The sequence below is a fragment of the Isoptericola sp. NPDC057391 genome (assembly GCF_042668085.1).
Lineage (GTDB): Bacteria > Actinomycetota > Actinomycetes > Actinomycetales > Cellulomonadaceae > Isoptericola.
On record NZ_JBHVBO010000004.1, the window covers coordinates 1 to 56,786 of the forward strand.

Consider the following 56,786-nt stretch of genomic DNA (forward strand, 5'->3'; position numbering starts at 1 on the left):
CTCCAGGGCCGACGTGGGGAGCGTCGACGGCCGCGGCCGCGCCTCGGCGCCGCCCTCGTCGTCGGCCGGCGGCGTCGGGATGCCGGGGGTACCGGGCACCCCGCCGAAGCCCTTGGCGATCGAGCCGAGCGCGGCGGTGAACTCCGTGGGCACGACCCACAGCTTCGACGCGCTGCCGTTCGCGATCTCCGGCAGCATCTGCAGGTACTGGTACGCCAGCAGCTTCGGGTCGGCGTCGCCCTCGTGGATCGCGCCGAACACCTGGAGGATGGCGCGCGCCTCGCCCTCGGCCTGGAGGATCTTCGCCTGGGCGTCACCCTCGGCCCGCAGGATCTGGGACTGCTTCTCGCCCTCGGCCGTGAGGATCTGCGACTGCTTGACACCCTCGGCCGTGAGGATCGTGGCGCGGCGGTCGCGCTCGGCGCGCATCTGCTGCTCCATCGCGCCCTGCACGGAGGCCGGCGGCTCGATCGACTTCAGCTCGACGCGGTTCACGCGCACGCCCCAGCGGCCGGTGGCCTCGTCGAGCACGCCCCGCAGCTGGCCGTTGATCTGGTCGCGGCTCGTCAGCGTCTGCTCGAGGTCCATGGAGCCGACGACGTTGCGCAGCGTGGTGACGGTGAGCTGCTCGATACCGGTGATGTAGTTCGCGATCTCGTACACCGCCGACTTCGGCTCCGTCACCTGGAAGTAGATGACCGTGTCGATGCTCACCACGAGGTTGTCGCTCGTGATCACCGGCTGCGGCGGGAAGGACACGACCTGCTCGCGCAGGTCGACGCCGGCGCGGATGCGGTCGACGAACGGCACCAGCAGGTGCAGCCCGGGCTCGAAGGTCTTGTTGTAGCGACCGAGCCGCTCGACGATCAGCGCCGTCGCCTGGGGCACGATGCGCACGGCCTTGACCAGCGCGACGATCAGCACGATCGCCAGGATGATGAGCACCACGTAGAGCACGATGGTGCCGGGTTCGGTGTCGTTCACAGGAATCCCTTCCGTCGACACGGTCGACGATCGGAGGCGGTCACCGGTCGCCGACCGGCGGCGGTCAGGCGGAGCGCTGCTCGTGCGTCGTCGCCACGGGGGCGACCACGGCGGTGGCGCCGTCGATCCGGACGACGCGCACCTCAGCGCCGACGGGGACGTGCCCGGTGGAGTTCGGGATGCCGTCGTCCTCCAGGCGCGCGCTCCAGACCTCGCCCTGCAGCTTGACGCGGCCGCCGGTCTCCGTGACCTCGGCCAGGACGATCGCGGTGCGGCCGACCTGGGCCGCCGCGTTGGTCTCGACGAGCGGGACGCGCCGGCGCAGGTGGCGCAGCAGCCACGGGCGCAGCGTGAAGAGCAGCAGTGCGGAGACGAGGCACGCGACGAGGATCTGCAGCCAGAGCTCGCCGCCCGCGGCGGCCGTGACGGCCCCGCCGAGGGCGCCGCCGGCGAGCATGATCAGCACGAGGTCCAACGAGAGCATCTCGATCGCGGCGAGCAGCAGCGCTCCTCCGACCCACCACAGCCAGGAGTCCACGGTCCTCTCCCCTCGTCGTCCCTCGCGGAAGCGTGCGGTACCGGGAGCTCCCCTCAGGGGAGCGACGTCCCCGCCACCAGGTTTTGCACAGACTTTACCAAGCCTGAGCCGACGCGGGAAGCCGTTTCAGCGACCGGCGGGTCGCGCCGCGCGGGCCAGCCAGCGGCCCCCGCCGTGCGCGACCATGAGGGGCGTGCCGAACGCCTGCGAGAGGTTGTCGGCGGTGAGCACCTCGTGGATCGGGCCCGCGGCCTGGATGCCGCCGCGCTTCATGAGCATGAGGTGCGTGAACCCCGGCGGGATCTCCTCGACGTGGTGCGTCACGAGCACCAGGACGGGCGACGCCGGGTCGGCCGCGAGCTCGGACAGCGCGCCCACAAGCTCCTCGCGGCCGGCGAGGTCCAGGCCCGCCGCGGGCTCGTCGAGCAGCAGGATCTCCGGGTCGGTCATGAGCGCGCGGGCGATCTGCACGCGCTTGCGCTCCCCCTCCGACAGCGTGCCGTAGAAGCGGTCCGCCAGGTCGGCGACGTCGAACGCCGCGAGCAGGTCCTTGGCGCGCTGCTCGTCGAACTCCTCGTACGACTCCTGCCAGCGGCCCGTCACGCCGTACGCCGCGGTGAGCACGACGTCGCGCACGGCCTCGCTCCCCGGGATCCGGTCGGCGAGCGCGGCGGAGGCGAAGCCGATCCGCGGGCGCAGCTCGAAGACGTCGACCCGCCCCAGCCGCTCGCCCAGGAGCTCGGCCGTACCGGCCGTGGGGTGCGACCGCGCGGCGAGGATCTGCAGCATCGTCGTCTTGCCGGCGCCGTTGGGGCCGAGGACGACCCAGCGCTCGCCCTCGTTCACCTGCCAGTCCACGGCGTCGAGGATGGTGGTGGTACCGCGTCGTACGGTGACGCCCTGCAGGTCGAGAACCGCGCTCATGAGGCCCGACCCTACCCGAGCCCGACGCTCCGCCCGGCCCTCGCCGCGGGCCTGCGGGGGCGGCACCGGGACGTCTACTGTGAGGGCCGTGGAGACCGACCCGACCGCGCTGCCCCGCAGCGTCGTGCTGGCGCTCTGGCTCGCCACCGCGGGCGCCGCCCCCGGCGTCGTGGTGCGCAGCGTGCAGGGCGACGACGAGCCGCACGGCGTCGTCGGGCTGCCCGGCCGCGCCGACGAGGACGACGCCGACCTGCGCGACCTCGTCACCGCGTGGCTCGCCGGGCCCCGCGAGGTCTGCGCCCTGCTGCCCGCGCCCGGCGACCCGGGCGGCACCCCCGCCGCGGTGAGCGCCGAGGCCACCGACGCCGGCGAGTGCGTGATGATCACCACGCCGGCCGGGTCGTGGGCCGCCGTCCCCGCCGTCACGGCGTTCGGCAGCGCCCTCGAGCCCGGCCACCTCGTGGCCTGGCAGGTGCGGCCGGTGCCCGCCTGGTCGACGCACGTGGCCGGCACCCTGGGCTCGCTCGCGGACGCCGAGCGCGAGCTGCGCACCAGCCTCGTCACCGCGACCGACGCGCTCGACGCCCTCGACGTCGCCCGGTGGCGCGACGACGCCGCGGACGCCATCGAGCGGCTGCGCGGCGGCAGCACGGACGCCTGGCCCGTGCCCCCGCTGGACGGCCGCCGGGCCCGCGTGCTCCAGCTCGCCACCCGGCTGCTCGCGATCGTCGACCTCGCGACCGTCGACGACGGCGGCGCCGTGAACCTCTGGCAGTCGGACCAGCGGTCCACCGCCCTGCGCGAGGTGGAGCGCACCGCGCGGCACGCCCTCAGTGCCGCGACGTACGCCGCGGTCCACTGACGGCCCGCTGACGGCGCGTGGCGCCCGGTCAGCGGGCGAGGACGGACCGGTAGACGTCGACGGTGCGCTCGGCCACGGCCTCCCAGGAGAACAGCTCCTCGGCCCGGTGCCGGCCGGCCTCCCCCATCGCCGCCGCCCCGGCGGGGTCGGCGAGCACGCGCTCGAGGTCGGCCGCCAGGTCCGCGACGAAGCGCTCCGGGTCCAGGGGCGTGCCCGTGCCGTCGTCGGCCTGCTCGATCGGCACCAGGGCGCCCGTGACGCCGTCGTCGACCACCTCGGGGATGCCGCCCGTCGCCGTGCCCACCACGGGCAGCCCCACGGCCATCGCCTCGAGGTTGACGATCCCGAGCGGCTCGTACACCGACGGGCAGACGAAGACGGTGCTCGCCGCGAGGACGGCGACCAGGTCCGGGCGGGGCAGCATCTGCTCGATCCAGACCACGCCGGCCTCCGCGCCGGAGCCGCCGGGCCCCGCGACGCCGGTGCCGCCCCGCGCGCGGCGCAGGTCGGCCACGAGCCCGCGCACCTCGGCCATGAGCTCCTCGGTGTCCGGGGCGCCCGCGCACAGCACGACCTGCACCTCGCGCGGCAGCCGGGCCACCGCGCGCAGCAGGTACGGCAGGCCCTTCTGCCGCGTGATCCGCCCGACGAACACGACCGCCGGGCGCTCGGGGTCGATGCCGAGGTCGCGGACGACGCGCTCCGCGACCGGGTCGCCGGCCGCGGGGCGCCGCCAGCCGGCCAGGTCGATGCCGTTGTGCACGACGTGCACCCGCTCCGGGTCGAGCTCCGGGTAGACGCGCAGGATGTCGGCCCGCATCCCGGCCGACACGGCGATGACCCCGGCGGCGCCCAGGTAGGCCGTGCGCTCCGCCCACGACGACAGCGCGTACCCGCCGCCGAGCTGCTCCGCCTTCCAAGGCCGCAGCGGCTCGAGCGAGTGCGCCGTCACGACGTGCGGCACGCCGTGCAGCAGGCCGCCGACGTGCCCGGCGAGGTTGGCGTACCAGGTGTGCGAGTGCAGGACGTCGGCTCCCCCGACGTCCTGCGCCATCGCCAGGTCCACGCCGAACGTGCCGAGGGCGGGGTTCGCGGCGGCGAGCTCGGCCGGCACGCCGTACCCGGTGACGCCGGGCTCGGCGTCGCCGCCGGTGCGGGGCCCCTCGAAGCAGCGCACCCGCACGTCGGCCTCGCGGCGCAGCACGGACGACAGCTCGGCGACGTGCACCCCGGCGCCGCCGTAGACGTGCGGCGGGTACTCGCGGGTCAGCAGGTCGACCCGGATCCGGCCGCTCGTCGGGCTGCTCGTCGGACTGGTGGTGGGGCTGCTGGTGGGCGTGCTCACGCGGCCAACCTAGCGGGGTCGGCGGGTCGCGGGCGCGGCGGCCTGCGACGCCCTAGGGTCGTGGCATGGCGTCGACCCAGCCCCGCGTGCTCGCGATCGTCCTCGCCGGGGGCGAGGGCAAGCGCCTCATGCCGCTCACCGCGCACCGCGCCAAGCCGGCGGTCCCCTTCGGGGGCATCTACCGGCTCGTCGACTTCGCGCTGTCCAACATCATCAACTCGCGCTACCTGCGCGTCGTCGTGCTGACCCAGTACAAGTCGCACTCGCTGGACCGGCACATCTCGAAGACGTGGCGCATGTCGTCGCTGCTCGGCAACTACGTGTCGTCCGTGCCCGCGCAGCAGCGGGTGGGCAAGCACTGGTACCTCGGGTCGGCGGACGCCATCTACCAGTGCCTCAACATCATCGACGACGAGCGCCCCGACATCGTCGTCGTGGTCGGCGCCGACCACGTGTACCGGATGGACTTTTCCCAGATGGTCGAGGCGCACGTCACCTCGGGCGCCCGCGCCACCGTGGCCGCCATCCGGCAGCCGATCGCCCTGGCCGACCAGTTCGGCGTCATCGAGGTGGACCGCGAGGACCCGACGCGGATCAGCGAGTTCCTGGAGAAGCCGGAGAGCCCGGTGGGCCTGCCCGACTCCCCCACCGAGGTGCTCGCGTCGATGGGCAACTACGTGTTCGACGCCGACGCCCTCGTCGAGGCCGTCACGAAGGACTCGGCCGACCCCGACTCCCGGCACGACATGGGCGGCGACATCGTCCCCGCGTTCGTCGCGGACGGCACCGCCGGGGTGTACGACTTCATCCGCAACGAGATCCCCGGCTCCACCGACCGCGACCGGGACTACTGGCGCGACGTCGGCACCATCGACGCCTACTTCGAGGCGAACACCGACCTCATCGCCGTGCAGCCGGTGTTCAACCTGTACAACCAGGACTGGCCGCTGCTCACGGGCTACACGGGCCTGCCGCCGGCGAAGTTCGTGCACGCCGGGCCCGGGCGGCTGGGCCACGCGGCCGACTCGATCGTCTCGCCTGGTGTCCTCATCTCCGGCGCGACCGTCGCAGGGTCCATCCTGTCCCCGGGCGCGCACCTGCACTCCTGGGCCACCGTCACGGACGCCGTCGTGATGGACAACGTCCAGGTGGAGCGGCACGCCCAGGTCCACCGCGCCATCCTCGACAAGAACGTGGTGGTGAGCGAACGGGCCCGGGTCGGCGTCGACCACGACGAGGACCGGGCCCGCGGGTTCACCGTCTCGGCGTCGGGGATCACCGTCGTCCCGAAGGGCACCGTCGTTGCTTGATCCCGCTCCCCGCTCCGCCGCCGCACCCGAGCCCGGCCCCGCCGCCGACGGCGCGGAACCCGCGCGCCGTCGCCTCGTCGTCACCGACGTCGACTCCACGTTCATCACCGCCGAGGTGATCGAGCTGCTCGCCGACCACGCCGGCACCCGCGCGCAGGTCGCCGAGGTGACCGAGCGCGCGATGCGTGGCGAGCTCGACTTCGCCGGCTCGCTGCGCGAGCGGGTCGCCACCCTGCGCGGTGTGCCCGTCGAGGCCCTGACCGCCGTGCGCGAGGCCGTCGTCCTCACGCCGGGCGCCGCCGACCTCGTGAGCGAGGTGCACCGGCGCGGCTGGGAGTTCGGGCTCGTCTCGGGCGGCTTCGCCGAGATCCTCGGCCCGATCGCCGACGCGCTCGGCATCGGCCGCTGGCGCGCCAACCGCCTCGAGGTGGCCGACGGCGTGCTCACCGGCCGCACGGTCGGACCGGTCGTCGACCGCGCCGACAAGGCCGCCACGCTGCGCCGCTGGGCCGCCGAGTGCGGGCTCGAGATGGTCGACACCGTCGCGGTCGGGGACGGCGCGAACGACCTCGACATGATCGACGCCGCGGGCATCGGCATCGCCTTCGCGGCCAAGCCGCTCGTGCGCGCGCAGGCGCCGTTCAGCGTGGACGGCCCCCGGCTGGACGACGTGCTCGGCGTCATCGACGCGGTGGACGCCGCGGCGGGCCGCGCGCCCGGCACCGTCCGGCCCTGAGCCGCGCCGCCGCGCCGCAGCCGTAGCGCGAAACCCCTGGCAGGGGCCAGGATCGGACCATGGCGACGACGGTCGAGACCAACGCGCTCAACACCATCGACGAGTCCGAGCGGCACGGCAGGCCGCGGGACCTGTTCTGGCCCTGGTTCGCGGCCAACGTGTCCGTGCTGGGCCTCGGCTACGGCGCGTACCTGCTGGCGTTCGGCGTGTCCTTCTGGCAGGCCGTGGTCGTGGGCGCGGTCGGCATCGTGGCGTCGTTCCTGGCCTGCGGGTTCATCTCGCTCGCGGGACGGCGGGGCTCGGCGCCCACGATGGTGCTCAGCCGCGCGGCGTTCGGCGTGGACGGCAACCGGCTGCCGTCGCTGCTGTCCTGGATCCTCACCGTCGGCTGGGAGACGGTGCTCGTCGCCCTCGCGACCCTCGCCACGGCCACGGTGCTCGGCACCCTCGGGTGGGGCGGCGGCACCGTGACGCAGGTCGTGACGCTCGCCGTGGTGGCGCTGGTCGTGGTGGCCGCGGGGATCTTCGGCTTCCAGCTCGTGATGCGGCTGCAGCAGGTCATCACGGTGCTCACCGCGGTGCTCACCGTGATCTACGTGGTGCTGGTCGCGGGGCACGTGGACTGGGCGACCGTCGCGGCGATCCCGCCCGGGCAGGCACCGCAGGTGATCGGCGGCCTCGTCTTCATGATGACCGGCTTCGGCCTCGGCTGGGTGAACATGGCGGCCGACTACTCGCGCTACCTGCCGCGCACCGCGTCCGGGCCCGGCGTCGTCGGCTGGACGACGTTCGGAGCCTCGCTGCCCCCGGTGCTGCTCCTGGTCGCCGGGCTGCTGCTCGCCGGGTCGGACCCCGCCCTGGCCGACGCGATCGGCGCCGACCCGATCGGCGCGCTGGCCGTGCTGCTGCCGGAGTGGTTCCTCGTCCCGTTCATGGTCGTCGCCCTCGCCGGGCTGATCGGCGGGGCCGCGCTCGACATCTACTCCTCCGGGCTCGCGCTGCTGTCGTTGGGACTGCCCGCCCCGCGCTGGGTGGCGGCCGCGATCGACGGCGTCCTCATGGTGCTCGGCGCGACCTACGTCGTCTTCGTCGCCGACGACTTCTTCGGCCCGTTCCAGGGCTTCCTCATCACGCTCGGCGTGCCGATCGCCGCCTGGTGCGGTGTGCTGCTCGCAGACATCGCCCTGCGGCGGCGGAACTACGCGGACGAGGAGCTCGCGGACCGGCGCGGGCGGTACGGCAGCGTGCGCTGGTCGGCGGTGCTGCTCGTCGTGGCGGGGACGGCCGTCGGCTGGGGGCTCGTCACCAACACGTACGCCGGGTGGCTCTCGTGGCAGGGCTACCTGCTGGGACCGCTCGGTCTCGGCGGCCGCGACGGCCAGTGGGCCGGGGCGAACCTCGGCGTGCTCGTGGCCCTCGCGCTGGGGCTACTCGGCACGTTCGTCCTCGCCGCCCGAGCGGTGCGGCGCCAGGAGTCGTTGGCCCCGCGGACGGCCCAGGAGGCGGCGTGAGCTCCGCCCTCGTCGTCGTCGACATGCAGGTGGTCTTCGCGCGCCCCGGCAGCCCGTGGGCCGCGCCGGGCTTCGCGTCGGCGGCAGCCGGCCTGCGGCGCCTGCTGCCGGCGTTCGCCGGCCGGACGGTGTGGACCCGCTACGTGGCGCCCCACGAGCCGGAGGGCGCGTGGCGGGAGTACTTCGACCTGTGGCCGTTCGCCCTCGTGCCGCCCGACGACCCGCTGTACGACGTCGCGGACGGACTGGACCCGGCCGGGGCCCCGGTCGTCACGGCGACGACGTTCGGCAAGTGGGGGCCGGAGCTGGACGCCGCGACGGGGCACGCCGACGAGCTGGTGGTGGCCGGCGTCTCGACCGACTGCTGCGTGCTGTCGACGGTGCTGCCCGCGGCCGACGCCGGACGGCGGGTGCGGGTGGCGGCCGACGCCTGCGCCGGGGCGAGCGACGCCGACCACGCGCGGGCCCTCGACGCGATGCGCCTCTACGCCCCGCTGGTGGACGTCACGACGGTCGACGAGGTGCTCGGCGAGGTGCAGGGCGAGGTGCGCGGCACCGCCTGACGCGTCGTCAGGAGGGGCGGCCGACGTGGACCAGGCGAGCACCGTCCCGGCCCCAGCCGGCCCACGGCTCGGCGGACTCCAGCACCGCGTAGGTGGCGGTGGGGACGCCCACCCGCACCTGCGCGACGGCCGCGGCGTCGGAGCCGTCCCCCGCGAGGTACGCCGCCGTCGCCGCCATGGTGGGCTCGTGCCCGACGACGAGGACGGTGCGCGCCGACGCCTCGACCCCCCGCAGGAGGCCGAGGACGTCGCGCACGCTCGCCTCGTAGAGCTCGTCGCGCACCTCGAGCGCGGTGTCGGCGGAGCCGTCGAGGTGCGAGGAGGCCAGGTCCCAGGTCTGCCGGGTGCGCAGCGCGGAGGACACGAGCGCGACCTGCGGCCGCAGGCCCGCCGCGGTGAGCGCCATGCCGACACGGCTCGCCTGCTTGCGCCCGTTCAGCGCCAGCGGGCGGCGGTCGTCGGGGATCACGCCCTTGCCGGGCTCCGCCTTGGCATGGCGCAACAGCACGAGGCGCCAGGTCGGCGTCTCGCCCTCGGCCTGCGTCAACGCTCTCATGGGCTCCGTCTCACAGGTCGTTCCGGGGGCCGCTCCGGGCCCCGACCCGTCACTGACCCATCGCGTGCACACCGCCGTCGACGTGGACGATCTCCCCGGTCGTGGCGGGGAACCAGTCCGAGAGAAGGGCCACGACGGCGCGCGCAGCCGGCTCCGCCGTCGTCTGGTCCCAGCCCAGCGGGGCCCGCTGCGGCCAGGCGTCCTCCATGGTCGCGAACCCCGGGATGGACTTCGCGGCCGTGGTGCGGATGGGCCCGGCGGAGACGAGGTTACACCGGATGCCGTGCGGCCCGAGGTCACGGGCCAGGTAGCGGTTGGCGGACTCCATGCCGGCCTTCGCGACGCCCATCCAGTCGTACACCGGCCAGGCGAACGTGGCGTCGAACGTGAGGCCGACGTACGCGCCGCCGGACATCAGCGGGCGGGCCGCCTCGATGAGCGACTTGTACGAGAACGTGGAGACCTGCAGGGCCGTCGCGACGTCGCCCCACTCGGCGCCCAGGAAGTTGCCGCCCATGACGGTCTGCGGCGCGAAGCCGATGGAGTGCACGACGCCGTCGAGGCCGTCCACGTGCTCCTTGACGCGCTCGGGGAGCGCCGCGAGGTCCTCGTCGCTGGTGACGTCCAGCTCCACCACGGGCGCCGTGACCGGCAGCCGCTTGGCGAACGCCTGCGTGAGCTTCATCTGGCGGCCGAAGGAGGTGAGCACCACCTCGGCGCCCTCCTCCTGGGCGAGGCGGGCGGCGTGGAACGCGATGGAGCTGTCCGTGAGGACGCCGGTGACGAGGAGCTTCTTGCCGTCGAGCAGAGCCATGATGACCTTCCGGTTGTGCGGGGGTGAGGAAGCGAAGAGGGGGCGGGCCGGGCTCGTCAGTGACCCATGCCGAGACCGCCGTCGACCGGCACGACGGCGCCGGAGACGTACGCCGCGGCGTCGGAGGCCAGGAACTCCACGACGCCGGCGATCTCGTCGGTCGAGGCGAAGCGTCCCGCGGGGATGGACGCCTTGTACTGCTTCTGGGTGGCCTCGGGCAGCGCGGCGGTCATGTCGGTCTCGACGAAGCCCGGGGCGACGACGTTCGCGGTGATCCCGCGGCCGCCGAGCTCCCGGGTGATCGACCGGGCCATGCCGACGAGCGCGGCCTTGGACGAGGAGTAGTTCACCTGGCCGGGGCCGCCGTAGAGGCCCACGACCGAGCCGACGAGCACGATGCGGCCCTTGCGCGCCCGGATCATGCCCTTGGACGCGCGGCGCACGCAGCGGAACGTGCCGGTGAGGTTGACGTCGAGCACGGTCTCGAACTCCTCGTCGCTCATGCGCATGAGGAGCTGGTCGCGGGTGACGCCCGCGTTGGCGACGAGCACCTCGACGGGGCCGAGGTCGGACTCGATGCCCGAGAACGCGGCGTCCACGGCCGCGCTGTCGGTGACGTCCGCGACGTAGCCGTGCACCCCGGCCGGCAGGTCACCGCCCCGGTAGAGCGTGGCGACCGTGTCGCCCGCGGCGACGAAGCGCTCGGCGATGGTGCGACCGATGCCGCGCGCCGCGCCGGTCACGACGACGACCCGGCCGGTGGGCGCGGCGGGCTGGGGGGCGGGGGCGTCGGTCACGGGTTCTCCTCGGCGGTCGGGGGCGGTGTGGCGGCACCGGCGTCGTCGTCATGCTGCTCGTCATGCTGCTCGACATGCTGCTCGACGTCGCCGGGACGGTACTGCGGGCGGTCGGGCACGGCCGACGCCCTGGTGACGCTACCCCGACCGAGCGTCCCCGCAGGGTCGCGGCGCGTCACACGTCCTCGCGGCGCTTTGTCGGATCCCTACAAGGCGAGGTGCTCGCCGGCAGGGTCCCTGGGGCTCCGCGGGCCGCCTTAGACTGGCCGGGTGAGCAACGCCCGCGCGACCTCTCCCGGTCCGCGCCCCTCCGGAGGCCGCCGCCACGGTGCGGACCAGGTAGCCGGGGTCCCCTCGATCACCAGCGCCCCCGAGTCGCTGGAGGAGGACCAGGCGCGCCGCACGCGGCGCTACCTCATCCAGATGGGCATCCGGATCGTGTGCTTCGTCGGGGCCGTGCTCGTGGACGTCCTCTGGATCCGGCTGGTGCTGGTGGCCGCCGCCGTCGTCCTGCCCTACTCGGCGGTGCTCTTCGCCAACGCCGGCCGCGACCGCGTCTCCTACGACACGTCCCCGATGGTCGACGTCCCGCCCGCCGAGATCGCCGCCCCCGCCACCGACGACCCCGCCCCGGGCGGCACCCGCGCCTCCGGGCCCGACACGTTCGACGGCCCGCACCGTGTCGTCGAGCACCAGGACGACCCGACGGACGAGGACCCGACGAACCAGGACCCAGGAGGAACCCGCTGATGGACGTGCTCGGGACGAACGCCGACCCGGTGGCGGGCGAGCTGGTGTGCTCCGCCAAGGGCTGCCGCGCCGAGGCCGCGTGGGGCCTGCTGTGGAACAACCCGCGGCTGCACACCCCGGAGCGCCGCAAGGTGTGGCTCGCGTGCGACGACCACCGCGAGCACCTCGAGCAGTTCCTGGGCGCGCGCTCGTTCTGGAAGCAGACCGTCCCCGTCGCGGAGCTCGATCGCGCGTGACGACCGACCACCCCTCGACCGGCACGTCCCTGGCGCCGGACGACCGCCGCTCCCCCGACGCGCCGGCGGCCCCGCGCACCCGCCGGCAGTGGATCACGCTCGGCCTCGGCGCCGTGCTGCTGGCCGCCGTGTGCGTGCTCGCCGCCGTCTGGCAGTGGCACCGGTACACGTGGCGCGAGGCGCAGATCGACCTGGTGCAGTCGAACTACGCGGCGGCCCCGGTCCCCCTCGCCGACGTGCTCCCGGAGCCCGGCGCCGTCCTGGACCCGGACGACGAGTGGCGGCCCGCGGTGGCCACCGGCACCTACCGCCCCGAGGACACGGTGCTGCTGCGCAACCGGCCCGTCGGCGGCCTGCCCGGGTTCCACGTGCTGGTGCCGTTCGAGACGACCGGCGCGGACGGGCAGCCGGTCGTCCTCGTCGTCGACCGGGGGTTCGTGCCGCTGGGCGAGGACGCGAGCGCCCCGTCCTCCGTGCCCGACCCCCCGTCCGGCGAGGTCGAGGTGACGATGACGATGCGGCCCGACGAGCCCGCCTCGGACCGCGGCACCCCCGCGGGGCAGGTGCAGGCCATCAACACCGACCAGGTGCTCGCCGCGGGAGCGGACGGCGCCGCGTGGGCCGACGGCGCCACGGTGGAAGGGTACGGGCAGCTGCGCTCGGAGGACCCGGCGGCCGCGACGACGCCGGGGGCGCTCCCCGAGCCCGACACCGACCCCGGCTCCCACCTGAGCTACACCGTGCAGTGGTGCATCTTCGCGCTCGGCGCGCTCGGCGGCTACGTCGTGCTGTGGCGCCGCGAGACCCGTCCCGTGCACGTCACGGCGGGCGACCTCCTCGCCGCCGGCGAGGGCCCGGGCCTCGACGACGGGGCCGAGCGACCCGGTGCCGCCGTCCGCCCCCAGCGGCCCCGTCGGCGCAAGGTCGACGAGGACTACGAGGACGCGCTGCTGGACGCCGCCGAGCGACCCGGCGCCGACGCCGCGGAGCGGCCTCAGGCCAGCGACACCAGCTCCGCGTAGTCCGCGGACCACAGGTCCTCGTCGCCGTCGGGCAGGAGGAGCACCCGCTCCGGGTTGAGCGCGTCCACCGCGCCGTCGTCGTGGGTGACCATCACGACCGCGCCCTCGTACGTGTCCAGGGCCCCGAGGATCTCGGCGCGCGACGCCGGGTCGAGGTTGTTCGTCGGCTCGTCGAGGAGCAGCACGTTCGCGCTGGACACGACGAGCGTGGCGAGCGCGAGGCGGGTCTTCTCGCCGCCCGACAGCACGCGGGCGGGCTTCTCCGCGTCGTCGCCGCTGAACAGGAACGAGCCCAGCACCGAGCGGACCTGAGTGTCCGTGAGGTCCGGGGCGGAGTGCCGCAGGTTCTCCACGACCGTCGCGTCCATGTCGAGGGTGTCGTGCTCCTGGGCGTAGTAGCCGATCTTCAGCCCGTGCCCGGGCACGACGCGGCCGGTGTCGGGCTCCTCGACGCCGCCGAGGATGCGCAGAAGCGTCGTCTTGCCCGCGCCGTTGAGGCCCAGCACCACGACGCGCGAACCCCGGTCGATCGCGAGGTCCACGCCGGCGAAGACCTCCTGCGAGCCGTAGCTCTTCGACAGCTCGGTGGCGGTGAGCGGCGTGCGGCCGCAGGGCGCCGGCTTGGGGAACCGCAGGTGCGCGACCTTGTCGCTGCGCCGCTCCCCCTCGACGCCCGACATCATCCGCTCGGCGCGCTTGATCATGTTCTGCGCGGCGGTGGCCTTGGTGGCCTTCGCGCGCATCTTCTCCGCCTGGGCGAGCAGGGCGCCGGCCTTCTTCTCGGCGTTGGCGCGCTCGCGGCGGCGGCGGCGCTCGTCCGTCTCGCGCTGCTCCAGGTAGGCGTCCCAGCCGAGGTTGTACTGGTCCAGCTCGCCCCGGTTGGCGTCCAGGTGGAACACCTTGTTCACGGTGGCGCGCAGCAGGTCGACGTCGTGGCTGATCACGACGAACCCGCCGCTGTACGCCTTGAGGTAGTCGCGCAGCCAGAGGATGGAGTCGGCGTCGAGGTGGTTGGTCGGCTCGTCGAGCAGCAGTGTGTCGACGCCCGAGAACAGGATCCGCGCGAGCTCGATGCGGCGGCGCTGGCCGCCGGACAGCGTGTTGAGGGGCTGGGCGAGCACCCGGTCGTCGAGGCCGAGGTTGCTGGTGATCCGGTGCGCCTCCGACTCGGCGGCGTACCCGCCGGCGGCGAGGAAGCGCGCCTCGAGCTTCGGGTAGCGCTCGAGCGCGGCGGCCTGCGTGTCGGCGTCGGCCGAGGCCATGAGGCCCTCGGTCTCGCGCATCTGCGTGACGATGTGGTCCAGTCCGCGCGCGCTGAGCACCCGGTCCATCGCGACGACGTCGAGGTCGCCCGTGCGCGGGTCCTGCGGCAGGTAGCCGATGTCGGTGCCCCGCGTGATCTGCCCCGCCGCGGGCAGCGTCTCGCCCGCCAGCGTCTTGGTGAGCGTCGTCTTGCCCGCGCCGTTGCGGCCGACCAGGCCGATGCGGTCGCCCGGGGCGATGCGGAACGTCGCCTCGTGCAGGAGGGTGCGGGCGCCGAAGCGCAGCTCGACGCCGTGGGCGGTGATCAAGGCAGGGGTGTCCTTCGACAGGGGGTGGGAGACTCTCGCGAGTCTAGTGCTCCGAGGGTCCGGCCCACGACGACTTAAGTCACACACCCCGCGCACTCGATAGGGTTCGCGCGTGAACCGCGCCCCCCGCCCGATGACGGCCGCCCTCGCCGTCCTCGTGGTCCTCGCCGGCCTCGGCGGCCGCGCCCTGCTCCCGTCCGCCGTCGGCGGGCCGCTCGGGGACGCCCTCTACGCGACGCTCGTCGTCCTGCTCGTCGCGTTCCTCGTCCCGCGCACCCGCCCCGTGGTCGCGGCCGTCGTCGGGCTCGTCGTGTGCGCCGGGATCGAGGCGGCGTGGCTGACCGACGTCCCGGCCCAGGTGGTCGCGCGGTTCCCCCTCGCACGGTACGTGCTCGGCACGGCGTTCACGCCCGCCGACCTGGCCTGGTACGCCGCGGGGGCGGTGGCCGGCGGGTTGCTGCTCGCCCTCGCCCGCCCCCGGGCGCGCGGGGTGGACCTCTCGCTGCGGCACGCGCGCGCCGTCGCCGGCGCGCGACGGCGGGGCGCGCACGTGGCCGTCCCCGTCGTGCTGGTGGTCGCGCTCGCGGCGGGCGGCGGCGCCCTCGCCTGGGTGCTGCGCTCGGAGACGCAGGACCTGTCCGCACGCCTCGTCGTCGCGCAGGACGCCCTCGACTCCTCCGCCGACCGGGTCGACGACCCCGCCGTCCGCGACGACCTCGCCGCGACGATCGACGACGCCCGCGCGCTGCTCGACGCGACGCCGGTCCTGGACCGGATGCCCGGCGACGCCCCCGAGCTCGGCACGCGGCTCGACGGCGACGTCGAGGCCGTGCAGGCCTCCCGCCTCGTCTTCGCCCGCGCGCAGGCCGCCGAGTCGCGCGACGCGCTCGCCCCGGTGGTGCGGCGCGCGGACCGCGTGCTGGCCGCCACCGACGAGCTCGCCGAGAGCGGGCAGGACGCCGGCGAGAGGGTGCGCGCGACGTCGCGCGACGCGCTCGGCACCGCGGACGAGCTGACCGCCGAGACCCAGGACGACCGGCTCGCCACCGCGTCGATCGCGGACCTCGAGTCCGCCGCGGCGGACCTCACCGCGCTGCGGGGCGACCTGGCGGACGCGACCACCGACCTGATGACCGCGCAGGACGCCGTCGTGTGCCCCGAGCCCGACCAGGTCTGGTTCCCGGAGGCGGGGAAGATCTCGGCGAAGCGGCTCGCGCCGATCCCGTGGGCGCCGCAGTACTCCGTGCGCGCGGACGTCGTGGACGGGTTGGTGGCGCTCGACGCCGCCTACCGCGCCGAGTTCGGCGAGCACCTCACGGTGAACTCCGCCTACCGCAGCTACGACCAGCAGGTCGAGGTGTACAACCCGGACGACCCGAACCCGCTGGCCGCCCCGCCCGGCTGCTCCAACCACGGGCTCGGCACCGCGGTCGACCTCTCCATGGGCCCCGAGGGCTTCGACGGCGCGCGCTACGCGTGGCTCAAGGAGCACGCCGAGGAGCACGGCTGGACCCACCCCGGCTGGGCCGAGCCCGACGGCCGGCTGCCCGAGCCGTGGCACTGGCAGTCGGTCGAGACCCCGACCGAGTACTGACTGGCCCCACGACGGTCCGGGGCGGGGTCAGGCTCCGGGCAGCCTGCGCACGTCGAACGGCACCTCGCGCGCGCCGTCGCCGTCGCGCTCGACGCGCAGCACGGGTCTGCCGGGCTGCTCGCTCACGGCCTCGACGGGCACGCCGTCGACGAAGCGCAGGGCCGCGTACTCGTCCACCGCGTAGCCCTCCGGGAGCGTGCCGGTCGCCACCCAGCCCAGGTACGACTCCCGCCGGTCCGCCTCGCCCAGGTAGTGCGGGCACGCGCTGCCGGGCAGGAACCCGAGCCCGTCGTCCAGCGGCGCGAGCGGGCCGAACGAGTCGGTCGACGAGGCCTCGAACCAGCAGTTCATGCCGGCGCTGATGCCGGCGAGGACGGTCCCCGCGGCCGTGGCCTCGGCGAGGATCGCGGGCAGCCCGTGCCGCCGCCAGACGTCCAGCAGGTTCGCCGTCGAGCCGCCGCCCACGTAGACGACGTCCTGCTCGAGCAGCATCGTCGGGTCGACGTATCCCCACGGCTCGTGGCAGAACAGCGACAGCACCGACGTCTCGGCCCGGCCGGCGAACGCCTCCTCGAAGCGGCGGGCGTACCCGTTGTCGTCGCCGCTCGCGGTCGGCACGAAGCAGACCTTCGGGGTGCCCTTGCCGGTGAGGTCGAGCAGGTGGTCGTCGATCGCCGAGGTCCCGTCGTCCGACATGGAGAAGCCGCCGCCGCCGAGGGCGAGCATCGTACCGGTCGTTCTCGTGGTCGTCGTCGCGAGCATGGCCGCACCCTACGGAGCGGACGGCCCCGGCGCCCGCTCTCTCCCGCGCGCCGACCCCGGCGGCGACCTAGCGTGGTGCCCGTGACCTTCAACGAGGGCGGCGAGTTCGAGGGTGGCCGGGTCCGCAAGGGTGCGGGGGGACGCCGCGGCGCGGTCGTCGGCGGCGGCATCGGCGCCGTCGTCGTCGCGCTGCTGGCCGTGTTCCTCGGCGGCGGCGACCTGGGCCAGCTCACCGGGGCCCTCGGCGGCGCGGTCCAGGACGCCGGGGCGCCCGCCGGCGACGGCCAGGAGCAGTACGTCGACTCGTGCACCGCCGAGCAGGCCAACACCGACCGCGAGTGCCGCCTCTCGGCCACCGTGCAGTCGCTCGACGCCTACTGGGAGCGCGTGCTGCCGCAGCAGGCGGGGGTGGAGTACGCGCTGCCGCCGGTGGAGAGCTTCTCCGGGTCGACGACGACGGGGTGCGGTTCCGCGACCAGCGCGACGGGCCCGTTCTACTGCCCGCCCGACCAGACCGTCTACGTCGACGTGTCGTTCTTCGACCAGCTCACCGCCCAGTTCGGCGCCGAGGGCGGACCGCTGGCGGAGGAGTACGTCGTGGCGCACGAGGTGGGCCACCACGTGGAGCAGCTCGTCGGCGCGATGGACGCCGCCGACCGCAGCGGCAGCGGGCCCGAGTCCGACTCCGTGCGCATCGAGCTCATGGCCGACTGCCTCGCGGGGATGTGGGCGGGGTCCGCGGCGACCGAGGTCGACCCCGACACCGGCGTGACGTTCCTCGACCCGATCTCCCCGGCCGAGCTGCGGCAGGCGCTCGGCGCCGCCGCGGCCGTCGGCGACGACCGCATCCAGCAGCAGGCCACCGGCCAGGTCAGCCCGGAGGGCTTCACCCACGGCACCTCCGAGCAGCGGGTGCGGTGGTTCACCGTCGGGTACGAGGGCGGCACCCTGACCGACTGCGACACCTTCTCGGCGCGAACGCTGTGAGCCGCTCCCGGCTGCACCCCTCGCGGGCCGACCCTACGATCCGACCATGGGTGACACGCCGGCACAGCTCACGATCCTCGTGACCGGGGCGTCGGGGCCCGCCGGCAGGGCACTCGGCCCGCAGCTCGCGCGACGCGCCGACGCCGACCGCCGCCGGGTCGTGGGGGTCGACCTCGCGCCGTCCCCCGGGACGGGGTACGACGCGGTCGAGGCCGTGCCTGCGGCCGCCGACCCCGCCTACGACGCCGCGACGCTCGACCTGCTGCGTCGTCACCGCCCTCGCCTCGTCGTCCCGACCGTCTCCGACGAGCTGCCGCGGCTCGCGGTCCTCGCCACCGCCGCGGGGCTCGGCGGCTCGGTGGTGCTCTCGGCGCCAGGTCCCACCGCGGTCGCCGCCGACAAGCTGCTGACGATGTGGGCGCTCGAGCGTCAGGGCGTCTCCGTCCCGCGGCACCTTCCCGCGGCCGCGCTGGGCTCGGCGAAGGAGGCCCTGGTCTGGGCGGACGGTCCGGTCGTCGTCAAGCCGCGCGTCGCCCGCGGCGGGCGGGGCGTGCACGTCGTCGAGGACGCCGACGACCCGGTCTGGGCGAGCACGGACGCCTCCTGGGTGGTGCAGGCCTTCGCCCCCGGCACCGAGTACAGCCCCCAGGTGTACCGCTCCCCCGCCGACGGACGCTGCGTCGTCGTCGTGCTCGAGAAGACGGGCCGCAAGGAGGGCCGCGTGGGCAACGCGACCTCGGTGGAGCGGCTGCCGGCAGGCACGGCCGACGACGTCGCGAAGCTCGCTGCCCGCACCGCGGAGGCGCTCGACCTCGTGGGCCCGCTGGACATGGACGTGCGGCGCCTCGCCGACGGCACGCCGGTGGTCCTCGAGGTCAATGCCCGGTTCGGCGCCGTCTCGGCGGCCGCCCCGGAGGTGCTGGACGCCGTCCTCGACGAGTGGCTCTCGGCGGTCGGCGGGTCCGCGCCGTGATGTCCGTCCTCGTCGCGCTCGTCCTGGTCCTCGGTCTCTCGCTGCTGGTCGTGGGCGTGGTGCGGCTCGCCTTCGTCCCGGCGGCCCTCGTCTTCGAGGCCAGGCGCCGGCGCGACGAACCGGGCCCGGCCGGGTGCGGGCCGATGTTCCCCGTGGCGCCCATGGTGAGCGTCGTCGTGCCGGCGTACGAGGAGTCGGTGGTGATCGAGAACTGCGTGCGCTCCGTGCTGCGCAGTGCACACCCCTCGCTCGAGATCGTGTGCGTCGACGACGGCTCGTCGGACGACACGTTCGCGCGCATGCAGCGGCTCGCGGCCGAGCATCCGCAGGTGCGGGCCCTGCGCCAGGACAACGCCGGCAAGGGCGCGGCGCTCAACACGGGCATCGCGGCGGCGCGGGGCGACGTGCTCGTGCTCGTCGACGCCGACGGGTTGTTCCGGCCGGACACGATCACGCGGCTGCTCCGCGGGTTCCGGGACGACCGGGTCGGCGCCGTCTGCGGCAACGACCGGCCCGTGAACCTCGACCGGGTCCTCACCCGGCTGCTGTCCCTCATCAGCCACGTGGGGACGGGGCTGATGCGTCGCGCGCTCGACGTGCTGGGGTGCCTGCCGATCGTGTCGGGGAACATCGGGGCCTTCCGGCGGGACGTGCTCGACCGTGTCGGCGCGCTGCACACCGACACCCTCGGCGAGGACCTCGAGCTGACGTGGCGCGTGGCACGGGCGGGCTACCGGGTGACGTTCGCGCCCGACGCCCTGGTGTACGCGGAGTCGCCGTCGACCCTGCGCGGCCTGTGGCGCCAGCGGGTGCGGTGGGCGCGCGGCCTGCTCCAGGTGACCTCGATGCACCGCTCGATGGTCGGCAACCCGCGCTACGGCGCGTTCGGGATGTACCTCCTGTACAACACCGCGGCCCAGGTCGTCGCGCCGTTCGTGCAGGTGCTGGCCATGATCGTGCTCGCCGTCCTGGTCGCCGTCGACGGGCCCTCGTGGGCGCCGTCCTCGTGGTGGGGGTGGGTGCTGCTGCTCGGCCTGCCGCTGTCGCTCGCGCTGTTGCTCCTCGCCGTCCTCCTCGACCGGGCGCCCGGGGATCTCCGGCAGCTGTGGACCCTCCCGTTGTGGCCCGTCTACTCGCTGATGATGACCTTCGTCGTGCTCGACGCCGCGCGGCTCGAGCTGGGGAACGCGGAGAACCGATGGAACAAGCTCGACCGCAGCGGGACGGTGTCGGTGCGCGGCCTCGTCGACGACGATGGCCGTGGCTCCTGACCGTGGTCCTCGCGCTGGCCGCCGCCGTCGGCGCCGCCGTCCTCGTCGCGCGCCCGTGGCAGGACGTGCCGCCGACCATGCGGCCCGCCGTCGCGCCCGAGGAGGAGCGTTCCGTCAGCGTCGACTTCGGCATCGTGACCGACCCCGGCACGGACTGGGCCGCGATCGACCGGCACCTCGACGCCGCGGGCGCCAACAGCGTCGACCTCAACGCGGGGCGGGTCGAGTTCACGGCGTTCGACTGGCCCGCGCACCCGGACGCCGCGGCCGAGCCCGGCACCGACCACCTGTCGCGCGCGGCCCGCGCCGTGCGGGAGGGCCCCGACGGCACCCCGCGCCAGATCGGGCTCATCGTCGACGCGTTCGTCCCCGAGTGGATCCGGGCCGACCGCTCGATCGCCGGCGTCGCCGCCGACGGCAGCAGCCGCTCCCCCTACCGGGCCTCGGCCTCCCAGCTCGCCACGGGCGAGGTGGGCGACCGGCTCGTCGAGTACGTCACCGACCTCGGCGAGCGCTACGACCCCAGCCGGATCGCCGTCACCGAGCTCTTCCTCGACCACCTCAGCTTCGGCGACGACGACCTCGCCCTGTACCGCGAGATGACGGGCGCCGACGACTGGCCCCGGGACGCCGGCGGCGAGATCGACGAGGACTCCCCCGAGCTGGGGGCCTGGCGGTCGGAGGTGCTGGCGGGGCTGCTGGCCCGGATGCGCGCCGGGCTCGACGGCGTGCGCGGCGGCCAGGGCGAGCGGATCGAGCTCGCGATGGACGTCCGGGTCGACTGGGACGATCCGGCCGCCGGCGTGCCGTCCACCGGGCACGACTACGAGATCCTGCTCCGGTCCGCCGACCGCCTCGTCGTGTGGGCCTACGTGGGGCAGGACCGCACGCCCGCGGAGGTCGAGGGTCTCACCGCGGCCCTGGAGGAGGCCGGGTACGACATGTCCCGCTTCACGGTGTCCGTCGGCCTGTGGGCGGGGGCGGCGGACGCGGACCCGCCCCAGGCGATCACGCCGGGGCGCATGGCCGAGACCGCCGAGGCGGCGGGCACCCACGGCGTCACCGACGTCAACGTCACGCCGCTCTCGCACCTGTCGGACGCGCACTGGGCCGCGTTCGCTGAGCTGTGGGGGCCGTCCTCCGCGCCGGGGTCGGTCAGCCCTTCGCCGCCGGGGTGATGTCGGGCAGGGTCACGTCGACCTCCGTGCCGCGCCCGGGCTCGCTGCGAAACGTCATCGTCCCTCCGTGGTCCTGGACGATCTGGTCCACGAGCGAGAGGCCCAGCCCCACGCCCCGCACGCGACGCCGGCGAGTCTCCCGCGAGCGGTAGAAGCGCTCGGTGATCCGCCCCAGCTCGTCGGCGGGGATGCCCGACCCCTGGTCCACGACCTGCAGCCGCGCGAGCCGGGCGTCGTGGGGACCGAGCCCCGCCGTCACCGTGACCTGCACACGGCCGCCCCGCTCGCTGTACTTCACGGCGTTGCTCAGCAGGTTGTCCACCACCTGTCCGAGGCGCCCGGCGTCCGAGCGCAGCGGCACGCTCGTGTCCCCGGCGACCTCCACGTCGATCCCCGCCGCCTCCGCCGCCGGACGTTCGTTCGCCACGGCCTCGCGCACCACCTCGACGACGTCGATCTCGTCCGCCACCAGCGCATACCTCCCCGACGCCATCTGCGCGCTCGTGAGCAGGTCGTCGACCAGCGACCGCAGCCGGCGCGCGTTGCGGTCCACGACCGCCAGGTAGCCGCGCTGCTCCTCGTCGAGCCGGTCGCCCTCGAGCCGCAGCAGTTCGAGGTAGCCGAGGATCGACGCGAGCGGGGTGCGCAGCTCGTGGCTCACGAGGCCGATGAACTCGTCCTGCGTGCGCTCCTCCTCGACACGTGCGGTCACGTCGGTGGCGACCACCAGGTATCCGGCGGGCAGCTCCGGCGCCTGCCCTTCGAGCGCGGGCCGCTCGGTCACGACGAGCTCCAGCTGCCGCGGCGTCCCGTCGGGCAGGACGCCGGCCCAGACCTGCGACTGGGCCCCGCCCTCGATCGCGTGCCCCAGCACCACCCGGTTGGCCGCATCGGCTCCGGTCGGCGCGCCGGGCTCGTCCAGCCGCGCGGCGAGCGCCTCCGGGGCCACCAGCTCCGCCACGTCGTGGCCGACCAGGTCCGCCTCGGCACGCCCGAGGAGGCGCTCTCCTCCCGGGTTGACGGAGACGATCCGGCCCGCGAAGTCGGTCGCGACGAAGCCCTGCTCGGTCGCCGCGTCCAGGATGCTCCGCAGCGTGTCGCGGGAGTGGCGGAGCCGTCGCGCCCCCACGGCGAGCTGGTCCCGGGCCCGGCGGAGCTGCCGCGCCTGGCGCCGGGACACGCTGACGATCCCGTGAGCGCCGACGGCGACGAAGCCGAGGATGAGCAGGTCGACGAACGCGTGCACGGCGGGGGGCAGCCGGCCCGGGACGTCGATCGGCCAGATCGTCGGCGCGAGCAGCACCACGGCCGCGCCCCCGAGCCCCACCACCATGCCCCAGACGCCGGGCTGCAGTGCCAGGCTCACCACGGGCATGAAGAGCAGGACGTCGAACGCCGTCAGGCTGTACCCGGAGCCCAGCTCGAGCATGCCGATCGCGAAGATCTGCACCAGCGGCAGGAGGAGCTGCCAGGTCCTGGGCCACCGCTCCCACCGGCCCAGGCTGCCGACCGCCTGGACCAGCCCCACCAGCACGGTCGCGGTGACGAGGAGTCTCGGGTTGGACGGCTCCGGCTCCCACAGCGCGCTCTGCCCCGCCGGGCCCCAGAGCAGGAAGGCGAGGACGGCCGCGAACGCGACCGTCACCGGGAGCTGGCGCAGCCCGACGGCGTCGTCGGCGAACCAGGCGTCGACGACGCGGCGGTACGCCGCGTCCACGCGCCGGACGAGTCCGCTCGGTCTCACCCGCCGCTCCCGTGCGCGGCGGCGCCCTGGCCGTCGACGGCAGCCGTCGCACGCAGCGGGCTCGCGGTCGCGACCGTCTCGCTGGTGCGCACGGTCTCGAGCGGCTCGACCTCGCGCGCCGGGCTGAACCGGGCCCAGTAGCGGGCCGTCGCCCGGATCACGTCGGGCTGCATGTACTCCCGGTGCGCCTGTGACGTGTACGCGGCGAGCATCCGGAGCTTCGTCTCGACGAACCCGTCGACCGCCACGAACCGGTTCGGGGCGAACGCGACCGTAGCCGACGGGCTCTGGAAGCACCAGAGGCTGGGCACCTGCCGGGCGCCGACCTGCACGGCCTCGTTCACCGCCCGGTGGTCCTGGTGCCGGTCGTGGGCGCTGTGGGTGTAGATCCGGTGGGGCACGATCTCCGCGACGACGTCCTCGACCGCGCTGATGAGGCCGTCGGCCGGGTCGAGCCTGGTGTCGGGGAAGTCGAGGTGCACCAGCCGGGCGCCCACCACCGCCGCGGCTTCCAGCGCCTCGTCGTGACGGGCGGCCGCCGTCCCCCCGACGGCCCCGCCCGAGAGCGTGAGGATTACGATCTCGTCCCCCGCCGCGGCGTGCGCGGCGAGCGTGCCGCCCACGCCGATCTCCACGTCGTCGGGGTGCGCCCCGACCGCGAGGACGCGCAGGCGCGACGCGTCCCGCTCGCGGCGGGCGCGCTGGGCGAGCTCGGTCGCACGCTCCACGACCTGGGACGCCGTCACGGGTTTCACGAGGAAGTCGTCGGCGGCCTCGCGCAGGGCCTCGACGGCGTGGGACACCGTCGGGTACGCCGTGACGATCATGACCGGCAGCGTCGGGTCCGTCGCGCGGACGTCGGGGATGATCTCGAGGCCGGAGCGGCCGGGGAGCTGGATGTCGCTGACGAGCACGTCGAACCGCTGCCGGCGCAGCTCCGCGAGCGCCACCTCGGCGTCCCCGGCGACGACGACCCGCATCCCCCCGTAGCGCTCCAGGGCGATGCGCAGGAACTCCGCCGCGTCGTGGTCGTCCTCGAGCACGAGCGCCCGGAATCGGTCCTCGGACACGGCCTTCCTCCCCCGGATGTCGCCTGGCTCGTACCGTACGCGCGCCGCGCGGAGGGCGCCCGTGGACGGCGGTCCGGCGGGGCGAGGAGGAACGCGGGCGCGCGAGGCCGGCGTCGACGACGTCCGGTGCCCCCGAGCCGACCTCAGGCCTCCGTCGGGCCGAGGTCGGGCGCGGCGACGAACCGCGCGCGGGGCGCGGCGGCGCCGTGCAGCTCGAGCAGCACCAGCTCGTTGCCCTCCGCGCGGACCAGCGGGCCCGGCACGTAGTACGTGCCGGTGGGGCCCTGGCTCGAGTACCGCCCGAGCAGCTCGCCGTTGACCCAGGCGAGGCCGCGGGTCCAGCCGTCCAGGCGCAGGAAGTGGTCGGCGCCTCCGACGGAGCCGAACGTGCCGCGATGGAACGACGGCCCGGCGACCGGGGCGACCGGGGCGGTGTCGGCGTCGGCCGCGGCCGGCTGCCAGACGCCGGCGCCCGCCAGGAGCGCCGGGGCGTCCTCGAGCCGCAGGGGCACGGCCTGCCAGTCGGTGAGCGCTCGGGTGGCGGTGCGCACCGTGCCGACGAGGCCCTTGGGCTCGCCGATCCGGGGGCCGTAGTTGACGCGGCCGCGGTCCTCGACGAGCAGCGTCAGGGTGCCGGCCCGCCGCGGCAGGGGCAGCGACCAGGCGTGGGTGGTGCGGTCGAGCACGCCCACCGGGTCGCCGTCGAGCGCGACGACGGCCCGGTCGCGCACCTCCTCGACCACGAGGACCGCGTCGTCGGCGGTGACCCGCGTGCCGTACAGCACGAAGCCGGACCACTGGCGCAGGTCGTCCGCGGTCGGGGGCTGCGGGGCCGACGTCCGCGTCCTGCGCCCGGACAGCTCGTCCAGGACGGCGTCCAGCGGCACCCGACGGTCGAGGACGACGTCGAGCTCCGGCGCCGGGGCCGGCTCGAGCGGCACCTCGTCGGGCACCGGGGCGTGCTTGGCGATCACCGCGCGCAGGGCGTGGAACTTCGCGGTGGGCGCGCCGTGCTCGGACAGCGGCGCGTCGTAGTCGTACGAGGTGGTGATGGGCAGGTACGTGCCCTTGTCGTTGGCCCCGCTGGTCAGCCCGAGGTTGGTGCCGCCGTGGAACATGTAGAGGTTGACCGACGCGCCCGCGCCGAGCAGGTCGTCGAGGTCGGCCGCGGTGGTCTCCGGGGCGGTGACGTGGTGCTCCAGGCCCCACGAGTCGAACCACCCGTCCCAGAACTCCATGCACATCAGCGGCCCCGTGGGCTGGTGGCGGCGCAGCACGGCGAGGCGCTCCAGGGAGCGGGAGCCGAAGTTCGCCGTCTTGTGCAGCTCGGGCAGGCCGCCGAGGGACAGGTGCTCGTCGTCGGCCTGGTCGCAGGTGAACAGCGGCACGTCGATCCCCTGGGCCCGCGTGAGGTCGACGAGCGCGCGCAGGTAGCGCGTGCGCTCGTCGGCCGGCACGCCCGGGTAGGCGCCGTACTCGTTCTCCACCTGCACCATGAGTACGGGACCGCCGCGCGTCACCTGCCGCTCGGCGACCACGGGCAGCAGGTGCGCGTAGTAGGTGCCGATCGCGGCAAGGAACGCCGGGTCGTGCCGCCGCACGCCGGTGCCCCGCCCGCCGGGACCGTCCGCGAACAGCCAGGCGGGCAGGCCGCCGCCGTCCCACTCCGCGCAGATGTACGGGCCGGGGCGCACGATCGCGTGCAGGCCCTCCGCCGCGACCAGGTCGAGGAAGCGGCCCAGGTCGCGGCGGCCGGTGAGGTCGAACTCGCCGGGCTGCGGGGCGTGGAAGTTCCACGGCACGTACGTCTCGATCGTGTTCAGCCCCATCAGCCGCGCCTTGCGGATCCGGTCGGCCCACTGGTCGGGGTGCACGCGGAAGTAGTGCAGCGCCCCGCTGATCACCTGGACGGGGCGGCCGTCGAGCAGGAAGTCCCGCTCGCCGATCTCGAACGTGGGCATGGCGCTGGGGGCCTTTCGACGAGGTGCGGTGCGGCGGCGGGGCGGCGGGGCGCCCCGCCGCCGGGGTCATGCGGACGGGCTCACTTGTTGACGGTGAAGCCCTGGCCGTTGCCGTACGTGGCGGACTGCTCCTGCCACGCGGCGAGGCCGTCGGTCAGCGTGGTGCCGGAGACGTACGCCTGGCCCACCGTGTCGTTGAAGACGGAGTTCGCGTAGACCTGGAAGGGCAGGTACTGCCAGCCCTCGACGACGTTCGCGGCGGAGTCGGCGAGCACCTCGTTGATCTTCTGGCCGCCGAAGTACTCGGACTCGGCGCCGCGGAACTCCTCCGACTCGAGGTCGGCGGTGGTGGCGGGGAACGCGCCGCCGTCGAGGCGGGTCTGCACGCCGTCCCCGTTCGTGGCGTAGTCCACGAAGGCGTAGGCGAGCTCGGCGTTCTCGCTGGCGGCGGGCACGGTCAGCGACGAGCCGCCGTTCTCCGACGTGGCGTGCTGCCCGGCCTCCCACTGCGGCATCTCGGCCACGCGCCACTTGCCCTTGCCCTGCGGGACGCCGGACTCCAGGTTGGCGGGCATCCACGCGCCGATCGTCAGCGTGGCGATCGTGCCGTTCCCGAGGCCCTGGTACCACTCGTCGCTCCACGAGCCGACGGGGGCGAGCAACTCCTCGTCGATCAGCTGCTGCCACACCTCGGTGAACTTCTGGGTGCCCTCGTCGCCGGCGAGGTCGATCGTCACGTCCGTGCCGTCCACCTGGAACGGCTGGCCGCCGGCCTGCCAGATCATGCTGGTGGTGAAGCCGGCGTCGCCGATGTCGTTGGCGATGTACGCCTTCGGGTCCTTCTCGTGGATGGTCCGCGCGGCCTCGAGGTACTCGTCCCACGTGGTCGGCACGTCCACGCCGTACTTGTCGAAGACCTCCTCGTTGTAGAAGAGGGCCATCGGGCCGGAGTCCATGGGCAGGCCGTAGACGCCGTCGCCGCTGTGCACGGAGTTCCACGGGCCGGTGCTGAACGTCCCGTCCAGCTCGTCCGCACCGAGCGGGCCGAGGTTGGTCAGCGCCTCCGAGATGGCGAACTGCGGCACCGCGAAGTACTCGATCTGCGCGACGTCGGGCACGCCGTCGCCGGCCGCGATCGCGTTCTGCAGCGCCGTGTACTGGTCGTTGGACGTGCCGACGTTCTCCAGGTTCACCGTGACGTTCGGGTACTTCTCCTCGAACTCGGTGACGACGTCCTCGAGGGTGGGCTCCCATGCCCAGACGGTGATCTCACCGCCCTCCTCGAGGGCGGCGGCGGTGTCGACGGGCGTGGCGTCGCCGCCCGTCCCTGCGTCCTCGCCCGAGGCGCAGGCGGCCAGGCCGAGGGCCAGCACGCCGGCAAGGGCGGTACCGCGTGCCAGGTGGCGGGATCGTGCGTTCATGGGGTCCTCACTTCATCGTCAGACGGGGATACGCGGGGAGATTCGGGGTTCATTCCTTGACGGACCCGGCGGCCAGGCCGGACTGCCAGTAGCGCTGCAGCAGCAGGAAGGCGGCGACGAGCGGCAGGATCGTGAGCAGCGCGCCGGTGATGACGAGGTTGAAGATCGCCTCGCCGCCGGCGGTGGCGGCCTGCGCGTTCCAGGCGTTGAGGCCCAGCGTCAGGGGGTACCAGGACGAGTCACGCAGCATGATCAGCGGCAGGAAGTAGTTGTTCCAGGTCGCGACCATCGTGAACAGCAGCACGGTGACGATCCCGGGCGCGAGCAGCGGCAGACTCACGCGGAAGAAGGTGCGGAACTCCCCCGCCCCGTCGATCCGGGCGGCCTCGAGCAGCTCGCCGGGAATGGCCTCGGCGGCGAAGGTCCACATGAGGTACAGCCCGAACGGCGAGATCAGCGACGGGATGATCACGGCCCACGGCGTGTTCGTCAGGCCGAGCTGGCTGAACATGAGGAAGGTCGGGACGGCGAGCGCGGTGCCCGGCACCGCGACGGCGCCGATGACGAGGGCGAACACCCCGCGCTTGCCGGGGAAGTCCAACTTCGCGAGGGCGTAGCCGCCCAGGATGGCGAGGAACGTCGCTCCCCCGGCGCCCACCACGACGTACAGCACGGTGTTGCCGAACCACCGCACGAAGACGCCGTCGTCGTAGGTCAGCGTGGTGACGATGTTGTCCCACAGGGAGAACGAGTCGCCGAACCACAGGCCGAACGAGGAGAACAGGTCCTCCTGCGTCTTGGTGGCGTTGATCAGCAGCCAGGCCAGCGGCACCAAGGAGTACACCAGCACGACGGCGGTGAGCACCGTGAGCAGCGGGCTGCGGCGGGGCCGGGCCACCGAGGGGCGGCGCGGGGCGCGTAGCCGTACGGCGGGGCGGGCGGGGGTGGCGGTCAGCGTCGACACGGGGTCACGGCTCCTTGCGCATGCCGCGCAGCTGCACCACGTAGGCGATCACCATGGTGATCAGGCCCATGATGATGGCCACGGTCGCGGAGTAGTTGTACTGCTGGCCGGAGAACGACAGCGAGTAGGCGTACAGGTTGGGCGTGTACGACGTCGTGATGGCGTTCGGGGCGAGCGACTGCAGGATGCTGGGCTCGTTGAACAGCTGGAAGCTGCCGATGATCGAGAAGATCGTGGCGATGACGAGCGCTCCGCGGATGGCGGGCAGCTTGATGGAGCCGATGACGCGCCACTGGCCGGCGCCGTCGATCTCCGCCGCCTCGTACAGCGAGTGCGGCACCACCCGCAGCGCGGAGTAGAAGATCAGCATGTTGTAGCCGACGAACTCCCAGGTGACGATGTTGCCGATCGACGCCAGGACGAGGTCCGGCGACAGGGGGTTCGGCAGGCTGACGCCGAGGGCGTCGTTGATGTTGCCGACCAGGCCGAAGCGCGTGCCGTACATGAAGCCCCACATGAGGGCGGCCACGACGGCGGGCACCGCATAGGGCATGAAGATCGAGATCCGGAAGAAGTTCTTGCCGTACAGCCGCCCGCTGTCGATCGCGAGGGCGACCAGCAGCGCGAGGCCGAGCATGATCGGCACCTGCACCAGCAGGAACAGGCTGACGCGGCCGAGGCCCTCCCAGAACTGCGGGTCCTCCAGCGCCTGCGCGTAGTTCTCGAGCCCGACGAACGTGGTGCCGCCGACCATCTGCGTGCGGAACACGGACAGGTACAGCGAGTAGGCGATCGGTGCCAGGAACACAAGCGCGAACACCAGCATGAAGGGGCCCACGAACATCCATCCCGTCCAGCGCCGGCGGCTGCGGCGCGCGACGGGAACGGCGGACTCGGTGGGCGGCACGGTGGGTGGCAAGGCTGCCGGAGCGTCAGCGGTCACGAAGCAACTCCCAGGGGGGACGGGCTGGATGTTTACGTAAACATCCAGCGGCCATTAGAGTGTCGCGAGGTGACGGGGATGTCAAGCCCTCGATGCCGGCAGAGCAACCCGGGGACCACAGGAGAGGCGGGGACGGTGGGGACGAACGGCGCACCCGGCGCGCAGGCCCGAGGGCGGGGGCGCCCTCGTTCGGCGCCCTCGATGGCCGAGGTCGCGGCGCTCGCGGGCGTGTCCTCGCAGACCGTCTCCCGCGTCTCGATGGGCCTCGACAACGTCAGGCCCGCGACCCGCGACCGCGTGCTCGCCGCCATGGCCGAGCTGGGCTACGCCCCCAACACCGCGGCCCGGGCGCTGCGGTACGGCAGCTTCCGCACCCTCGGTGTCATCGCCCACCAGCTGGCCCGCACGGGCGAGTCGCGCACCGTCGAGGCCGTCGTCGAGGCCGCCCGGGCGGAGGGCTACACCGTCACCATCGTCGACGTCGAGAGCCCCTCGCCGGACGACGTCTCCGCGGCGGTCACACGTCTCTCCCACCAGGCGATCGACGGGCTCGTCATCGTGCGCGCCGAGTCCGCGACCCCCGACACGCTGGCCCTGCCGGCGCAGCTGCCCGTCGTCGTCTCCGACTCGCGCTTCGTCGGCACGCACCCCGCCGTGCGCGCCGACCAGGCCGAGGGCTCGCGCCTCGCCGTGCAGCACCTGCTGGACCTCGGCCACCGCACCGTCCACCATGTGGCCGGCCCGGACGACTCCCTGCCCGCGCGCAGCCGCATCGACGCCTGGCGCGCCACGCTCGAGGCGGCAGGCCGGCCCGTGCCCGAGCCGCTGCACGGCGACTGGACCGCTCGGACCGGCTACGCCGTCGGCCGCGAGCTCGCCGCCGACCCCGACGTCACCGCCGTGTTCTGCGCCAACGACGAGACCGCGGCCGGCGTGCTGCACGCCCTGCACGAGGCCGGGCGCCGCGTGCCCGACGACGTGTCCGTCGTCGGCTTCGACGGGATCACCCTCGCCGAGCACCTGTGGCCGCCGCTGACCACCGTGGAGCAGGACTTCGCGCGCATCGGCAGCAGCCTCGTCGACCTGCTGCTGCGCCAGGTGCGCGACGACGTCGACCTGAGCGGCACGCACGAGACCGTGCCCGTGCGGCTCGTCGTGCGCGAGAGCACCGGCACGGCCCCGAGCCAGGGGTGACCCGGCCCGCGCCCCGCCGCCGGCCACCGGTGCGGGCGGCGTGCGCGACGGCGATCGCCGCCCTGTCGCCGAAAGCCGAACGCGCTCCACATCCCGGGGAGTAGGGTGCGGCCGGACGCCCGCCCCGCTCGCCGGGCCGCGCAGCCCGAACGACGTGATCCTGGACCCGGAGGTGACCGCGGATGACAGCACACCGGGCGGCCGGCGAGGAGGCCGGCACGCCGCCGTCGGGCGAGCGCGCGGTGTACTTCGTCTCCGACGGCACGGGCATCACGGCGGAGACGCTCGGTGGCGCGCTCCTCGTGAACTTCCCGGCGGTCGCGTTCCGCCGCCACACCGTCCCGTTCGTCGACAGCGACCGCGCCGCACGCGCCCTGGTCGCCGAGATCGACCGGTCCGCGGAGGACGGGCTGGGGCCGATCGTGTTCACCACGGTGCGGGCGCCGGCGGTCCGCGAGGAGCTCGACCGGTCGCGCGGCGTCCTCATCGACCTGCTCGGCGGACACCTCGTCGAGCTCGAGCAGGCCCTGGGCACGACGTCCAGCGAGCAGCTCGTGCCGTCCCACGGCGTCGGCGACCTGGAACGGTACTTCGCCCGCATGCGCGCGGTCGAGTACGCCATCGAGCACGACGACGGGCAGAGCCGGCGCGCGCTCGACCTCGCCGACGTCGTGATCATTGCGCCGTCGCGCTGCGGCAAGACCCCCACCACGATGTACCTCGCGCTGCAGCACGGCCTCCTCGTCGCGAACTACCCGCTGACCGAGGACGACTTCCCGACGGACGGCCTGCCGCCCGTCGTCGCCCCGTACGCCGAGCGGTGCTTCGGCCTCACCACGACGCCGCTGCGCCTGAGCCAGGTGCGGCACGAGCGGCGCCCGAACTCGCAGTACGCCAGCCTCGCCCAGTGCCGGCTCGAGCTGCGCCAGGCCGAGGACCTCTACCGGCGCACGCGCGTGCCGTTCCTCAACTCCTCCACCAAGAGCGTCGAGGAGATGGCCGCCGTCATCCTGCAGACCATGAAGCTGCGCGGCTGACGACGACTGCGATCCGTACCCACGATCCGCACCACGAAGGGACCGACGATGGCCCACATTCTCTGGTTCGACGAGATCGGCATGGACGACCTGCCCCGGGTCGGCGGCAAGAACGCCTCCCTGGGCGAGATGGTGTCCCGGCTCGCCGGCGCCGGCGTCCGCGTGCCGCCCGGGTTCGCCACGACGGCCGAGGCCTACCGCCGGTTCCTCGAGCACGACGACCTCGCCGGGCGCATCCGCGCCGCCGTGGAGGGCCTGGACACGGACGACGTCGCCGAGCTCGCGCGGGTGGGGTCCGCGGTGCGCGGCTGGGTCGAGCACCAGCCGTTCCCGGCCGACGTCGAGGCGGACGTGCGCGCGGCGTTCGCGAAGCTGATGACCGAGGACGCCGACCCGGAGCGGGTGACGTGGGCGGTGCGCTCGAGCGCCACGGCCGAGGACCTGCCCGACGCGTCGTTCGCCGGGCAGCAGGAGACGTTCCTCAACATCGGCGGCATCGACAACGTGCTGCACGCCGTGCGGTCCGTCTTCGCCTCCCTGTACAACGACCGGGCGATCGCCTACCGGGCGCACCACGGGTTCGACCAGCACGACGTCGCCCTGTCGGCCGGGGTGCAGCGGATGGTGCGCTCCGACGTCGGCGCCTCCGGCGTCATGTTCACCGTCGACACCGAGTCCGGCTTCGACCAGGCGGTCTTCGTCACCAGCTCCTACGGGCTCGGGGAGGCCGTGGTGCAGGGCGCGGTCAACCCGGACGAGTTCTACGTCTACAAGCCCGCGCTGCGCGCCGGACGACCCGCCGTCCTCAAGCGGTCCCTCGGCGAGAAGGCCGTCGCCATGCGCTACGCCGCCGGACGGCACGTCGGCGGCAGCACGGTCTTCGCCGACGTCGACCCCGGCGAGCGCGCCCGCTTCTCGCTCACCGACGCCGAGGTCACCGAGCTCGGACGGGTCGCCCTCGTGATCGAGGACCACTACGGCCGCCCCATGGACATCGAGTGGGGCAAGGACGGCGTCGACGGGAGGCTCTACGTCCTGCAGGCACGCCCCGAGACGGTCGTGTCCCGCGACTCGGGGAACGTCGTGCGCCGCTTCGCCCTCCGCGAGCGCGGCACCGTGCTGCTCGAGGGGCGCGCCATCGGGCAGAAGATCGGCGCCGGCCGCGTGCGGGTGCTGACCTCGGTCGACCAGATGCACGACTTCGCCCCCGGCGACGTCCTCGTCGCGGACATGACGGACCCCGACTGGGAGCCCATCATGAAGCGCGCCGCCGCGATCGTGACGAACCGCGGCGGGCGCACCTGCCACGCCGCGATCATCGCCCGCGAGCTCGGCATCCCCGCCGTCGTGGGCACCGGCTCCGCCACGCGCGACCTGCCGGACGGGCGCGAGGTGACCGTCTCCTGCGCCGAGGGCGACGAGGGGCGCGTGTACGAGGGGACGCTGGCGTTCGACGACGAGGCGACCGAGCTCGACCGGATGCCCGAGCCGCCCGTGAAGATCATGATGAACGTCGGCACCCCCGACCAGGCGTTCTCCTTCGCCCGGCTGCCGAACCACGGCGTCGGGCTGGCCCGCCTCGAGTTCATCATCAACCGGCAGATCGGCATCCACCCCCGCGCCCTCCTCGACGCCGGCGACCCGGCGGCCGACCTGCCCGACGAGCTGCGCGACGAGGTCGCGACCCGCGTCGCCGCGTACCCGTCGCCGCGCGAGTACTTCGTGCAGCGCGTGGCCGAGGGGGTGTCGACGATCGCCGCCGCCTTCGCGCCCGAGCCCGTCATCGTGCGCCTCAGCGACTTCAAGTCGAACGAGTACGCCAACCTCCTCGGCGGCACGCTCTACGAGCCCGACGAGGAGAACCCGATGATCGGCTACCGGGGCGCGTCCCGGTACCTCTCCCCCGACTTCCGCGCGTGCTTCGACATGGAGTGCGAAGCGCTGCGCCGCGTGCGCGACGACACCGGCCTCACCAACGTGCGGGTCATGATCCCGTTCGTGCGCACCGTCGCCGAGGCCGAGGGGGTCGTCGAGCTCCTCGCCGAGAACGGGCTGCGGCGCGGCGAGAACGGCCTGCAGGTCGTCATGATGTGCGAGGTGCCGTCCAACGCCCTGCTGGCCGACGAGTTCCTCGAGCACGTCGACGGCTTCTCCATCGGGTCCAACGACCTCACCCAGCTCACGCTCGGCCTCGACCGCGACTCCGCGCTCGTCGCGGGCACGTTCGACGAGCGCGATCCCGCGGTCCGCGAGCTCCTCGGGCTCGCCATCGACGCCTGTCGCCGCCACGGCAAGTACATCGGCATCTGCGGGCAGGGGCCCTCCGACCACGCCGACCTCGCCCGCTGGCTCGTCGAGCGCGGCATCGAGTCCGTGTCCCTCAACCCCGACACCGTCGTCGACACCTGGCTCGACCTCGCGGCCACCACCCAGGAAGGAAGCACGCGTGCCTGACGTCCCCGCCCCCGACGAGCTCACGCCCTCGACCCGGCCCGAGCTGACCAACGTCCGGTTCCTCGGCAACGAGGTCACCTCCCCGTACCTCTCGGTCGGCGACTACACGTACTACGACACCGAGGGGAACGAGGCCCCGTTCGAGCAGGCGAACGTCAAGTACCTCTACGGGCCGCAGCGGCTTCTCATCGGCCGGTTCACCACGATCGGCCCGGGGGCGACGTTCCTCATGCCGGGCGGGAACCACCCCATGGCCGGCCCCTCCACCTACCCGTTCACGATGTTCGGCGGCGCGTGGACGGAGCAGACCCTCGAGACCTTCCTGTCGCTCGAGCAGCCCGGCGACACCGTGATCGGCAACGACGTGTGGATCGGCCGCGAGGCGACGATCATGCCCGGCGTCACCATCGGCGACGGAGCCGTCGTCGGCGCGCACAGCGTGGTGACGAAGGACGTCGAGCCCTACGCCGTCGTCGCCGGCAACCCCGCGCGGCACATCCGCGTGCGGTTCGACCCCGACGACGTCGAACGGCTGCTCGCCGTCCGGTGGTGGGACTGGCCCGTCGAGACCATCACCGAGCACGCGGCGACCATCATGGCGGGCACGCCCGCGCAGCTCGAGGCCATCCACCGCGGACTGCCCCCGACCTGACCACGCACCGCGAGACCGGCCCGCTACAGGTAGAGGAGCCGGCACCCCGACGGCGTCCGCGGATACGACGAAGGTCTCGACCTCAGATGGGTCGAGACCGTCGTCAACTCGAGGTACCGGAGCCGTCGGTCAGACGTTGAACCCCAGCATCCGAAGCTGCTCGCGGCCATCGTCGGTGATCTTCTCCGGGCCCCACGGCGGCATCCAGACCCAGTTGATGCGGAAGCCGTCGACGAGGCCCTCGAGCGCGGTGCCCGCCTGGTCCTCGATGACGTCGGTGAGCGGGCAGGCCGCCGACGTGAGCGTCATGTCGATGGTGGACATGTTGTTCTGGTCCACCTGGATGCCGTAGACGAGGCCCAGGTCGACGACGTTGATGCCCAGCTCGGGGTCGATGACGTCGCGCAGCGCCTCCTCGACGTCGGCGGCCGTCGTGGGCGTGGGGGCCGCGGCCGGCTCGGCGACGGGCGGGGCGGCCGCGTCAGTCGTGTTCTCGGTCATCGTGTCCTCTCAGGTTCAAGCTCAGGTTCGGGTCGGCTTCAGCTCAGCGCGCCGCTGCGCGCCAGCGAGTCCTTGAGCGCCGCCCAGCCGAGCAGCGCGCACTTGATGCGGGCGGGGTACTGCGAGACGCCGGTGAACGCGCTCGCGTCGCCGAGGGCGTCCAGCGCGTCCTCGTCGTCCAGGCCCTTGCCCCGCGAGGCCATGAGGTCGTGGAAGACGGCGTCCAGGCGGGCGACGTCGGCCAGGTCGTGCCCGGTGACGAGCTCCGTCATCACGGAGGCGGACGCCTGCGAGATGGAGCAGCCCTGGCCCTCCCAGGACACCCCGGCGACGGTGGCTCCTGCTCCGTCACCCTGGATGTCCACGCGCAGCGTGATCTCGTCGCCGCAGGTCGGGTTGACCTGGTGCGACTCCCCGGTCCGGTGGTCGCCGGGCGCGTCCACGAGGCCCCGCCCGTGCGGGCGCTTCGCGTGGTCCAGGATCACCTGCTGGTACATCTGCTCGAGCGAGCTCACTGCCGTCCTTCCCGCCTGCCGTCAGTCCACACCGAAGAACGCTCGCACGCCCGCCAATGCTTCCCGGAACGCCGCGATCTCCTCGGCCGTGGTGTACACGGAGGCCGACGCGCGCGCCGTCGCCGCCACCCCGAACCGGCGGTGCAACGGCTGCGCGCAGTGGTGCCCCACGCGGACGGCGATGCCCTTGTCGTCGAGCACCTGCCCGACGTCGTGCGCGTGCACGCCGTCGACCGCGAACGACACGACGGCGAGCCGGTCGCGCGCGTCCGCCGGGCCGACGATCCGCACGCCGGGGATCTCGCCGATGCGCACCAGCTCGACCGCGAGCTCGCGCTCGTGCTCGGCCACGCGGTCCATGCCCAGCTCGTCGAGCCACTGGGCGGCGCAGCCCATGCCCACGGCCTGGGCGACCATCTGCGTGCCCGCCTCGAACCGCTGCGGCGGCGGGGCGTACGTGGTCCCGTCCATGGTCACGACCTCGACCATCGACCCGCCCGTGGTGACCGGAGGCATGGCCTCGAGCAGCTCGCGCCGCCCGTAGAGGGCCCCGACCCCCGTGGGGCCGAGCATCTTGTGCGCGCTGAAGGCGGCGAAGTCGACGTCCAGGGCATGCAGGTCGACGGGCAGGTGCGGCACGGACTGGCAGGCGTCGAGCACCGTGAGCGCTCCGACCCGCTTGGCCGCCGCGACCAGCTCGGCCACCGGCGCGATCGCGCCGGTCACGTTCGACACGTGGCCGAACGCCACCACCCGGGTGCGGTCGGTGACCACGCTCGCGACGTCGGACAGGTCGATCCGCCCTTCGTCGTCGACCCCGAACCAGCGCAGGACGGCGCCCGTGCGGGCGCACAGCTCCTGCCACGGCACGAGGTTGGCGTGGTGCTCCGCCTCGGTGACGACGATCTCGTCGCCCGGCGCCAGGCGGAACCGCTCGGCCGCCGCTCCCCCGCGGCCTGCCGTCGCGTTGGAGAGCGCGTAGGCCACGAGGTTGAGGGCGGCCGTCGCGCCCGGCGTCCAGACGATCTCGTCGGTGCCCGCCCCGACGAAGGAGGCCACGGCAGACCGGGCGTCCTCGAACGCCTCGGTCGCCTCCTCCGCGAGCTGGTGCGCGCCGCGGTGCACGGCGGCGTTGCGCTGCTCGTAGAAGTCGACCTCGGCCTCGAGCACCACGTTCGGCTTCTGCGAGGTGGCGGCCGAGTCCAGGTACACCAGGGGCCGACCACCCCGCACCGTGCGCCCGAGCAGCGGGAAGTCCGCCCGCACGGCCGCGAGCTCCGCCGCGGTGAGCGACGGGCGCACGGTGTCGGTGGTGGTCATGCTGTCCTCCTGGTGACTGCTCCTCGAGGAGAGGAGGTCAGGCCATCGTGGCGCCGGTGCCGACGTACTTGTCGTAGCCGTTCTCCTCGAGCTGCTCCGCGAGCTCGGGGCCACCCTCCTCGGCGATCTTGCCGTCGACGAAGACGTGCACGAAGTCCGGCTTGATGTAGCGCAGGATGCGCGTGTAGTGCGTGATGAGCAGCACGCCGACGTCGGTGTTCGCCTTGGCGCGGTTCACGCCTTCCGACACGACGCGCAGCGCGTCGACGTCGAGACCGGAGTCGGTCTCGTCGAGGATCGCGAAGTGCGGCTTGAAGAGCTCCATCTGGAGGATCTCGTGGCGCTTCTTCTCACCGCCGGAGAAGCCCTCGTTGACCGAGCGCTCGGCGAAGGTCGAGTCGATGCGGAGGTTCTCCATGGCGGACTTGACCTCCTTGCCCCACGTGCGCAGGGCGGGCGCCTCGCCGGCGATGGCGGTCTTGGCGGTGCGCAGGAAGTTCGCCACGGACACGCCGGGCACCTCGACCGGGTACTGCATGGCGAGGAAGAGTCCGGCACGGGCGCGCTCGTCGACGGTCATCGCGAGGACGTCCTCGCCGTCGAGCGTGACGGTGCCCGAGGTCACCGTGTACTTCGGGTGGCCGGCGAGGGCCGAGGCGAGGGTCGACTTGCCCGAGCCGTTCGGCCCCATGATGGCGTGCGTCTCGCCCGAGTTGATGGTCAGGTCGACGCCGCGCAGGATCGGCTTGGCGCCTTCCTTGGTCTCGACGCTGACGTGCAGGTCGCGGATCTCCAGGGTGGGCATGCTTCGTGTCTCCAGGTCTGTGTTGCGAAAGTCTGAGGCAGGTCAGGACGCGACGGCGAGCCGCTCGTCGACGTCCACGAGGATGCGGTCGCCGTCCACGGTCACCGGGTACACCGGCACGGGCTGCGTCGCGGGGAGCTGGACCGGCTTGCCGGTGCGCAGGTCGAACTGCGAGCCGTGCAGCCAGCACTCGACCAGGCAGCCCTCGACCTCCCCGTCGGACAGGGAGACCTGTCCGTGCGAGCAGATGTCCGAGAGGGCGTGCCAGCCGCCGTCGGCGTCGCGCACGACGGCGACCGGGACCGGGGCCCCGTCCGCGCCGTCGAGCTCCACGAGCATGGCTTCCTCGGGGGCGAGGTCGTCGGCCATGCAGGCCAGCTGAGAGGTCATCGGAGGCTCACTCCGCGACCGGCGCGACGCCGGTGATGACGCTCATCGACTTCTCCAGCTCGGCCTCGATCGAGGCGAGCAAGCGCTCCTCGACCGACTCCACGCCGATCTCCTCGATCAGCTCGGCGAAGAAGCCGCGCACGACGAGACGGCGCGCGTCCACCTCGGGGATGCCGCGGGCCATGAGGTAGAAGAGCTGCTCGTCGTCGAACCGGCCGGTCGCCGACGCGTGCCCCGCGCCCTCGATCTCGCCCGTCTCGATCTCCAGGTTCGGCACCGAGTCGGCGCGGGCGCCGTCGGTGAGGACCAGGTTGCGGTTGAGCTCGTACGTGTCGGTGCCCTCGGCCTCGGCCTGGATCAGCACGTCGCCGACCCACACCACGTGGGCGCCGGCGCCCTGCAGGGCGCCCTTGTAGGTGACGCGCGACTTGCAGCGCGGCACGGCGTGGTCCACGAACAGGCGGTGCTCCTGGTGCTGGTCCGCGTCCGCGAAGTACAGGCCGACCATCTCGACCTCGCCGCCCTCGCCGGTGAACGTGGCGTCCGGCGTGATGCGCACGACGTCGCCGCCGAAGGTCACGACGACGTGCTTGAGCTTGGCGTCGCGGCCGATGCGGGCACGGTGGCTGGAGGCGTGCACGGCGCCGTCCGCCCAGTCCTGGACGGTGACGACGGTGAGGTGCGCGCCCTCGTCGACGACGATCTCGACCGTCTGGTTGAGGGTCGCGTCGCCGCGGTGGTCGATGACGACGACGCCCTCGGCGTGGTGCTCGGCGTGCACCAGCAGGTGCTGCGCCGTGAGGTCCTTGGTCGCGCCCTCGACGCGCACGGAGGTGACGTCGCTGGCGACGGCCTCGGCCGGGAGCGTGACGACGGTCGCCTCGGCGGCCGCGTTCCACGCGGTGACGGCGGTGCGGTCGCCCGGCTTGCCCGTGGTGCCCAGGCGCGGGTCGTCCTTGCCGACGATCTCGACCTTGGCCTCGGGGGCCTCGACGACGGTCGTCAGGACGCCGCCGGCGCCGTGCTCCTCGCCGAACAGCGGCTGGAGCCGTGCGACGGGCGAGAACCGCCACTCCTCCTCGCGCCCGGTGGGCACGGGGATGTCGGCGAGGTCGAACGAGGTCTTGCGCTCCGCGCGCGAGCCCGCCGGGACGACGCCGTGGGAGTGGGCGCCGTCGGCCACGGCGCGGGAGTGATCCGTGGACAGATCAGTGGTAGCAGTCATTTCAGCCGACGGACCCTTCCATCTGCAGCTCGATGAGGCGGTTGAGCTCGAGCGCGTACTCCATGGGCAGCTCGCGCGCGATGGGCTCGACGAACCCGCGCACGATCATGGCCATCGCCTCGGTCTCCTCCATGCCTCGGGACATGAGGTAGAACAGCTGGTCCTCGCTCACCCGCGAGACCGTCGCCTCGTGCCCCATCGACACGTCGTCCTCGCGGACGTCGACGTACGGGTAGGTGTCGGACCGGGAGATCTGGTCGACGAGCAGCGCGTCGCACAGCACGGTCGACGCGGAGTGCTTGGCGCCCTCGAGCACCTGCACCAGGCCGCGGTACGACGTGCGGCCGCCGCCGCGGGCGACGGACTTCGACACGATCGACGACGACGTGCGCGGCGCGGCGTGCACCATCTTGCAGCCGGCATCCTGGTGCTGGCCCTCGCCCGCGAAGGCGATGGACAGCGTCTCGCCGCGGGCGTGCTCGCCCAGCAGGTAGATCGCCGGGTACTTCATCGTCACCTTGGAGCCGATGTTGCCGTCGACCCACTCCATGGTGGCGCCCTCGGCGGCCGTGGCGCGCTTGGTCACCAGGTTGTACACGTTGTTCGACCAGTTCTGGATGGTCGTGTACCGCACGCGGGCGTTCTTCTTCACGACGATCTCGACGACCGCGGAGTGCAGCGAGTCGCTCGAGTAGATCGGCGCGGTGCAGCCCTCGACGTAGTGCACGTAGGAGCCCTCGTCCGCGATGATCAGCGTCCGCTCGAACTGGCCCATGTTCTCCGTGTTGATGCGGAAGTAGGCCTGCAGCGGGATCTCGACGTGCACGCCCGGCGGCACGTAGACGAACGAGCCGCCCGACCACACGGCCGAGTTCAGCGCGGCGAACTTGTTGTCGCCCGCCGGGATGACGGTGCCGAAGTACTCCTGGAACAGCTCCGGGTAGTCGCGCAGGCCCGTGTCCGTGTCCACGAAGATGACGCCCTGGGCCTCGAGGTCCTCGCGGATCTGGTGGTACACGACCTCGGACTCGTACTGCGCGGCGACGCCGGCCACGAGGCGCTGCTTCTCCGCCTCCGGGATGCCGAGCTTGTCGTAGGTGGCGCGGATGTCCTCGGGCAGGTCCTCCCAGCTGGCGGCCTGCTTCTCCGTGGAGCGCACGAAGTACTTGATCCGGTCGAAGTCGATGCCGGTGAGGTCGGCGCCCCAGTTCGGCATGGGCTTCTTGTCGAACAGGCGCAGCGCCTTGAGGCGCGCCTTGCGCATCCACTCGGGCTCGTCCTTCAGCTCCGAGATGTTCTTGACGACGTCCTCGTTGAGGCCGCGCTGCGCAGCCTCGCCCGCGGCGTCGCTGTCGCGCCAGCCGTACTCGTACGCACCGATCGAGGCGATGATCTCGTCATCGGACCGCTTCTCGGTGCTCTCCGCTGCCGCCTGGGCGGCGTCCTGGGTGGGAGCGCTCATCGTGTTCCTTCCTGCGTGCCGCGGGTGCGGTGGGCCGGGGTGGGGAGGTTCTGGGGCGTGACGACCGGGACGTTCGTGACGCAGGCGTGCGCGCCGCCCGCGATCGTCGCCAGGCGTTGGACGTGGGTGCCGAGCAGCTCCGAGAACGCGCGGGCCTCGGCCTCGCACAGCTCGGTGAACTCCTCGGCGACGTGCTGCACCGGGCAGTGGCCCTGGCACAGCTGGACGGTGGGCAGCAGCGGGCCGCTCACCGGGCGGACCGAGGCGGCGTAGCCGTCGGCCGAGAGCAGGTCGGCGAGCTGGGCCGCGCGTTCCTGCGGGTCGGTGGCCGTGAGGCGGGGGGCGTACCGCGCGACGACGGCGTCGTACCGGTCGGCGGCGAACCGCGCGACGGCGTCCGTGCCGCCCGTCTCGCGCAGGTAGCGCATCACCTGCGCCGCGAGCTCGGAGTACCCGCCGGCGAGGTCGGACTGGCCGCGCGCGCTGACGACGTAGCGGCGGGCGGGGCGGCCCCGACGGCCGGACGACGGGCCGGCGTCGTGCACCGCGATCGTGCCGTCCTCCTCGAGGCAGGCGAGGTGCCGGCGCACGGCGGCGGAGGTCAGGCCGAGCCGGTCGGCGAGCTCACCCGCCGTGACGGGGCCCTCGCCGGCGACGAGCTCCAGGACGCGGCGGCGGGTGGTGCCGTCGGCCTCGGGCGCGCCGTCGAGGATCACCGGGGCGCCGACGGGGGCGCGGCGCGCGGGCGTGCGGTCGGTCGTGCTCGTCGGCATGCGCTCATCCCCCCATAAGGCTCGTGGACCACCCCGGAGGGCGGGTCTTGGTGCAGACCTCGACCACCGGCGACGACGTCGATATAGGGAACATCCTTGTTGCGTAATCCAGGATGTCAAGCAAGGCAAGCCTCACCGGAGCCCCTTCCAGGCCCCGGTGTCGCGAACGTCACTCGTCGGTGACGATGCGCCCCTCGATGACCTCGCCCGGACGGCCGCCCTGCCCCCCGCCGGGTCCCTGCTGCCCGAGCTGGCGCAGCTTGACCCCGAGGGCGATCATCACGATCCCGATGACCACCGCGAACACGCCGATCACGATGGACAGGCCGACGATCGCGTCGGACGGGTTGGCGAAGCACACCACCGCGAGCGCGACCAGCAGCAGGCCGGCGAGCAGGTTCCACACCCACGACGCCCCGCCGCGTCGGCGCATGGCCGGCACGACGAACAGCTGCAGGAGGCCGAAGAGCAGCGCCCAGATGGCCACGAGGATGAGGACCACGCCGAGGAACACCTTGGGCAGGAGCAGCAGGAGGGCGCCGAACACGAGCGCCACGATCCCGATGCCCGTGTTCACCGAGCCCGCCGACGTCCCCCGGCGGCGGATCCCGTCGACGACGCTCACGAGCCCGTCCACCAGCACGAAGACCCCGAAGACCTGGACCAGCGCCGTCGGGGTCTTGTCCGGCCAGAAGATCGCCAGCAGACCGAACAGCAGCGCGAGCACGCCCCGCACCACGGGCCAGTACCAGAGCCGCCGCGCCAGCGCGGCGACGTCCTGGGGCGGCGTGAACGCGTAGAAGGTCATGTCCGTCGTGCTCCTCGGGTCGTCGTCCGCACGTGCGCCGCCCGGCCGGGCGACGTCCGTAGAATCTTCCGGTGCCCACCTCGATTGCGCCATCGGGCGCGGACGGCGTCACGCCGTCCGCGCACTCTGCCGAGGACCCGCGCGCCGGCTCCGTCGACCCCGCTGCCGAGGCCGCCGTCCGCGTGCGGGGCCTGGTCAAACGCTACGACGGGCGCGACGTCGTCGCAGGCCTGGACCTCGTCGCCGACGCGGGGGCGGTCACCGCCGTGCTCGGCCCGAACGGCGCGGGCAAGACCACGACCGTCGAGTGCTGCGAGGGGCTGCGCTCCCCCGACGGCGGCACCGTGCGCGTGCTCGGCCTCGACCCCGTGGCGGACGCCCGCGCGCTGCGCCCCCGCGTCGGCGTCATGCTGCAGGACGGCGGGCTGCCCACCGGTGCCCGAGCGGGCGAGGTGCTGCGGCACGTCGCCTCGATGTACGCGGCGCCGCGGGACCTGGGCGAGCTCGGCGAGCGTCTCGGCCTCGGGTCGTTCGCCCGGACCACGGTGCGGCGCCTGTCCGGCGGGCAGCGCCAGCGGCTGTCGCTCGCGGCCGCGGTCGTCGGGCGTCCGGAGGTGGTCTTCCTCGACGAGCCGAGCGCCGGCATGGACCCGCAGAGCCGCCACGCGGTGTGGGACCTCGTGCGCGAGCTGCGCGACGAGGGCACCGCCGTCGTCCTCACGACGCACCTCATGGACGAGGCCGAGGATCTCGCCGACCGCGTGCACGTGGTCGACCACGGCCGCGTCATCGCGAGCGGCAGCGTGCCCGAGCTCCTCTCCCCCGACCCGCAGGCCGACCGCACGCTGCGCTTCGACGCCGTGCCCGGCCTCGACGTCGCGGCGGTCGCCGCCGCGCTCGGAGACCCGGGTGGCGCCGGCACCTGGACGGTCACCGAGCCGCAGCCCGGCTCGTACGTCGTCGCGGGGCCCGTCGGGCCGCGCGCCCTGACCGCGCTCACCGGGTGGCTCGCCGACCACGACGTCCTCGCGAGCCGCCTCACCGTGGGCCGGCGCACGCTGGAGGACGTCTTCCTCGACCTGACGGGACGGCACCTGCGATGACCACCCCCACGGGCAGCGCCGTTGCACCTGCCCCAGCACCCGCCCCCGCGCTCGCCGCCCCTGCCTGGCGGCGCGTGCTCTCGCAGGCCGGCTTCGAGACGCGGGCCGTGCTGCGCAACGGCGAGCAGCTGCTCGTCACGATCGTGCTGCCGGTCATGGTGCTGGTGGGCCTGACGCGCACCAGCGTCGTCGAGATCGACACCGGCGGCCTGTCCCGCATCGACTTCGTCACGCCGGGCGTCCTCGCGCTCGCCTGCGTCTCGACGGCGTTCACCTCGCAGGCCATCGCGACCGCCTTCGACCGCCGCAACGGCGTGCTGCGGCTCCTGGCGACGACGCCGCTCGGGCGCGGCGGGCTCCTCGCCGGCAAGCTGCTGGGCGTCCTGGCCGTCGAGGTGGTGCAGGTCGTCGTCGTCGGCGCGGTCGCCCTCGCGCTGGGCTGGCAGCCCGCGGCGGGCGGGATCCTCGCGGCCGTGGGCGTCGGGCTGCTCGGCACGGCGTGCTTCACCGCGCTCGCGCTCCTGCTGGCGGGCACGCTGCGCGCCGAGGGCGTGCTGGCGCTCGCCAACCTCGTCCTCGTGCTCCTCGTCGTGGGCGGCGGGCTGCTGGTGCCGCCGGAGCAGCTCCCCGGCCCGCTAGAGCACCTCGCGGCGTTCCTGCCCTCGGGCGCGCTCGGCGAGGCGATGCGGGGCGCCCTGCTCGGCACCGGCGTCCCCGCGCTCGCGCTCGGCGTGCTCGCCGCGTGGACCGCGCTGTTCTCCTGGGCCGCCGCCCGGTTCTTCCGCTGGCAGTGACGGCGTCGGCGCGGGGCGCGGGAACGGGCCAAGGTCACACCGCGAGGCCGGCCGAGGCGGAGGAACGGCGCGCGCCTGGCGATACCGTGGACCCGTGACCTCGCCGAGCCCTGCCGTGCCCGCCCCCGAGGCAGGCGCGGGCACCACGCCCGACCGGACCGACCGCCCCGACCGCCTCGCCCGGTTCCGGCCGTGGACGCGCGGCGTCCTGCTCGCGAACGTCATCGGGCAGATCCTCATCATCGGCACGGGAGGCGCCGTCCGCCTCACCGACTCGGGGCTCGGCTGCTCCACCTGGCCGATGTGCGAGCCGGGACACTTCACGCCGGTCTTCCACGAGGCGTCCTCGATCCACTCCTTCGTCGAGTTCGGCAACCGGACCATGACGGGCGTCCTCAGCGTCATCGGCGTGATGCTGCTGGTCCTCGTCTGGACGGACCGGAGCCGGTCCGAGTCCTACCGGGCGCTCGGCATCGTGCCCCTCGCCGGCGTGCTCACCCAGGCGGTCATCGGGGGCGTCGTCGTCCTGCTGCACCTGCACCCGGGCTGGGTCTCCCTCCACTTCGGCGTCTCGGTGGCGCTCGTGTGGTTCAGCGCGTACCTGCTGCACCGGCACGGCGAGGGCGACGGCCCACCGCGCCGCGTCGCGGGCCGCGGCGTGGCGACGGCGGGCGCCCTGCTCGGCCTGCTGCTGATCCCCGTCGTCACGCTGGGCGTGCTCGTGACGGGCTCCGGCCCGCACTCCGGCGACACCGAGGTGGGCTACCGCCTCGCGCTCGACCCGCTGACGATGACCCGCGCGCACTCGGCCAGCGTGTGGCTGTTCACGCTCGCCCTCGTGGCGCTGCTGGTCCTGCTGCACCGCGCGCCTGCCGGCCCGCGGGTCTCCGCGGCCCGCAAGGGCGCCTGGCTGCTGCTCGCGGTCACCCTGGCGCAGGGCCTCGTCGGGTACGTCCAGTACTTCACCGGTCTGCCCGAGCTGCTCGTCGGCATCCACCTCGTGGGCGCCGGCTGCCTCACGTGGGCCACGGCGAACGCCGTCCTGAGGCTGCGCACCCGCGCCTGACGCCGCCGTCCGCGCGCTACGGTGCAGGCGTGCGCATCGAGGTCGACGGCCGCCCCGCGACGGCCGAGCAGGTCGCGTCCACGGACGGACACTTCACCGCCATGCAGGTGCGCGGCGGCGGCGTGCAGGGCCTGGAGCACCACCTGAGACGGCTGGACGCCGCCCACCGCGAGATCTTCGGGCTGCCGCTCGACGGCGATCGCGTCCGCCGCCTCGTGCGGCACGCCCTGGCGGGGCAGGCCGACGCCTCCGTCCGCGTCGTCCTGCGCGACCCGGAGCACGTCGCCGTCCAGGTCGGCGAGCCCCGCCGCCCGCCCGCACGCCCCCAACGCCTGCGGTCGGTGCCGTACCTGCGCCCGTTCGCCCACCTCAAGCACCTGGGCGGCTTCGCGCAGGCGCAGTGGGCACGACAGGCCGGGCGCGAGGGGCACGACGACGCGCTGCTCGTCAGCCCCGACGGCGCCGTCGCGGAGTCCACGGTCGCGAACGTCGGCGTGCTCGGGCCCGACGGCGACGTGCTCTGGCCGGACGCCCCGCACCTGCGCGGCACCGGCCTCGCCCTGGTCGAGGAGACGACGCCGACCCGCACCGGCCCGGTGCACGTCGACGACCTGGGCCGGTCCGCCGGGGCGTTCCTCGTCAACTCGATCGGCATCGTCGCGGTCGCGTCCGTCGACGGGACGGACCTCCCGGACGCGACCGCGCACGTGGAGGCGATCAGGCGGCGGGTGGCCGCCCTGCCCTGGGCCCCGCCGTAGGCCTTGACCGGCTGACGGCAGCGGCGCCAGCACGTGACAGTCGCGGCGCGACCGCGTGACAGCGCCGTGACAGCACGCTGCGAGCGGCGCCCCGCACGGTGGTGCCATGACCACCACCGCGATCGAGGCCGAGGGCCTCGTCAAGACGTTCGGCGACAACCGCGCCGTGGACGGGGTCGACCTCGAGGTCGCCACCGGCACGGTCCACGGGGTCCTCGGCCCGAACGGCGCCGGGAAGACCACCACGATCCGCATGCTGGCGACCCTGCTGCGCCCGGACGCCGGCCGGGCGTCCGTCTTCGGCCACGACGTCGCGCGCGAGCCGTTCGTCGTGCGGCAGCTCATCGGCGTGACGGGCCAGTACGCATCCGTCGACGAGACGCTCAGCGCCACCGAGAACCTCCTGCTGTTCTGCCGCCTCAACGGGCTCAAGGGCTCCGCCGCGACGCGTCGCACCCGCGATCTGCTCGAGGAGTTCAGCCTCACCGACGCCGCCGCGCGGCCCCTGAAGAACTTCTCCGGCGGCATGCGGCGTCGCCTCGACCTGGCGGCGAGCCTCATCGCCCAGCCGCCCCTGCTGTTCCTGGACGAGCCGACCACCGGCCTCGACCCGCGCACCCGCGCCCAGATGTGGGAGACCATCCGCCGCCTCGTCGCGACGGGCTCTACCGTCCTGCTCACCACGCAGTACCTCGACGAGGCCGACCAGCTGGCCGACCGCATCGCCGTGATCGACCGCGGCCACGTCGTCGCGGAGGGCACCGGGGACGAGCTCAAGTCGTCCGTGGGGCAGCAGTCGCTGCAGCTCGCCCTCGTGCGCCCCGACGACGCCCCGGCGGCCCAGGCGGCGGTGCAGGACGTGCTCGGCGTCGCCGCGACGGTCTCCCCCGAGGCGCGGCGCCTCACCGTCCCGGTTGCCGACCCCGCCCGCGTCACGGACCTGCTGGTCCACCTGCGCGGCGCCGGCGTCGACCTCGACGGCCTGTCGATGGACAAGCCCACGCTCGACGAGGTGTTCCTGACGCTGACCGGCCACGACGCCACCGACCAGTCCACGACCGACCGAGCCGGCGCCGGCTCCCCCGAGCCCGAGGAGATCTCCGCATGACCACCCTCACCACCACCCCCGCACCGGTGGCGCCCGGCGGGCGCATCGTCCCCGGCGCCGAACGCGCCCTGCGCAACCGCGTGACCGCCGGCCAGGCCGTCTCGGACTCGCTGGCCATGGCCCGCCGCGGGCTCATCAAGATCCGCCGGACGCCGGAGCAGCTCATCGACGTCACGGTGCAGCCGATCATCTTCACGCTGATGTTCACGTACATCTTCGGCGGGGCGATCTCCGGCAGCATCGCGGCCTACCTGCCGGTCATCATCCCCGGCATCCTCGTGCAGACCGTCATCACGGCGTCCGCCGTCACCGGCACCCAGCTGCGCGAGGACATGGACAAGGGCGTGTTCGACCGGTTCCGGTCGCTGCCCATCGCCCGCATCGCCCCGCTCGCGGGTGCCCTGCTGGCGGACCTCGTGCGTTACCTCATCGCCACCACGCTGACCGTCGTCATGGGCCTGGTCATGGGCTGGCGCCCGGGGGGCGGCGTCGGCGGCGTGCTGCTGGCGGGCCTGCTCGTGATCGTCTGCGCCTGGTCCCTCAGCTGGATCTTCGCGTTCTTCGGCGTCATCGGCCGGTCCGCGTCCTCGGTCCAGGGCATCTCGTTCCTGGTGCTCTTCCCGTTGACCTTCCTGTCCAACGCGTTCGTCCCGGTGGACACGATGCCCGGCTGGCTGCAGGGCTTCGTCAACGTCAACCCGGTGTCGCACCTCGTGACCGCGGTCCGCGACCTCGCCAGTACGGGCAGCGTCACGGACCAGGTCGGCATCGCGCTCCTGAGCTGCGCCGTCGTCGTGGCGGTCTTCGCCCCGCTCGCCGTGCGCAGCTACATGAAGAAGGCCTGAGCCGGCCCGTCCGGCCCGAGCTCCTGGTCCGCCTCCCCCGCGAGGCGGACCAGGAGCTCCTCCGCGCGCGCCACCAGCTCGTCGTTGCCGAGGGCCTCGGCCCGCCGCTCGGCCGCGCCGACGATCTCGGCACCGCGCCCGCCGAGGGCGTCCGCCACCTCGACGCGCAGGCGGTCGAGCCGCAGCGCGGGCAGGTCCTGGCGCGCGCCCAGCCGGCCCGCGAGCGCCAGCAGCTCGGCCCCCTCGGCCGCGCGGCCGTCGTCCTGCCCGGGGCCGTCCCCGCCCGCCGGGCCGCCGCCCAGGCAGGCCCAGCAGGCGACGCCCACCGACGACGTCGCGAGGACCGGCCGGTCGACGAACCCGCGCCCGTCGCCCCGCAAGCGCCGGCCCACGTCGACGATCCGGCGCACGAGCCCGCCGTCGTCGGCCCCCGCCTGCACCCGGCGGACGAGGGTGGCCGACGCGAGCAGCAGGAACCACGGCGCCGCGTCGCCCTGCGGCTGGCCGGCCCCGAAGGTCTCGAGCGCCCGTCCCAGGCGGACGAGCGCCTCCGCGCGATCCCCGCGCGCCCACGCCAGCTCGCCCCGTCCCAGCTCGACGACGCCGCGGGCCTGGGCCTCCCGCCCGTCGAGGCCGCCGTCGGCGGCGGGCACCATGGACTCGACGAGGGCCTCGGCGGCATCGAGGTGCCCCAGCGTGAGAGCGGAGCCCAGCTCGATCCACCGCACCTGCCACTGCATCTCCTCGGCGCCGATCGCGGCGACGCCGTCCTTCGCGGCGGCGACCCAGCGCGCGGCCTCCTCGGCCTCGCCGTGCTCCGTGAGGAACGACGCCAGGACCATCGCCGTCATGGCCGCGGCCGCCGCGTCGTCGATCCCGCGGGCGACGTCGTGCGCGGCGCGCGCCAGCTCGACGGCGCGCGCGATCTCCCCGTCGTTCTCGCGCTGCTGTGCCTCGAACATGTGCCCGAGGAGCGCCGTGTACCCGTCCTGCGACCGCTGCAGCCGGGCGAGCACCTCCATCGACTCCTCGGGCGTCCGCGCCAGGACGAGATCGGCGAGCTCGCGCGTGCGGGCCCCCACCGTCGCGCTGGTGCGCAGCAGGCGCCGCAGCCGCGCCAGGGGGCGCGCCGCCGTGCCCGGCACCCCGAAGACCGAGGCCGCCGCGATCGCCTCGAGGGCGATCGCCGTGGCGTCCGTGTGCTCCTCGGGCACCGGCCATCCCTCGAGGGCGTGCAGCACGCCGGGCACCAGTCCGACGACCCGTTCCTCGGCGCCGCGCACCGCCCAGCTCCCGAGCAGCGCGACGAACCCGTGCACCACGACCTCCGGGCGGCCGAGCTCCATCGCGCGCCGGACCGCGAAGAGCAGGTTCTCCTGCTCGCGGCCCAGCTCCGCGACGGCCTCGCGCTGGCGCGGCGACAGCATGCGCGACGCGCACCGTCGGGCCACCCGGAGGGCCCAGGCCAGGACGGCGTCGTCGGCCGTCGCGCCCTCGTGCGCGTCCGCGAGGCGCAGCAGCCCGAACTCCCGCACCGTCTCGACCATGCGGTAGCGGGAGGCGCCGTCGGCCTCCTCGACCCGCACGAGCGACTGCAGCACGAGCGCGTCGACGTCGTCGTCCACCCGCCACCCGGCGGCGTCCGGCAGCAGCGAGCGCGCCGCCTCCGAGGAGAACCCGTCGGGCAGGACGGCCGCTCGCCGCCACAGCGCCTGCTGGCCGGGCGTCAGCAGGTTCCAGCTCCAGTCCAGCACGGCCTCGAGGGTGCGGTGCCGGTCCGGGACGGACCGGTCGCGCACCCGCAGCAGGGCGAAGCGCTCGTCGAGCCGCTGCTCCACCTCCGCGACGCTCAGGGTGCGGACACGCGCGGCCGCGAGCTCGATCGCCAGCGGCAGCCCGTCCAGCCGGGCGCACAGCCGTGCCACCGCCGCGCGGTCCAGGAGCGCGTCCGGGCGGACGGCGCGGGCGCGCTCGACGAACAGGCGCACGGCGGGCCCGCCGTCCTCGTCCGTCGGGTCGGCGCCGAGCGGGGCCGGCTCGTACACGGCCTCGTCCTCGAGCAGCAGCGGGGTGCGGCTGGTCGCCAGCACCCTCAGGCGCGACGACACCCCCAGCAGGAGGCCCGCCCACCAGGCCGCCCCCTCCACGACGTGCTCGCAGTTGTCGAGCACCACGAGGGCGTCGACGTCGCGCAGCCGGGCGGTGATCTCCCCCACCAGATCCCGCACCTGGAGCCGGTCGGCCAGCCGCAGCGACCCCGCGCCGGGCGCGACGCCGAGGGCGTCGGCCACTGCGAGGACGACGTCGTCGTCCGAGCGCACGCCCACCAGCTCCACGACGACGACCAGCCCGGCACCCGGGACGGACCGTCGCGCGACCTCCTGCGCGAGCCGCGTCTTGCCGAGCCCGCCCGGGCCGAGGACGGTCACCAGGCGGGACGTGGTGAGGGCCTCGCGCACCGCGGCGACGTCCCCCTCCCGGCCGAGGAGCGGCGTCGGGTAGCTCCGCAGCCCGCGGGCCGTCCCGCCGTCCGGCACCGTGGCACCCGTGGCACCCGGGGCGCCCGGCGCAGCCCCTGGGGACGGCCGGGGCGCGACGGTCTGCTCGTCCGCGGTGCCCCGCCCTCCGGCGTCCGCCGCGAGGCGTTCGTAGAGCGCGACCGTGGCGGGCCCCGGGTCGCTGCCCAGCTCCCGGACCAGCACGGAGCGCAGCCGGGTGAACACGCGCAGCGCCTCCTCGGGCCGGCCGAGCCCGCCGAGCGCGCCCATGAGCGCGCGGGCCGCGTCCTCGTCGGCAGGGTCCGCGGCGACGTCCGCCCCGGCGAGCTCGGCGACCACGGCGTGCTGCCCGTCAGCCTCCGCCGCGTCCCGGCGCACCACCCGCAGCTCGCCCCGACAGCGACCGGCCACCGTGGCGAGCTCGCGCGCGACGGCGGCGAACTCGCCGCCCTCGAGGTCACCGCCGGGCGCCCCGTCCCACAGCCCGAGGGCCTGCTCCGCCGTCGCCGCCGCGGAGGACGGGTCGCCCGCCACGAGCTCGCGGCGGGCCGCCGCCAGGGCGTCGCGCGCGAGCGCGAGGTCCGACGGCACGCCCAGGGCGTACCCCGTCTCGGTCGCCCGCACGATGCCCCGGCCGGCCACGGCCCGCAGCCGCGAGACCAGGTTCTGCAGCGCGGCCCGCGGGTCGGCCGGCAACGACTCCTGCCAGAGCCGGTCGACCAGGGAGGCGGACGCGACGCCGCGCGCGCCCCCGAGGGCGAGCAGGGCCACGAGCGCGGCGGCACGGGCGCCGCGCGGGGCCCGCGCCCCGCCGTCCGGCACCGCGACACGGACCGGGCCGAGCACGCGCACCCGTGGGGTCTCCACGCCGCCCGGGGCACCGCGGTCGGGCCCGGCGTCGCGGTCGGAGGCGTCACCCACGCCTGGGGAGCCTACCGGCGCCTCAGGCCGTGCGCCGGTACGGCCAGGGCGCGTCGACGTCGCGCAACGACGCCCAGCCTCCCGCGCGGCTCGCGGCCGCGGCGAGGATGCCCACCACGGCCGACGGGTTGTGCAGGCTGCCGTCCAGGACCAGCGCCACCGCCTCGTCGAGCGGCACCCGGCGCACCTCCATGTCGGCCTCCTCCGCCGTGCGCAGGTGGCGGTCCGCCTCGGGCACGTCCGTGAGGCCGCGGGCCAGGAAGATCCGGACCGCCTCGTTGCTGCTGCCCGGTGTCGTGGCGTAGTCGGCGAGCACCGCCCACCGCTGCGCGGCGACGTCGGCCTCCTCGGCGAGCTCGCGGGCCGCCGCGTCCACGGCGGGCTCGCCGGCGACGTCCAGCAGCCCGGCGGGCACCTCCCACAGGTACGACCGGACGGGGTGACGGTACTGCCGCAGGAGCAGCACGCGGTCCTGGTCGTCCAGGGCCACGATGGCGACCGCCCCCGGGTGGTCGACGTACTCGCGGGTCACGACGCCCGCCTCGCCCAGGTCGGCGTCCTCCCGCACGAGGTCGATGACGCGGCCCCGGTGCAGCGTCGTGCGCTGCAGGACGGGGCGCGGGTCGATCTCGTCGGCGACGGCGCGCGTGATCGGCTCGCCGCTCACGCCTGGTTCCCCTGGCGCTCGAGCGCGGCGGCCACGAGGCCGGAGAACAGGGGGTGCGAACGGGTGGGGCGCGACTTGAACTCCGGGTGCGCCTGGGTGCTCACGTAGTAGGGGTGCACGTCCGCGGGCAGCTCGACGAACTCGACGAGCTGGGCGTCGGGCGACGTGCCGGAGAAGACCAGGCCGGCCTCCTCGAGCTGGGCGCGGTACGTGTTGTTGACTTCGTACCGGTGCCGGTGGCGCTCCGACACCCGCTCGCTCCCGTACGCCTTGGCGACGACCGAACCGGCCCCGAGGTGCGCGTCGTACGCCCCGAGCCGCATGGTGCCGCCCAGGTCGCCCTCGCCGCCCACGATCGCCAGCTGCTCGGCCATCGTCGCGATGACCGGGTGCGTGCTGTTCGGGTCGAACTCGGTGGACGACGCGTCCTCGAGCCCGAGCACGTTGCGCGCGTACTCGATGACCATCGACTGCAGGCCGAGGCAGATGCCGAGCGTCGGGACGAGGTTCTCGCGCGCCCAGCGCAGGGCGCCGACCTTGCCGTCGATGCCGCGCACGCCGAAGCCGCCGGGCACCAGCACCGCGTCGACGCCCTCCAGCGCCTCCTGCGCACCCTCCGGGGTCTGGCAGTCGTCGGCGGCCACCCACCGGATGCCGACCTTCGCGTCGTTGTCGAAGCCGCCGGCGCGCAGCGCCTCGGTCACCGACAGGTACGCGTCGGGCAGGTCGATGTACTTGCCGACGAGCGCGATCTCGACGTTGTGCTCGGGTTCGTGCACCCGCTCCAGGAGCTGGCTCCAGCCGTCCCAGTCGACGTCGTGGAAGGGCAGGTCCAGGCGGCGCACGACGTAGGCGTCCAGGCCCTCGGCGTGCAGCACCCGCGGGATGTCGTAGATGCTCGGCGCGTCGACGGCGTTGACGACGGCCTCGTTGTCGACGTCGCACATGAGCGCGATCTTGCGCTTGATCGACTCCGGGACCACGCGGTCGGCGCGCAGCACGATCGCGTCGGGCTGGATGCCGATGGAGCGCAGCGCCGCCACCGAGTGCTGGGTCGGCTTCGTCTTCAGCTCGCCCGACGGGCCGATGTAGGGCACGAGCGAGACGTGCAGGAAGAAGCAGTCGTCGCGGCCGAGCTCGTGCCGCACCTGGCGCGCGGCCTCGAGGAACGGCTGCGACTCGATGTCGCCGACGGTGCCGCCGATCTCGGTGATGATCACGTCGACGTCGGGGCTCGCCTGGTCGCGCATGCGCGACTTGATCTCGTCCGTGATGTGCGGGATCACCTGGACCGTGTCACCGAGGTACTCGCCGCGGCGCTCCTTGGCGATCACGCGGGAGTAGACCTGGCCGGTCGTGACGTTCGAGGAGGCCGGCAGCTCGACGTCGAGGAACCGCTCGTAGTGACCGATGTCGAGGTCTGTCTCGGCGCCGTCCTCGGTGACGAAGACCTCGCCGTGCTGGAACGGGTTCATCGTGCCCGGGTCCACGTTGAGGTACGGGTCGAGCTTCTGCATCGTGACCCGCAGGCCCCGCGAGCGCAGCAGGCGCCCGAGCGAGGAGGCGGTGAGTCCCTTGCCGAGCGACGAGGCGACACCGCCCGTCACGAAGATGTGCCGCGTCTGGTGCGTGGCACCCGTGCGGCTGGAGGAGCGGGGCTGGAGTCGATTGGTGTCGGCCACGGAACTCCATGCTAACAGCGGGTGGCCCGCCGGCACGCGGGCCGCGCGGTGCGTCTGGTCACTCGGCGGGCCGGTCGGCCGGTTCGGCCGGTTCGGCGGACGCGTCCGCGGGCACCGGGCGGCCGCGGCGCGCGATCCCCGTGACGGCGGAGCGGTCGGCGACCAGGAAGCCGCCCACGACGACGCCGCCCGCGACCAGGGCGGCGAGCACGCCCACCCCCAGCGCCAGCAGGATCGCGGCGTCCGCCGGGAGCAGCGCACCCGACAGGAGCGAACCCGCCCAGGAGCCCAGCGCCGTGGCCACGACGAGCACGACGAGGGTCCGCGGGACCCCCCGCAGCGCCTCGCGCCCGGCGAGCCGGCCGACGGCGGCGAGCAGCCCGACGGCGGCCACCGTCATGCCGAGCGAGGTCGCCAGGCCGAGCATCGCCAGGACGCCGGCCTGGCCCCGCACGCCCGTCGCGGCGGGCAGCGCGAAGGCCGCCGCCGCCACGACCAGCCATCCTGCCGCGGTGGCGACGACCGCCGCCCGCTGGCGGTCGATCGCGTACAGCGCGCGCGACAGGTGCAGGATCAGCGCGAAGCCGAGGATCCCCGGGGCCATCCACGCCACGGCCTCGCCGAGACCGGCGACCGAGCCGGACGCGATGCGGGCGAACACCGCCTCCACGGCCTCGGAGGCGGCGACGAGCGCGCCCACCCCCAGTCCGGACACGACCAGCAGGGTCCGGGTGGTCGTGGCCAGCAGCCCGCGGAAGCGGTCGAGGCGGCCGTGCGCCACGTGCTCCGCGAGCCGCGGGAAGGCGCTCGTCGCGAGCGGGAACGCCAGCACCGCGTAGGGCAGCAGGTAGACCTGCTGGGCGAACGTGTACGTCGGGAAGGTCTGCTCCGGCCCGAACCGGAACGCCGCCCCCATGACCGCGAGCACCGACAGCTGCTGCGCCACGAGCGCCCCGACGCCCGCCAGCGCGAGGTTGCGCGCACGGGCGCCCTCTCCGCCCGGGAAGCGCAGCGTGGGGCGCAGCCGGGTGCCCGTCCGGCGCACGGGAAGCACCAGCGGCAGCGCGAGGAACGCGACGCCCGCCGTCGTCCCCCAGCCGAGCCAGGCGATGGCGGCCGTGGACAGCGCCGCGACGTCCGCCTGGTTCCCGTCCGCCATCGCGAAGAACACGAGGTAGACGGCGATGACCGCGAGGCTGGACAGCAGCGGCGCGAAGGCCTGCCAGAAGAACCTCTTGTGCGCCTGCAGGACGCCCCCGAGCACGACCGCGAGGCCGTACAGCGGCACCTGGAGCGCGAACGTCCGCACGAAGGTGGCGGTCACGTCCACGAGCTCCGGGTGCCGGCTCATGAGCAGCCCGGCGATGGGCCCGGCGAGGATCGCGAGCAGGGCGCCGAGCGGCACGAGCACCGCGAGGGTCCACCCGAGCAGCGCCGAGGCCACCCCGGAGGTCTCCCGCGCCGAGCGCCGGGCGATCGGTCCCGCGAGCAGGGGCACGACGGCACCCGCGAGCGCACCGCCCGCGGCCACCTCGAACAGCACGTTGGGCAGCTGGTTCGCCGCGCTGTACGCCGAGCCGACGCCTTCGGTGCCCACCGCCCACGACAGCACCAGCGACCGGGCGAACCCGACCAGCCGGCTCGCCACCGTGACGACGGTGATCATCGCCGCGGCGCCGGCGAGCGTCTGCGTCGCCGCCCGCAGCCCGCCCGGGCGCGACGTCATGGGTTCACTCCCCCGCGGTGGGTTCCGGCACCGGGTCCTGCCCCTCCGGGGGGCGGCGCCCCCAGCCGTCCGCGGCGCGCAGCCAGGGCGTGCGCTCGATGACGGCGGAGAAGCTCACGCGCTCCGACGCGAGGGTGAGGCCGACGACCGACGCCAGCGCGGCGAGACGCACCGCGCGCGGGGCGCCGAACGCCCACTGCGCGCCGGCCAGCGCGCCGAGCGCGTTCGCGCCGCCGTCGCCCAGCATGTCGCGCTCCGCGAGGTCCCCCGGCGCCGCGACGGCGGCCGCCCCGAGGACGACGCCGGTCGCCGCGCCCGCCGCGCCGCCCGCCACGGGCAGGCTCAGGGCCGCGGACGCCTTGAGCGCGCGACCGGGGCGCAGGTCGAGCAGGTTGAGCAGGTTGGCCGTGCCCGCGACCAAGGCGCCGTTCACCGCGACGTCGAGCAGGTGACCCGCCGCCCCGCCACGCCGCCGGGTGCCGACGGCGGCACCGGCCAGGGCCGTCGCTCCGATGCCGAGCACCTTGAGCCCGCCGGTCGTGAGGCGGCCCTGGGCGAGCGCGCCCAGGTGGCCGCGGAGGCCCTTGACGCGGGTGCTGGTGTCCTCGGCGAGGTCGTCGACGAGCCCGAACGCGGCCGCACCGGCGGTCGCGAGGGCGGCGCCGGTCCGCTCCCTACCGCCTCCCGTCGCGAGCGTCCCGGCGACGAGCCCGGCCGCGACAGCCGGACCCTCGAGCATGCTCACCGGCTCGCCGCGGTGGTTGGTGCGGGTCCAGCGCGCGGCGCCGCCGGGCGGGTCGGTCTCGAGCGCCCGCCGGGCGAGCGCCGTGCCCGCCGCCGCGACGACCGCGCCGCGCAGCAGCGCGCCCACACCTGTCCGGCCCGCCATCAGCCGTTCCCCTGCGTCTCGCCCTGCTCGACCACGGGCGGGAGGACGGACGCGCCGTCCTCGAACCCGTACTGGTCGACGGCCCCGGCGTCCTGGGCGGCGATCGCGAGCGGCACGACGATCTGGCCCGTCGTCTGCTCCACGCCGCTGACCGTGCTCACCAGGTCCGCGAGCCGGTCCTCGGCGCGGATCGTGGCGATCAGGTC

General features: G+C 74.2%; 54 protein-coding genes (1 of these 54 running past the window's edge). 23 read left to right on the forward strand and 31 right to left on the reverse strand.

The features are described from left to right. The 3 genes from ACFUVW_RS00995 to ACFUVW_RS01005 all read right to left on the reverse strand — a co-directional run. Positions 1-984 (reverse strand): SPFH domain-containing protein (locus ACFUVW_RS00995; RefSeq protein WP_430569480.1); only part of this gene is annotated, 984 nt, incomplete at its 3' end. Between the two features lie 64 nt (positions 985-1,048). After that, positions 1,049-1,522 carry an NfeD family protein gene (locus ACFUVW_RS01000; protein WP_430569481.1) on the reverse strand — a complete coding sequence of 158 codons (474 nt, stop codon included), beginning with the start codon at positions 1,520-1,522 and terminating at the stop codon, positions 1,049-1,051. A 126-nt stretch (positions 1,523-1,648) separates the two neighbouring features. Further along, positions 1,649-2,446 carry an ABC transporter ATP-binding protein gene (locus ACFUVW_RS01005; protein WP_430569482.1) on the reverse strand — a complete coding sequence of 266 codons (798 nt, stop codon included), beginning with the start codon at positions 2,444-2,446 and terminating at the stop codon, positions 1,649-1,651. Positions 2,447-2,534: 88 nt separating this feature from the next. On the opposite strand from ACFUVW_RS01005, the gene ACFUVW_RS01010 reads away from it, so the two are divergent. Beyond that, complete coding sequence (locus ACFUVW_RS01010; protein ID WP_430569483.1) at positions 2,535-3,308, forward strand: hypothetical protein; 774 nt, start codon at positions 2,535-2,537, stop codon at positions 3,306-3,308. Between the two features lie 28 nt (positions 3,309-3,336). Here ACFUVW_RS01010 and glgA read toward each other — a convergent pair whose 3' ends face one another. Next, positions 3,337-4,593 (reverse strand): glycogen synthase, encoded by a 1,257-nt coding sequence (gene glgA, locus ACFUVW_RS01015; protein WP_430569537.1) that lies wholly within the window; start codon positions 4,591-4,593, stop codon positions 3,337-3,339. Between the two features lie 125 nt (positions 4,594-4,718). Between glgA and glgC the strand changes: the two genes are divergently transcribed. The 4 genes from glgC to ACFUVW_RS01035 are packed head-to-tail and all read left to right on the forward strand — an operon-like array spanning position 4,719 to position 8,773. Then, positions 4,719-5,963, forward strand: a complete 1,245-nt coding sequence (gene glgC / locus ACFUVW_RS01020; protein ID WP_430569484.1) for a glucose-1-phosphate adenylyltransferase — start codon at positions 4,719-4,721, stop codon at positions 5,961-5,963. Next, positions 5,956-6,699: a phosphoserine phosphatase SerB gene (gene serB, locus ACFUVW_RS01025; protein WP_430569485.1), complete on the forward strand. Its 744-nt coding sequence runs from the start codon at positions 5,956-5,958 to the stop codon at positions 6,697-6,699. The genes glgC and serB overlap by 8 nt, the downstream gene beginning before the upstream one ends. A 59-nt stretch (positions 6,700-6,758) precedes the next feature. After that, positions 6,759-8,210, forward strand: coding sequence for a purine-cytosine permease family protein (locus tag ACFUVW_RS01030; RefSeq protein ID WP_430569486.1), 1,452 nt, complete (start codon positions 6,759-6,761; stop codon positions 8,208-8,210). After that, positions 8,207-8,773 (forward strand): cysteine hydrolase family protein, encoded by a 567-nt coding sequence (locus ACFUVW_RS01035; RefSeq protein WP_430569487.1) that lies wholly within the window; start codon positions 8,207-8,209, stop codon positions 8,771-8,773. Before ACFUVW_RS01030 ends, ACFUVW_RS01035 begins: the two co-directional genes overlap by 4 nt. A gap of 7 nt (positions 8,774-8,780) precedes the next feature. On the opposite strand, the gene ACFUVW_RS01040 is transcribed toward ACFUVW_RS01035, so the two are convergent. From ACFUVW_RS01040 to ACFUVW_RS01055, 4 genes are read right to left on the reverse strand one after another with little or no spacing between them, the layout of a single operon-like run. Continuing rightward, the gene (locus tag ACFUVW_RS01040; RefSeq protein ID WP_430569488.1) at positions 8,781-9,329 is read right to left on the reverse strand and encodes a SixA phosphatase family protein; all 549 of its coding nucleotides are present in this window, start codon (positions 9,327-9,329) and stop codon (positions 8,781-8,783) included. A gap of 49 nt (positions 9,330-9,378) precedes the next feature. Beyond that, positions 9,379-10,143 (reverse strand): enoyl-ACP reductase FabI, encoded by a 765-nt coding sequence (gene fabI, locus ACFUVW_RS01045; protein WP_430569489.1) that lies wholly within the window; start codon positions 10,141-10,143, stop codon positions 9,379-9,381. Positions 10,144-10,199: 56 nt separating this feature from the next. After that, entirely contained in the window at positions 10,200-10,940 is a 741-nt protein-coding gene (fabG, locus tag ACFUVW_RS01050; protein WP_430569490.1) for a 3-oxoacyl-ACP reductase FabG, read from the reverse strand. Beyond that, complete coding sequence (locus ACFUVW_RS01055) at positions 10,937-11,059, reverse strand: hypothetical protein (RefSeq protein ID WP_430569491.1); 123 nt, start codon at positions 11,057-11,059, stop codon at positions 10,937-10,939. Before ACFUVW_RS01055 ends, fabG begins: the two co-directional genes overlap by 4 nt. Positions 11,060-11,210: 151 nt before the next feature. Here ACFUVW_RS01055 and ACFUVW_RS01060 point away from each other — a divergent pair, with 151 nt between their 5' ends. Genes ACFUVW_RS01060 through ACFUVW_RS01070 form a run of 3 tightly spaced genes read left to right on the forward strand, consistent with a single transcriptional unit; the run spans position 11,211 to position 12,948 of the window. After that, positions 11,211-11,690 carry a DUF3099 domain-containing protein gene (locus tag ACFUVW_RS01060; RefSeq protein WP_430569492.1) on the forward strand — a complete coding sequence of 160 codons (480 nt, stop codon included), beginning with the start codon at positions 11,211-11,213 and terminating at the stop codon, positions 11,688-11,690. Continuing rightward, positions 11,690-11,926, forward strand: a complete 237-nt coding sequence (locus ACFUVW_RS01065) for a hypothetical protein (RefSeq protein WP_430546270.1) — start codon at positions 11,690-11,692, stop codon at positions 11,924-11,926. Before ACFUVW_RS01060 ends, ACFUVW_RS01065 begins: the two co-directional genes overlap by 1 nt. Further along, positions 11,923-12,948, forward strand: coding sequence for an SURF1 family protein (locus tag ACFUVW_RS01070; protein ID WP_430569493.1), 1,026 nt, complete (start codon positions 11,923-11,925; stop codon positions 12,946-12,948). The genes ACFUVW_RS01065 and ACFUVW_RS01070 overlap by 4 nt, the downstream gene beginning before the upstream one ends. Here the strand turns inward: ACFUVW_RS01070 and ACFUVW_RS01075 are convergent. Beyond that, positions 12,921-14,519, reverse strand: coding sequence for an ABC-F family ATP-binding cassette domain-containing protein (locus tag ACFUVW_RS01075; protein ID WP_430569494.1), 1,599 nt, complete (start codon positions 14,517-14,519; stop codon positions 12,921-12,923). The genes ACFUVW_RS01070 and ACFUVW_RS01075 overlap by 28 nt on opposite strands. A gap of 112 nt (positions 14,520-14,631) precedes the next feature. Between ACFUVW_RS01075 and ACFUVW_RS01080 the strand changes: the two genes are divergently transcribed. Next, positions 14,632-16,113, forward strand: a complete 1,482-nt coding sequence (locus ACFUVW_RS01080) for a DUF2809 domain-containing protein (protein ID WP_430569495.1) — start codon at positions 14,632-14,634, stop codon at positions 16,111-16,113. 27 nt (positions 16,114-16,140) lie between these two features. Here the strand turns inward: ACFUVW_RS01080 and ACFUVW_RS01085 are convergent, their stop codons facing one another. Then, positions 16,141-16,875: a Type 1 glutamine amidotransferase-like domain-containing protein gene (locus ACFUVW_RS01085; RefSeq protein WP_430569496.1), complete on the reverse strand. Its 735-nt coding sequence runs from the start codon at positions 16,873-16,875 to the stop codon at positions 16,141-16,143. Between the two features lie 81 nt (positions 16,876-16,956). Between ACFUVW_RS01085 and ACFUVW_RS01090 the strand changes: the two genes are divergently transcribed. Genes ACFUVW_RS01090 through ACFUVW_RS01105 form a run of 4 tightly spaced genes read left to right on the forward strand, consistent with a single transcriptional unit; the run spans position 16,957 to position 21,284 of the window. Further along, positions 16,957-17,862 (forward strand): neutral zinc metallopeptidase, encoded by a 906-nt coding sequence (locus ACFUVW_RS01090; RefSeq protein WP_430569497.1) that lies wholly within the window; start codon positions 16,957-16,959, stop codon positions 17,860-17,862. 46 nt (positions 17,863-17,908) lie between these two features. Then, a complete protein-coding gene (locus ACFUVW_RS01095; RefSeq protein ID WP_430569498.1) occupies positions 17,909-18,835 on the forward strand; it encodes an ATP-grasp domain-containing protein in 927 nt (308 codons plus the stop codon). Further along, positions 18,835-20,106, forward strand: a complete 1,272-nt coding sequence (locus ACFUVW_RS01100; protein WP_430569538.1) for a glycosyltransferase — start codon at positions 18,835-18,837, stop codon at positions 20,104-20,106. The genes ACFUVW_RS01095 and ACFUVW_RS01100 overlap by 1 nt, the downstream gene beginning before the upstream one ends. A gap of 2 nt (positions 20,107-20,108) precedes the next feature. After that, complete coding sequence (locus ACFUVW_RS01105) at positions 20,109-21,284, forward strand: hypothetical protein (protein ID WP_430569499.1); 1,176 nt, start codon at positions 20,109-20,111, stop codon at positions 21,282-21,284. On the opposite strand, the gene ACFUVW_RS01110 is transcribed toward ACFUVW_RS01105, so the two are convergent. From ACFUVW_RS01110 to ACFUVW_RS01135, 6 genes are all read right to left on the reverse strand, one after another. Beyond that, the gene (locus ACFUVW_RS01110; protein ID WP_430569500.1) at positions 21,262-23,028 is read right to left on the reverse strand and encodes an ATP-binding protein; all 1,767 of its coding nucleotides are present in this window, start codon (positions 23,026-23,028) and stop codon (positions 21,262-21,264) included. The two genes, ACFUVW_RS01105 and ACFUVW_RS01110, sit on opposite strands and share 23 nt — an antisense overlap. Continuing rightward, positions 23,025-24,098, reverse strand: coding sequence for a PIG-L family deacetylase (locus ACFUVW_RS01115; RefSeq protein WP_430569501.1), 1,074 nt, complete (start codon positions 24,096-24,098; stop codon positions 23,025-23,027). Before ACFUVW_RS01115 ends, ACFUVW_RS01110 begins: the two co-directional genes overlap by 4 nt. Before the next feature lie 143 nt (positions 24,099-24,241). After that, the gene (locus ACFUVW_RS01120) at positions 24,242-26,059 is read right to left on the reverse strand and encodes a beta-galactosidase family protein (RefSeq protein ID WP_430569502.1); all 1,818 of its coding nucleotides are present in this window, start codon (positions 26,057-26,059) and stop codon (positions 24,242-24,244) included. A gap of 80 nt (positions 26,060-26,139) precedes the next feature. Beyond that, positions 26,140-27,480 (reverse strand): ABC transporter substrate-binding protein, encoded by a 1,341-nt coding sequence (locus ACFUVW_RS01125; RefSeq protein WP_430569503.1) that lies wholly within the window; start codon positions 27,478-27,480, stop codon positions 26,140-26,142. 49 nt (positions 27,481-27,529) lie between these two features. Beyond that, on the reverse strand, positions 27,530-28,444 hold the full coding sequence (locus ACFUVW_RS01130; RefSeq protein WP_430569504.1) for a carbohydrate ABC transporter permease: 915 nt from the start codon (positions 28,442-28,444) through the stop codon (positions 27,530-27,532). Between the two features lie 4 nt (positions 28,445-28,448). Continuing rightward, on the reverse strand, positions 28,449-29,387 hold the full coding sequence (locus ACFUVW_RS01135; RefSeq protein ID WP_430569505.1) for a carbohydrate ABC transporter permease: 939 nt from the start codon (positions 29,385-29,387) through the stop codon (positions 28,449-28,451). A 201-nt stretch (positions 29,388-29,588) separates the two neighbouring features. Here ACFUVW_RS01135 and ACFUVW_RS01140 point away from each other — a divergent pair, with 201 nt between their 5' ends. From ACFUVW_RS01140 to ACFUVW_RS01155, 4 genes are all read left to right on the forward strand, one after another. Next, complete coding sequence (locus ACFUVW_RS01140) at positions 29,589-30,581, forward strand: LacI family DNA-binding transcriptional regulator (protein ID WP_430569506.1); 993 nt, start codon at positions 29,589-29,591, stop codon at positions 30,579-30,581. Between the two features lie 182 nt (positions 30,582-30,763). Continuing rightward, positions 30,764-31,618 carry a pyruvate, water dikinase regulatory protein gene (locus ACFUVW_RS01145; RefSeq protein ID WP_430569507.1) on the forward strand — a complete coding sequence of 285 codons (855 nt, stop codon included), beginning with the start codon at positions 30,764-30,766 and terminating at the stop codon, positions 31,616-31,618. Between the two features lie 48 nt (positions 31,619-31,666). Continuing rightward, positions 31,667-34,072 (forward strand): phosphoenolpyruvate synthase, encoded by a 2,406-nt coding sequence (gene ppsA, locus ACFUVW_RS01150; RefSeq protein WP_430569508.1) that lies wholly within the window; start codon positions 31,667-31,669, stop codon positions 34,070-34,072. Then, positions 34,065-34,724: a CatB-related O-acetyltransferase gene (locus tag ACFUVW_RS01155; RefSeq protein WP_430569509.1), complete on the forward strand. Its 660-nt coding sequence runs from the start codon at positions 34,065-34,067 to the stop codon at positions 34,722-34,724. Before ppsA ends, ACFUVW_RS01155 begins: the two co-directional genes overlap by 8 nt. Before the next feature lie 129 nt (positions 34,725-34,853). On the opposite strand, the gene ACFUVW_RS01160 is transcribed toward ACFUVW_RS01155, so the two are convergent. The 9 genes from ACFUVW_RS01160 to ACFUVW_RS01200 all read right to left on the reverse strand — a co-directional run bounded on the left by ACFUVW_RS01160 (position 34,854) and on the right by ACFUVW_RS01200 (position 42,523). Then, positions 34,854-35,225, reverse strand: coding sequence for a metal-sulfur cluster assembly factor (locus tag ACFUVW_RS01160; protein WP_430569510.1), 372 nt, complete (start codon positions 35,223-35,225; stop codon positions 34,854-34,856). Between the two features lie 38 nt (positions 35,226-35,263). Beyond that, positions 35,264-35,740 carry a Fe-S cluster assembly sulfur transfer protein SufU gene (sufU, locus tag ACFUVW_RS01165; RefSeq protein ID WP_430569511.1) on the reverse strand — a complete coding sequence of 159 codons (477 nt, stop codon included), beginning with the start codon at positions 35,738-35,740 and terminating at the stop codon, positions 35,264-35,266. Between the two features lie 21 nt (positions 35,741-35,761). Beyond that, complete coding sequence (locus ACFUVW_RS01170) at positions 35,762-37,060, reverse strand: cysteine desulfurase (protein ID WP_430569512.1); 1,299 nt, start codon at positions 37,058-37,060, stop codon at positions 35,762-35,764. 37 nt (positions 37,061-37,097) lie between these two features. Further along, a complete protein-coding gene (gene sufC / locus ACFUVW_RS01175; RefSeq protein ID WP_430569513.1) occupies positions 37,098-37,865 on the reverse strand; it encodes a Fe-S cluster assembly ATPase SufC in 768 nt (255 codons plus the stop codon). Positions 37,866-37,907: 42 nt separating this feature from the next. Then, positions 37,908-38,255 (reverse strand): non-heme iron oxygenase ferredoxin subunit, encoded by a 348-nt coding sequence (locus ACFUVW_RS01180; protein ID WP_380316062.1) that lies wholly within the window; start codon positions 38,253-38,255, stop codon positions 37,908-37,910. Between the two features lie 7 nt (positions 38,256-38,262). Then, positions 38,263-39,480, reverse strand: coding sequence for a Fe-S cluster assembly protein SufD (gene sufD / locus ACFUVW_RS01185; protein ID WP_430569514.1), 1,218 nt, complete (start codon positions 39,478-39,480; stop codon positions 38,263-38,265). 1 nt (position 39,481) lies between these two features. After that, positions 39,482-40,942, reverse strand: a complete 1,461-nt coding sequence (gene sufB / locus ACFUVW_RS01190; RefSeq protein WP_430569515.1) for a Fe-S cluster assembly protein SufB — start codon at positions 40,940-40,942, stop codon at positions 39,482-39,484. Then, positions 40,939-41,715, reverse strand: coding sequence for a helix-turn-helix transcriptional regulator (locus tag ACFUVW_RS01195; protein ID WP_430569516.1), 777 nt, complete (start codon positions 41,713-41,715; stop codon positions 40,939-40,941). The genes sufB and ACFUVW_RS01195 overlap by 4 nt, the downstream gene beginning before the upstream one ends. Before the next feature lie 169 nt (positions 41,716-41,884). Beyond that, positions 41,885-42,523 carry an HdeD family acid-resistance protein gene (locus ACFUVW_RS01200; protein WP_430569517.1) on the reverse strand — a complete coding sequence of 213 codons (639 nt, stop codon included), beginning with the start codon at positions 42,521-42,523 and terminating at the stop codon, positions 41,885-41,887. Positions 42,524-42,594: 71 nt separating this feature from the next. Between ACFUVW_RS01200 and ACFUVW_RS01205 the strand changes: the two genes are divergently transcribed. From ACFUVW_RS01205 to ACFUVW_RS01230, 6 genes are all read left to right on the forward strand, one after another. Further along, positions 42,595-43,626: an ABC transporter ATP-binding protein gene (locus ACFUVW_RS01205; RefSeq protein WP_430569518.1), complete on the forward strand. Its 1,032-nt coding sequence runs from the start codon at positions 42,595-42,597 to the stop codon at positions 43,624-43,626. After that, positions 43,623-44,420 carry an ABC transporter permease gene (locus ACFUVW_RS01210; protein ID WP_430569519.1) on the forward strand — a complete coding sequence of 266 codons (798 nt, stop codon included), beginning with the start codon at positions 43,623-43,625 and terminating at the stop codon, positions 44,418-44,420. Before ACFUVW_RS01205 ends, ACFUVW_RS01210 begins: the two co-directional genes overlap by 4 nt. 94 nt (positions 44,421-44,514) lie before the next feature. After that, positions 44,515-45,486 (forward strand): heme A synthase, encoded by a 972-nt coding sequence (locus tag ACFUVW_RS01215; RefSeq protein WP_430569520.1) that lies wholly within the window; start codon positions 44,515-44,517, stop codon positions 45,484-45,486. A 29-nt stretch (positions 45,487-45,515) separates the two neighbouring features. Then, complete coding sequence (locus ACFUVW_RS01220; RefSeq protein ID WP_430569521.1) at positions 45,516-46,244, forward strand: aminotransferase class IV; 729 nt, start codon at positions 45,516-45,518, stop codon at positions 46,242-46,244. A gap of 106 nt (positions 46,245-46,350) precedes the next feature. Further along, on the forward strand, positions 46,351-47,352 hold the full coding sequence (locus ACFUVW_RS01225; protein ID WP_430569522.1) for an ATP-binding cassette domain-containing protein: 1,002 nt from the start codon (positions 46,351-46,353) through the stop codon (positions 47,350-47,352). Further along, positions 47,349-48,197 (forward strand): ABC transporter permease, encoded by an 849-nt coding sequence (locus ACFUVW_RS01230; protein WP_430569523.1) that lies wholly within the window; start codon positions 47,349-47,351, stop codon positions 48,195-48,197. The genes ACFUVW_RS01225 and ACFUVW_RS01230 overlap by 4 nt, the downstream gene beginning before the upstream one ends. Here ACFUVW_RS01230 and ACFUVW_RS01235 read toward each other — a convergent pair. The 6 genes in view from ACFUVW_RS01235 to ACFUVW_RS01260 are tightly spaced (at most 58 nt apart) and all read right to left on the reverse strand, a layout consistent with a single transcriptional unit that may run on beyond the window. Further along, positions 48,179-51,616 (reverse strand): BTAD domain-containing putative transcriptional regulator, encoded by a 3,438-nt coding sequence (locus tag ACFUVW_RS01235; RefSeq protein WP_430569524.1) that lies wholly within the window; start codon positions 51,614-51,616, stop codon positions 48,179-48,181. The two genes, ACFUVW_RS01230 and ACFUVW_RS01235, sit on opposite strands and share 19 nt — an antisense overlap. Positions 51,617-51,638: 22 nt before the next feature. Continuing rightward, the gene (locus ACFUVW_RS01240; RefSeq protein WP_430569525.1) at positions 51,639-52,283 is read right to left on the reverse strand and encodes an NUDIX domain-containing protein; all 645 of its coding nucleotides are present in this window, start codon (positions 52,281-52,283) and stop codon (positions 51,639-51,641) included. Next, a complete protein-coding gene (locus tag ACFUVW_RS01245; protein ID WP_430569526.1) occupies positions 52,280-53,965 on the reverse strand; it encodes a CTP synthase in 1,686 nt (561 codons plus the stop codon). The genes ACFUVW_RS01240 and ACFUVW_RS01245 overlap by 4 nt, the downstream gene beginning before the upstream one ends. 58 nt (positions 53,966-54,023) lie before the next feature. Continuing rightward, a complete protein-coding gene (murJ, locus tag ACFUVW_RS01250) occupies positions 54,024-55,691 on the reverse strand; it encodes a murein biosynthesis integral membrane protein MurJ (RefSeq protein WP_430569527.1) in 1,668 nt (555 codons plus the stop codon). Between the two features lie 4 nt (positions 55,692-55,695). Next, entirely contained in the window at positions 55,696-56,580 is an 885-nt protein-coding gene (locus ACFUVW_RS01255; RefSeq protein WP_430569528.1) for a hypothetical protein, read from the reverse strand. Then, positions 56,580-56,786, reverse strand: partial view of a copper transporter gene (locus tag ACFUVW_RS01260; protein ID WP_430569529.1) — the end only. The gene runs 792 nt beyond the window's last position; 207 of the gene's 999 nt are visible here — the last part of the coding sequence; its start codon lies beyond the right edge, outside the window; its stop codon occupies positions 56,580-56,582. The genes ACFUVW_RS01255 and ACFUVW_RS01260 overlap by 1 nt, the downstream gene beginning before the upstream one ends.

Excerpts from the sequence above, each read along its gene's own strand:
- ACFUVW_RS01005 (WP_430569482.1), bottom strand. The coding sequence starts at position 2,446 with ATGAGCGCGGTTCTCGACCTGCAGGGCGTCACCGTACGACGCGGTACC.
- glgC (WP_430569484.1), top strand. The coding sequence starts at position 4,719 with ATGGCGTCGACCCAGCCCCGCGTGCTCGCGATCGTCCTCGCCGGGGGC.
- ACFUVW_RS01030 (WP_430569486.1), top strand. The coding sequence starts at position 6,759 with ATGGCGACGACGGTCGAGACCAACGCGCTCAACACCATCGACGAGTCC.
- ACFUVW_RS01040 (WP_430569488.1), bottom strand. The coding sequence starts at position 9,329 with ATGAGAGCGTTGACGCAGGCCGAGGGCGAGACGCCGACCTGGCGCCTC.
- fabI (WP_430569489.1), bottom strand. The coding sequence starts at position 10,143 with ATGGCTCTGCTCGACGGCAAGAAGCTCCTCGTCACCGGCGTCCTCACG.
- ACFUVW_RS01065 (WP_430546270.1), top strand. The coding sequence starts at position 11,690 with ATGGACGTGCTCGGGACGAACGCCGACCCGGTGGCGGGCGAGCTGGTG.
- ACFUVW_RS01085 (WP_430569496.1), bottom strand. The coding sequence starts at position 16,875 with ATGCTCGCGACGACGACCACGAGAACGACCGGTACGATGCTCGCCCTC.
- ACFUVW_RS01095 (WP_430569498.1), top strand. The coding sequence starts at position 17,909 with ATGGGTGACACGCCGGCACAGCTCACGATCCTCGTGACCGGGGCGTCG.
- ACFUVW_RS01100 (WP_430569538.1), top strand. The coding sequence starts at position 18,835 with ATGTCCGTCCTCGTCGCGCTCGTCCTGGTCCTCGGTCTCTCGCTGCTG.
- ACFUVW_RS01120 (WP_430569502.1), bottom strand. The coding sequence starts at position 26,059 with ATGCCCACGTTCGAGATCGGCGAGCGGGACTTCCTGCTCGACGGCCGC.
- ACFUVW_RS01125 (WP_430569503.1), bottom strand. The coding sequence starts at position 27,480 with ATGAACGCACGATCCCGCCACCTGGCACGCGGTACCGCCCTTGCCGGC.
- ACFUVW_RS01140 (WP_430569506.1), top strand. The coding sequence starts at position 29,589 with ATGGCCGAGGTCGCGGCGCTCGCGGGCGTGTCCTCGCAGACCGTCTCC.
- ACFUVW_RS01145 (WP_430569507.1), top strand. The coding sequence starts at position 30,764 with ATGACAGCACACCGGGCGGCCGGCGAGGAGGCCGGCACGCCGCCGTCG.
- ppsA (WP_430569508.1), top strand. The coding sequence starts at position 31,667 with ATGGCCCACATTCTCTGGTTCGACGAGATCGGCATGGACGACCTGCCC.
- ACFUVW_RS01160 (WP_430569510.1), bottom strand. The coding sequence starts at position 35,225 with ATGACCGAGAACACGACTGACGCGGCCGCCCCGCCCGTCGCCGAGCCG.
- ACFUVW_RS01170 (WP_430569512.1), bottom strand. The coding sequence starts at position 37,060 with ATGACCACCACCGACACCGTGCGCCCGTCGCTCACCGCGGCGGAGCTC.
- sufC (WP_430569513.1), bottom strand. The coding sequence starts at position 37,865 with ATGCCCACCCTGGAGATCCGCGACCTGCACGTCAGCGTCGAGACCAAG.
- ACFUVW_RS01180 (WP_380316062.1), bottom strand. The coding sequence starts at position 38,255 with ATGACCTCTCAGCTGGCCTGCATGGCCGACGACCTCGCCCCCGAGGAA.
- sufD (WP_430569514.1), bottom strand. The coding sequence starts at position 39,480 with ATGACTGCTACCACTGATCTGTCCACGGATCACTCCCGCGCCGTGGCC.
- sufB (WP_430569515.1), bottom strand. The coding sequence starts at position 40,942 with ATGAGCGCTCCCACCCAGGACGCCGCCCAGGCGGCAGCGGAGAGCACC.
- ACFUVW_RS01195 (WP_430569516.1), bottom strand. The coding sequence starts at position 41,715 with ATGCCGACGAGCACGACCGACCGCACGCCCGCGCGCCGCGCCCCCGTC.
- ACFUVW_RS01200 (WP_430569517.1), bottom strand. The coding sequence starts at position 42,523 with ATGACCTTCTACGCGTTCACGCCGCCCCAGGACGTCGCCGCGCTGGCG.
- ACFUVW_RS01210 (WP_430569519.1), top strand. The coding sequence starts at position 43,623 with ATGACCACCCCCACGGGCAGCGCCGTTGCACCTGCCCCAGCACCCGCC.
- ACFUVW_RS01225 (WP_430569522.1), top strand. The coding sequence starts at position 46,351 with ATGACCACCACCGCGATCGAGGCCGAGGGCCTCGTCAAGACGTTCGGC.
- ACFUVW_RS01230 (WP_430569523.1), top strand. The coding sequence starts at position 47,349 with ATGACCACCCTCACCACCACCCCCGCACCGGTGGCGCCCGGCGGGCGC.
- murJ (WP_430569527.1), bottom strand. The coding sequence starts at position 55,691 with ATGACGTCGCGCCCGGGCGGGCTGCGGGCGGCGACGCAGACGCTCGCC.
- ACFUVW_RS01255 (WP_430569528.1), bottom strand. The coding sequence starts at position 56,580 with ATGGCGGGCCGGACAGGTGTGGGCGCGCTGCTGCGCGGCGCGGTCGTC.